Raw genomic sequence first — 55508 nt, forward strand, 5'->3', positions numbered from 1 at the left:
TCGCGGCGCAGCTGCAGCCGGCCGAGCCGGTGGCGGTCGCGGGCACCGATACCGAATATCTGGCCGAGACCAGCGACGCCGCGCCGATCACCCAGCATGGCGCGGATGGCATCTCCCCCGGCGGCCCCGTGCAGCGGCCGAACCCGGCGCCGGCCCAGATGCCGCTGCCGCTGCGCCTTTTGACCCAGGACTTCATGGGCTTCCCGGCCCAGGTCTGGATCGGCGGCGGCGCCTTCCTCGTCGTGCTCGCCATCATCTTCCTGCTGTGAGCATGCCCGCGGACGTGCCGGCCACGCAGCGGATGCTGGCGGAAGGCGGCTATGTCGCCGACCGCCAGCTGTCGACCACCGTCCATCTGGCGCTGCGCATGGGCCGCCCGCTGTTCCTGGAAGGCGAGCCCGGCACCGGCAAGACCGAAATCGCCAAGGTCCTCGCCGCCCAACTGCCGCGCCGGCTGGTGCGGCTGCAATGCTATGACGGCATGGACTTGGCTTCCGCCGCCTATGAGTGGAACCACGCCAGGCAGCTGATGGCGATCCGCCTAGCTGAGGCCAGCGGAGAGGCCAGCGACCGCGCGGCGCTGGAAGCCGGCATCTATGACCGGCGCTTCCTGCAATCCCGTCCGCTGCTGGATGCGCTGGAAGGCGCGCCGGCGGTGTTGCTGATCGACGAGTTGGACCGCGCCGACGAGCCCTTCGAGGCCTTTCTTCTCGAAATCCTGGCCGATTTCCAGATCAGCATCCCGGAACTCGGCCCGGTGAAGGCGGCGACGCCCCCCGTGGTCATCATCACCAGCAACCGGACGCGGGAGGTGCATGACGCCATCCGCCGCCGCTGCCTGTATCACTGGGTGGACTATCCCGACGCCGCCCGCGAACGCGCGATCCTGAAGCTGCGCGCCCCGCAGGTGAGCGAGACGCTGTCGGCCCAGGTGGTGTCCTTCGTCCAGGCCGTGCGCAACGCCGATACCTTCAAGCCGCCCGGCGTCGCCGAGACCATCGACTGGGCGGCCGCCCTTTCGGCGCTGGATGCGCGGGAGCTGGAGCCTGCCCTGGTGGATGAGACACTGGGCGCACTGCTGAAGTACCAGGACGATATCGCCCGCATTCGCGGCGCCGAAGCGGCGCGACTTGTCGCCGAGGCCAAGGGGGCGGCGGCGGCGTGATACCCCCCAAGGCGGCGCTCTCGCTGCCGCCGGTGGGTCCGGGCGGCGCGCTGGCGGGCAATCTTCTCGCCTTCGGGCGGCTGCTGCGTCGCGCCGGGATTCCGGTCGGGCCGACCGAAATGCTGGCCGGCGCCGCGGCGCTGACCGAGATCGACCTCGGTGAGCGCGGCCAGGTCCATGCCGCGCTGCGCGCCACCATGGTCCACCGCCACGAGCATTTTTTCATCTTCGACCAGGCCTTCGGCATGTTCTGGCGCGACCCCGAAGCCGCGCGCCATGCCTCCGCCATGGCGATGATGGAGGGCATGCAGGAGCAGCAGAAGCCGCCCCCCGCCGCCCGCCGCCTCGCGGAAGCCATACAGGGCGACCGTCCGAAGCCACCGAAGCCCGTCGAGGAGCCGCCCGAGGACCGCGTCGACATGACCTTCACGGTCAGCGAGCGCGAACGCCTGCAAAACATGGATTTCGAGGCGATGTCCGCCGCCGAGCTGGCCGCCGCCAAGCGTGAGATCGCGAAGCTGGTGCTGCCGCTGGATGCCCGCCCCACCCGCCGCTTCCGCGCCGATCCCGGCGGCCCCTTCACCGATCTGCGCGCCACCGTCCGGGACAGCCTGCGAACCGGCGGCGAAATCCTGGACATATCGCGCCGCCGCCGCGTGGTGCGGCCGCCGCCGCTGGTGGCGCTCTGCGACATCTCGGGCTCCATGGCCCGCTATGCGCAGATCCTCATCCATTTCCTGCATGCGGTGGCGAATGACCGCGACCGGGTGCACAGCTTCCTGTTCGGCACCCGCCTGACCAATATCAGCCGCCCGCTGCGCCATCGCGACGCCGAGGTGGCCTTCGAGGCCGTGGCCAAGGCCGTGCCGGACTGGTCCGGCGGCACGCGCATCGGCGATTCGCTGGATCTGTTCAACCGCCTCTGGTCGCGCCGGGTGCTCGGCCAGGGGGCGGTGGTGCTGCTGATTACCGATGGACTGGACCGCGAAGGTGCGCGCGGCCTGTCGGAAGCGACCGAAAGGCTTCAGAAAAGCTGCCGCAGGCTGATCTGGCTCAACCCGCTGTTGCGTTACGCCGCCTTCCAGCCCAAATCGCAGGGCATCCGGGCGATGCTGCCCCATGTGGACGATTTTCGCCCGGTCCATAATCTGGCAAGCCTGCGCGATCTGGTCTCCGTTCTGTCGGGACCTCAAGCCGGGCGGATGAGGAGCGCGGCATGAGCGCTGATTCGGAAGACATTCTCGCGACCGCCGCGGCCTGGCGTGCCCAGGGGGAAGATGTGGCGATCGCCACCGTGGTGGAGACCTGGGGATCCTCCCCGCGCCCGGCCGGCTCCCGCCTGGTGGTGACGGCCTCCGGCCGCATGGAGGGCAGCGTGTCCGGCGGCTGTATCGAGGGCGCGGTCGCCGATGTGGCACGGCAGACCATGCAGTCCGGCGTGCCACAGCTGCTGGATTTCGGCATTTCGGACGATCGCGCCTGGGAAGTCGGGCTGGCCTGCGGCGGCAAGCTCAAGGTCTTTGTCGAGAAGCTCGGATGACCCCCGAACTTCTCGCCCGCCTGACCACCGCCCGCGCGGCGAAGCGCCCCGTGGCGCTGCTGACGCGCCTGCCGGATGGGGCGCAGATGCTGTTCCCCGAGGATTCGGTGCCGGAGGCTTTGGCCAGCGAGGCCCAGGCCGCGTTGCGCGCCGACGCCGCGCGCAATGTGACGCTCGGCGAGGAAAGCTGGTTCATCCAGCCGCAGAACCCGCCGCTGCGGCTGATCGTGGTGGGCGCGGTGCATATTGCGCAGGCGCTGGTGCCGATGGCGGCGCGGCTCGGCTATGCCGTCACCGTGGTCGATCCGCGCCGAGCCTTCGCCACCGAGGAGCGGCTGGGTGCGGAGGTCGCGATCTCCGGCGACTGGCCGGATGAGGCGATGACGGCGCTGGCGCCGGATACGCGCACCGCCGTGGTCACCCTGACGCACGACCCCAAGCTGGACGACCCGGCGCTGGAGGTGGCGCTGCGCAGCCCCGCCTTCTACATCGGCTGCCTCGGCAGCCGCCGCACCCATGCCAAGCGGCTCGACCGGCTGCGGGAGGCCGGGTTGAGCGAAGCGGAACTGGCCAGAATCCATGCGCCCGTGGGTCTCGATATCGGCGCGGTGACGGCGCCGGAAATCGCCGTCTCCATCCTCGCCCAGATCATCGAATCCCGCCGCGGGCCAAAATCGGAAAAGAAATGAACTTCGGACCCACCCCGCTGGAGGAAGCGCGCGGCGCCATCCTCGCCCACACCGTCCGACTGACGGGCAAGGTCCTCAAGAAGGGCACGGTGCTGGACGAGGCGGCGATCGCGGCGCTGCGTGACGCCGGGCGCCGTGACGTCATCACCGCCCGTCTTGATGCCGGCGATGTGCCGGAGGATGAGGCGGCGGATCGCATCGCCGATGCGCTGATGGCGCCGCTGATCGCGCGTTCCCGCGCCGCCACGGGACGGGTGAACCTTTTCGCCGAAAGCCCGGGGCTGTTCTCGCTCGACGCCGCCCTGATCGAGCGGATCAACGCGGTGGATGAAAGCGTCACCATCGCCACGCTGCCCAATCACAGCGTGGTCGAGACGAAGGAGATGCTCGCCACCATCAAGATCATCCCCTTCGCGGTGCCCGGCCGGGTGCTCTCCGTCGTGGAGGCCATTGCCCGCGGCCGCCGCGCCGGGCCGGCCCTGGCGGTGCAGCCCTTCCAGTCGCTCAGCGTCGGGCTGGTGCTGACGGAGCTGCCCGGCATCAAGGAAAGCGTCATGGAAGGCGCGGTGGAGGCGACGGAAACCCGCATCCGCGCCCTGCTCGGCACCATGCTGCCGGTGGAGCGTGTGCGGCATGAGGAAGGGCCCGTGGCGGATGCGCTCGGCCGCCTGAAGCGCGCCGGGGCGGAGCTGCTGCTGATCGCCGGCGCCTCCGCCGTGGTGGACCGGCGCGATGTCGGCCCCGCCGCCATCCTGCGCGCGGGTGGCGCCATCGAGCATTTCGGCATGCCGGTGGACCCGGGCAACCTGATCTGCCTCGGCCGGGTCGGCGAGGTGCCGGCCCTGGTGCTGCCCGGCTGCGCCCGCAGCCCCAAGCTGAACGGCTTCGACTGGATCCTCGCCCGCATCTTCGCCGGCCGGAAGGTGACGGCGCGGGAGGTGATGGGCATGGGCGTCGGCGGGCTGCTGAAGGAGATCGAGCAGCGCCCCCTGCCCCGTGCCGAGGCACCGCGCACCCCACCGCTGACCAGCGCCCCGCGCCGCGCGCGCACGGTCTGCGCCCTGGTGCTCGCCGCCGGAAGGTCACGCCGCATGGCGCCGCTGAACAAGCTGCTGGTGCCGGACAGCAAGGGCGTGCCGATGATCCTGCGGGTGGTGGACAATGTCCTGGCCTCCCACGCCTCCCCCGTCATCGTCGTGACGGGGCATGAGCGGGAGCGGATCGAGGAGGCGCTGGCGGGCCGCCCGGTGCTGTTCGCCCATGCGGAGAATTATGCGGACGGCCTCTCGGCCTCGTTGAAGGCCGGGCTGGCAGCGGTGCCGCCGGAGGCGGAGGGCATCATGGTGTGTCTCGGCGACATGCCGCTGGTGACCGCCGCCATGTTCGACCGGCTGATGTCCGCCTTCGACCCGGAGGAAAGCCGCGCCATCGTGCAGCCGACCTTCCGCGGCAAGCAGGGCAACCCGATGCTGTGGTCGCGCGAATTCCTGCCGCAGATGCTGGCCATCACCGGCGATATCGGCGCCCGCCACCTGGCCGCCCAGCATGCCGACCGCATGGTGGAGGTGGAGATGGCGAGCGACGCCGTGCTGCGCGACTTCGACACGACGGAAAGCCTGAAGGGCCTGCCGGAGTTCGCCGGCAAGCGATGACCGCGGCGGCCAGCACCGCCGATCTGGTGCGCCGCGTCGCGGATGTCGAACTCGCCTATACGCTGTCGCGCATGGCGGTGCTGGAACGCCTGCCCGGCAATCCCATGGGCATCGCGGTGCGGCGGGAGCGCCAGGTGGTAGCGCTGATGGCCCGGCAGATCCCCTCGCCATCCTTCAATCGGATCCTGGGCCTGGGCGGCGCCGACGCGGCGCTGGTTGCGCCGCTGCTGGACTGGTACCGCGCGGCCGGCGCAAGCCCACGCATCGTGGTGGAGCCGATGGCGCACGGGCCGGAACTGGCGCGCGAGTTGATCCTGCGCGGCTTCCTGCCGGCCGGCTTCCATGCCGGGCTGGTGGGGATGTCCGGTCCGGGGGGCGACGAAGCGGGGATCGAGGCCATCGCGGGACCGGAAGCGATGGAACGCTTCCTCGATACCTATCTCGCCGCCTGGGGTTTTCCGGCGGCGCATCGCGACGGTTTCCGGGCCAATGTGCGGGGCTGGCTCGGGGAGCCCGGCTGGTCCCTGTACCTTGCGCAGCAGGACGGCACGCCGGCGGCCGTGGGCACCCTCTATCTCCGCGACGGTATCGGCTACTGCGCCGATGCTGCCACCATGCCGGAACAGCGGGACCGCGGGTTGCATATGCGACTGCTGGCGAGACGGCGGGCCGATGCCTTCGCCGCAGGTGCCGGGCTGGTCTGCGGCGGCGCCGACTATCTGTCCGGCAGCCACCGCAACATGGAACGCGCGGGCATGCGCCTGCTGACACTACGCAGCATCTTGGCCGCGGGTTAACGCAAGCTCAGCCCCACTGCATCTCGCCGGTGGCGACCCGGGCGCCGATGTCGATCGCGACCTCCATGCCGAGGCCCGGGAAGCGCGCCTTCATCGCCGCGTTCAGCGCCGCGCCATTGGCGGCCTTGGCCAGCTCCTCCTCGAAGGCGGTGAGATAGGCCAGGGTATGCGCCACGGCCGAGAGGTCGGTCGGCGACTGCGGCGTCATGTGGCCCGGCACCACCACGGCGGGCCGACGCGCCGCAATCCGCTCGAGGTTCGCCCGCCAGGCGGCGCGCAGCGCGGGCGTCTGGGTATCGGCGGTCCAGACATGCACGCCTGCAAAAATCAGCACGCCGCCGACCACCGCCCGCAGCTCCGGCACATAGAGGTAGCGACGGTTCTCCATGCCCTCGGCGGCGACGATCTCGATCGCCGCGCCATCCACCTGCAGCGCGCTGCCGGTGAAGGGCGCCGGGATCACCACATCCGCCAGGGTAGCCGGCCCATTGTCGCGCAGTTGCGGGGCCCAGGTGGCGAGCTTCTTCTCCACATTGCCTTGGATCGCCGCGATGGTCTCGGGCGCGGCGAGGATGCGGGCCTCGGGGAAGGCATCCCGCAGCGGGCGCAGGCCGAAGTAGTAGTCGGGGTCGCTCTGGCTGACATAGATGGTGGTCAGGCGCTTGCCGCTGGCGCGCACCGCTTCCACGGCCGCGCGGCCATCGGACAGGGTGAAGCCGCCATCGACCAGCACGGCCTCCGTCGCGCCGGTGACCAGCACGGGCGCGCGGAAGAAGCCGGTGGGGCCGGCCGGCAGGGCGCGGAGCGTCAGGCCGGCGGCCTGGGCGGGCGTGGCCGCGGCGGCAGCGGCGGCGAGGGAAGCGGTCATCAGCAGTCTCCGGGTGGTCATCGGTGGGTCTCCTCTTGGGGGGTGATCAAGCGGCTGCGAGGCTTTCGAGCAGGGCATCCGCCCCGCCGAACAGAAGGCGCGCCGGCATCAGGCGGCGGTCGGCGCCACGGCCGACGACCAGCGCCGGCACGCCTTCCGCGCCCATCGCCTGCATCAGCGCCTGGCTCTCGGCGGTGCGGCGGCGCATCGCGTCCAGCAGCGCGGCATCCGGCGCGGCCAGGCGCGCGGCCGCTTCCGGCAGTTCCAGCGCGGTCAGCAGGCGGATGAGGACCGCGACATCGGTGATATCGGCGGCGTCCACGTACCGGGCCTGCTGGATCGCCTTCAGGGCGGCGCGTTCGCGCGCCGGTGCCGCCAGCGCCACGGCGGTCAGCGCCAGGGTTGCGGGGCCGGAATCGAAGGGGCGGGTGGCATCGCCCAGCACCTGGCGGCGATAGGCGTCGCTGAAGTCCTGGCCGGTGAGGCGCGCGATGCGCTGGTCGTTGGACCAGGCATGAGCGGCCATGCGCGCATCCATCGGCCGCGCGCCGGGGCCGGAGAACAGCCCGGTCGGCGCCAGTTCCAGTTCCACGCGCGGCAGGGCGGCCAGCCGGTCCAGCACCGGGCTGGCGCCGTAGCACCAGCCGCAGAGCGGATCGTGGAGGTAGGTGATGGGGGTCCTGGCGGTCATGTCGGTGCTCCTGCCGCCTCGAAATGGCACCGGGGCACTGACGCGATAAGACCGACAGATCAGACATACCGTATGGTTATGATTGACAATACGGGCACGGGTCGGCCTGCTGCCAGGCATGAACCTGAACCGCCTGGCCTATTTCGCCGCCGTTGTGGACACCGGGTCCTTCACCCGTGCCGCCGCGCGCCTCGGCATCAGCAAGGCGGTGGTCAGCCAGCAGGTGCAGCTTCTGGAACGCGAAACCGGCACGACCCTGCTGGTCCGCACCACCCGCCGGGTGAACCCGACCGAGGCCGGCCGCCTGTTCCATGCCCGCTGCACCCTGCTGCTGCGGGAAGCCGAGGATGCCTATGACGAGCTGGCCCAGGCGGTGGCGGAGCCCACCGGCACGCTGCGGGTGACGGCGCCGAACGACTATGGCGTGGCGCGGCTGGTGCCGGTGGTCGCCGCCTATCTCGCGCGCCACAAGGCGATGCGGGTGGAGCTGACGCTGGGCGATGCGACGGTGGACCTGGTCTCCGGCGCTCTGGACCTCGCCATCCGCGTCGGCTGGCTGGCCGATTCCAGCCTGCAGGCTCGGCGGATCGGCGGCTTCCGGCAGCTTATGGTGGCCAACCCCGCCTTCGCGGAAGCCCTGGCCGCGCTGCGCGCGCCGGAGGATGTCGCCCGCCTGCCCTTCATCGCCCATGCCGCGCTGCGCGACCCGCTGGTCTGGCAGTTTGCGCGCAGCGCCCTGGACCGCCGGACCGTGCGGCTCGAGGCCGCGCTGGCGATCGACACCACGCCGGGCGTGCTGGCGGCGGTGCAGGCCGGGGCCGGGCTGGCGGTGCTGCCGGATTTCCTGGTGGCGGGGCCGCTAGCCGCCGGGCAGCTGGTGCGGGCCCTGCCGGAGTGGGAGCTGCCCTCGGGCGGCATCCACGCCGTGCTGCCGGCGGCCCGCTTCCGGCCCGCCAAGGTCACCAGCTTCCTGGCCATGCTGATCGAGGCGGAGAAGCGCGCCGGCTGACCCTCAGCCGGTGGCGAAGGCCACAAGCTCCGCCGCCAGCCAATCCGGATCGCTGACGATCAGCCCATGCGGCGCGCCCGGCCGCACCAGCAACCGCGCTCCGGGCACCAGCGCCGCGGTCGGGCGCCCCGTGAGGTCGATCGGGCAGGTGGCGTCGGCATCGCCCTGGATCACCAGAACCGGCAGATCCAGCGCCGGCAGTTCGGCCCGGAAATCGGTCTCCGTCAGGCTGCGGTGGAAGCCCAGCAGGAAGGGCAGGCTGGCCTGCCGGGCGAGGCCGCAGATCCAGTCCAGCATGGCCTGGCTCGGCCTGGGGCCGCCGAAGGCGCGGGCGTTGCGCGAGAGCCAATCCGGGAAATCCTGCCGCAGCTCCTCCCGCAGCGCCGACAGCGCCGCCTCCGGGATGCCGTCCGGATTGTCCGGGCGCTGCATCAGAAGCGGCGTGGTCGGGCCGAGCAGCGCCAGCCGCGCCACCCGGCTGCCTCCGTGGCGGGTCAGGTAACGCACCGCCTCCCCGGCCGCGCCGGACATGGCGACCAGGGTGACGTCGCGCAGGTCGAGTGCGGCCAGCACATCGGCCAGATCGCCCGCCAACGTATCATAATCCCAGCCACGGCCGGGGTCGTCGGAGCGGCCATGGCCGCGCCGGTCATAGGCGACGGCGCGCAGTCCGGCCGCCGCCATGGCCTGCATCTGCGGGTACCAACTGTCGCTCGGCAGCGACCAGCTCGCCAGGAACAGCACCGGCGCGCCCTGGCCAGCCTCACGATGGAAGAGGCCGACGCCGTCGCGGGTGCGGATCATGCCAGCGCCTGCCGCGCCGGCAGCGCCAGGGCCTGAAGCGCGGTGAAGCCCGCCGCCGCCGCGGCCTGAGCCAGAATGAAGGCGATGCCCAGCCCGGTCGGCGCCAGGCCGAAGACGCCGCCGGCCAGCAGCAGGCTGCCCAGCACCCAGAGCGCGTTCATGCCGATGATGACGCGCACCACGCCGCGCGCCGGCTGCGCCTGGCGGCCCACCATCGCCACGAATCCGGCCCAAGGCAGCAGGAAAAGCCCGGCGCCGCGCAGCAGCGCCTCCGGCAGGCCGAGCGGTTCGGCCAGCGCGCCGGCGCCGGCGGCCAGCAGCAGGCCGGAGGCGGCGCAGGCGGCGGCATCGCCGAGTAGCGCCAGTTTCAGCATCGGGGTCTTGGGCATCGGGGTGCTCCTTCGGGTTCCGAGGACCCCACCCAACACCCCTCCGCCGCCACCGCGCGATAACCTCGGAGGTCATGGGAAAGCGGTGCCGGACCGGCGTAGGGTCACCGCCATGTCCACATCCCATCCCCCGATCGGCACCCTGCTGCGCGACTGGCGCCAGCGCCGCCGCCGCAGCCAGCTTGACCTCGCCCTCGATGCCGACATCTCGACCCGGCATCTCAGCTACGTGGAATCCGGCCGCGCCCGGCCCAGCCGGGAGATGGTGCTGCGCCTCGCCACCCAGCTCGACGTGCCGCTGCGCGCCCGCAACACGCTGCTGCTCGCCGCCGGCTATGCGCCGGCCTATCGCGAGGATGCGGGGATGGGCGGGGTGCGGGAGGCGTTGCAGATGATCCTGGACGCCCAGGCGCCGAACCCGGCGCTGGCGGTGGACCGGCACTGGCATCTGGTGGCGGCGAATGCGGTGCTGCCGAAGCTTCTGGCGGGCCTCGCCGACCCGGCCTTGATGGCGCCGCCGGTGAATGTGCTGCGCCTCAGCCTGCATCCGGCCGGCCTGGCGCCCCGCATCGGCAATTTTTTCGAGTGGCGCGCCCATGTGCTGGAGCGGCTGCACCGGCAGGTGGAGGCCAGCGGCGACGCGGTGCTGGCCGAATTGCTGGCGGAGCTGCGCGCCCTGCCCGCCCCGCCACAGGCCGCGCCGACCACACCGGCGCTGGTCCCTGGCGGCGTGGTGGTGCCGCTGCTGCTGGACAGCCCGGCCGGGCGGCTCGCCTTGCTCTCCACCACCACGGTCTTCGGCACGCCGGTGGAGGTGACCCTCTCCGAACTCGCGATCGAGGCCTTCTACCCGGCGGATGCCGAGACGGCGGCGCGCCTGCGAAACCTAGCCTAGCGCCGCCTGCACCCAGCGCGCGGTGGCCAGCAGCGCCGGGTCCTCCGCGATGCGCCCCACCAGCTGCGCACCCAGCGGCAGGCCCTTCGGCCCGGTGCCGACGGGGATGGTCACATTCGGCCCGTAGAGCATGGTCCAGAGCAGGTTGAAGGTCGCCTCCCCGGTGTGGTGCAGCCCTTCGGGCGCCTCGCCGGGGGCGGAGGGGGTCAGCACCGCATCGAAGCCCGCCGTCCAGTCCAGGAAGGCGGCGCGGGCGGCCATGCCGGCGCGGCGCGCCTCGCCGAGCTTGGCCGGTGGGAAGCCGCCCGCCCAGTCCAGCCGGTCCAGCAGCACGGCGGAGATCTGCGGCCGCGCCTCGGCATATTCCCAGGCGAGGCCCTGACGGGTTTCCATGTTCATCATGAAGGGATGCAGCTCCGCCGCCAGCAGCAGGGCGGGCGGCAGCGGGGCTTCCACCACCTCGGCGCCGGCCTTGCGGGCAGCCTCCGCCACGCGGTGCAGCAGCGCCACCGTCTCCGGCTTTGCGGCCTCCGGCGCCTGACCCAGGCTGAGCAGCAGGCGCGGTGGACGGTCGCGCTTCGCGTCCGGGTCGGGGTAGTCGCGGCCGGTCATGGCGCCCATGGCGAGGGCACAATCCGCCACACTGCGGGCCATGATGCCAATGGTATCAAGGCTTTCCGAACACACCTTCATACCGCCTCTGTGGAAGGTGCCATAGCTCGGCTTGAAGCCGACCACGCCACAAAAGGCCGCCGGCCGCACGATGCTGCCGGCCGTCTGGGTGCCGAAGGCCAGCGGCGCCATGAAATCGGCGACCGCGGCGGCGGAGCCGGAGGAGGAACCGCCCGGCGTATGCGCCAAGTTGTGCGGATTGGCGGTGGCGCCGGGATGGCGGGTGGCGAATTCCGTGGTGACGGTCTTGCCCATCACCACGCTGCCCGCCGCCTTGGCCGCCGCGACCGCCGCCGCATCGCCGCGCGGCCGATGCCCGGCCCAGATGGGCGAGCCATAGCCGGTGGGCGCCTCCGCCGTGTCCAGCACGTCCTTCACCGCGAAGGGCAGGCCATGCAGCGGGCCGGGCTTCGCGCGGGCGGCGGCGCGTCGGGCGGCGGCGGGGTCCAGATGGACGAAGGCGCGCACCTCCGGCTCGCGTTCGGCGGCGCGGGCCAGGCAGGCCTCCATCAGATCCGGGGCGGAAAGCCGGCCGGCGGCAATGGCGCGGGCGGCTTCGGTGGCGGTCAGGCGGTTGGGATCGGTCATGCCGCCATCACGCCACGGCCCGCCCGATTTGCGAAGCCGCCTTGCGAAGATGCGGACTGGTGTCCGGACGCGGCGATGCCACATTGCGACAATGCCGACCCTTTCGATCCAATTGGCCGAGGCGCCCGATGGCGGCCTGACCTATGCCGTGCCGCTCGCCCCCGAGGCCCTGCCCGCCGTGACGCCGGATGCGTTGCTGGGCGCCTGGGACGCGGCGCGCGCCCATGCCCATGCCGGCCGCTGGGGTCCGACACGCACCCTGCTGTTCCAAGGGCCGGATGGCAGCGCCACGGTGCTGACCATCGCCGATCGCGACGCCCGGTGCTGGGCCGAGGCGGTGGACCGCCGGGCGAACCTCGCCACCCTGCCCGGCCTGGCACTGTGCCTGCGGCTGCTGGCCCTGGTGGAGGTGATGGCGCGCAGCGGCTGGATGGCCGGGCTGTTCGCGGTGACGGCGGAGGGGGTGGAGTTGCACCCTTCCCTGCTGCGCGCCGCCGCGGTGATGCCATTGGATGCCGGGGCGAGGTTCGACGCGGAGGCGCTTCGCGGGTTATTGTCGCGCGGCCTGCCCGGCTCCCGCGTCCCGGCCTGACGCGCCGACCCCGAAAGTCCCGATCATGTCCCCGATCCGCCTGCCCGCCTGCACCGCCCTGCTGCTTTTGGGGGCCTGCACCCTGCCTTTGCCGCAGCCGATCAGCGCCCCGCCGCCGGTGCCGGCCGGCCAGCGCGACGCCGCCTATGAAGCCTGCCGGGCGGAGGCGACGCGGGTGGTGCAGTACCGGGAGCGTGGTCAGTTGATGCGCACGGATGAGACCGAATCGAGTCGCGGCGTTTCCGGCACCACGCCTTTCAGCCGACTCGAGGCTGATCGCGGCGCGTCGCAGATCGACCGCGACAGGCTGATCGCCGAATGCCTGCGCGGGCCCGCCCTCGCCCCGACCCCCGCCCCCGCGCCCGCCCGGACGCGCTGACGGAGCGTGGCCTCCTCCGGCGCGCTGGCGCGCGCCCTTTCCACCCGTGATTCGCGGCTGTTCTTCTCCGGCTCCATGGTCGCCTGGACCGGGCTGTGGATGCAGCGCATCGCCGTGTCCTGGCTCGCCTGGGAACTGACCGGCAGCGCCTTCTGGGTGGGCATGGTCGCATTCTGCGACCTGGCGCCGGCGGTGTTCATCAGCCCCCTGGCCGGCGCGATGGCGGACCGGGTGGACCGGGTGAAGCTGGCGATGTGGACGCAGGTGGCGATCGCCCTGCAATCCGCACTGGTCGCCGGCATCACTTTCAGCGGCCATATGACCATCACGATCCTGCTGGTGCTGGAGGTGATCGGCGGCATCGCCGCCAGCTTCGCCCAGCCGGCGCGGCAGACGCTGATGCCGGGGATCGTGGCGCGGGCCGACCTGCCGGCCGCCGTCGCCGCCAATTCGCTCTGCTTCGCCACCGCGCGCTTCATCGGGCCCGCTATCGCCGGGCCGGTGATCGCCATCTGGGGCGTGGTGCCGGCCATCGCCGGCAATGCGGTGGGCTATGTCTTCGCCTGCGTCTCGATCTGGCTGCTGCGGGTCGATCCCAAGGAGCGTCAGGGCCACCCCGCGTCCAAAAGCCTGTTCGGAGAGGTGGTGGAGGGGCTGCGCTATGCCGCGCGCCATCCGGGCCTCGGACCCATCCTGCTCTATGCCGCGCTCGGCGCGCTGATGCTGCGCGGGGTGCAGGAGATTCTGCCGCCCTTCGTGGAGCGCCTGTTCGGGCGCGGCGCCGAAAGCCTCGCCATCCTGACCGCCTGTTTCGGCGTGGGCGCGCTGTGCGCCGGGCTCTGGGTGGCCTCCCGCGGCCGGTTGCAGGGCACGACGCGGCTGGCGGTCTTCGCCGCATTGGCGCAGGCGGTGGCCACGGTGGGCTTCGTCGCCACCAGCTTCTTCCCCTTCGGCATGCTCTGCGCCGCGCTGATCGGCGGCTTCGCCTCGATCCACGGGATCAGCGTGCAGACCCTGATCCAGAGCGCGACGGACACCACCTATCGCGGCCGCATGCTGAGCCTCTGGGGCCTCATCACCCGCGCCTTCCCGGCGCTGGGAGCGCTGTCGCTCGGCGCGGCCGGGGAGGTCTTCGGCCTGCAATGGCCAACCCTGGTGGCGGTGGCATTGTTCCTGACCGTCTTCGCCTGGGGCGTGACGCGGCTGAAGCGCATGGAAGCCGAACTCGAATCACCACCACCCCCTTTGGGAGACGACAGATGTTGAACGCGGCGATCGTGGGCATGGGCCGCTGGGGCCAGGTGCTGGTGAACAGCGTGCAGGGGCGCCCCGATGCGTCGGTCCGCTTCGTCGCCGGCAGCACCCGCAGCCCGGACAAGGCGCGCGACTGGGCCGCGACGCAGGGCATCCGCATCCTGCCCGACTTCGCCGCCGTGCTGGCGGACCGGGAGGTGCAGGCCGTGGTGCTGGCCACGCCGCATGCCCAGCATGCCGAGCAGGTGATCGCCGCGGCGCAGGCCGGCAAGCATGTCTTCGTGGAGAAGCCCTTCACCCTCGACCGTGCCAGCGCCGCCGCCGCGGTGGCCGCCTGCCGGGCGGCCGGCGTGGTGATGGCGCTGGGCCATAACCGCCGCTTCCTGCCCTCCACCGCGCTGATGAAGTCCATGCTGGCGGAGGGCGCGCTGGGCACGCTGCTGCATGTCGAGGGTCATTTCGGCGGCCCCGGCGCCCGCGCCTACCAGCCCGGCATGTGGCGCGCCGACCGGGCGGAAAGCCCGCTCGGCGGCATGGGCGGCATGGGCATCCATATGATCGACATGATCATCAACCTCGCCGGCCGCTTCCGTCAGGTGACGGTGCACAGCCACGCCCGGGTCAGCCAGACCATCGACGACACCACGGCCATGCTGGGGCTGCTGGAATCCGGCGCCACGGTGAATTTCGCGACTCTGGCGCTCGCCCCCTCCTTCTGGCGTATCGCGCTGTTCGGGACCGAAGGTATCCTTCAAATGCAGGGGCTTGAGACGCTGTCCTTCACCCCGCGCGAAGGCGAGGGCTGGACCAAAACCTTCCCCAAGACCGATATCGAGGCGGCCGAGCTGGCCGCCTTCGCGGCCGCCGTCGCCGGTGGCCTCGCCTATCCGCTGCCGGTGGAGGAGGCGATTCATGGGGTGGCGGTGTTCGAGGCGATGATCGGCGCCGCCGCCTCCGGCAGCAGCTACGCCGTGGTGGCGTAGCCGCCAATCACAGGGCTATCATCCCCCGCATGACGACCCCTCGCCGCGCCCTGCTGAGCTGCTTGCCCGTCGCCGGGGCGATGACGCCGATCGCCGCGGGGGCCTTCCGGCTGGAAGCGCCAACGGCCGAAACCCTGGCCGATTACGGCACGGGTTGCCCGGCAACCGACAGCCACGCGGCCCTGCAGGCGGAGGTCGAGAAGCTGCTGGAAGGCCGGCCCCTGCCGCCGGCCCTGGCGCCGCAGCTCGCCCGGCTGGCGCGCTGCCCCTTCTGTGGCTGCGCCGTGACCGGCGCGGCCGATCATGGCGAGAATCAGCCACCGCGCGAGGGCTGATCCGCGACAGGCGCCGGTTTCGGCCCGCGCGTCGTCCAGCGCGCAACATCGGGCATCGCACCGATCCGCGGGGCGCTCACCTTGCCGCCCGTTCCGACCAAGCTTAGGAAACGGGCGCCAAACCCTTTGGAGCTCCGCTCATGTCCAAGATCACCCGCCAGGGCAGCAACGCGATCCTGTCCTCCTCGGTGGAGTACCACAACTTCGTCTACCTCGCCGGCATGACCGCCGATGACCTGTCCCAGGACATAACCGGCCAGACCCAGCAGGTGCTGGAGAAGATCACCGCCGCCCTGGAAGCCAATGGCACGGACAACACCCGCCTGCTGCAGGCGCAGATCTGGCTGAAGGACATCCGCGACCGCGACGCCATGAACAAGGTGTGGATCAACTGGCTGGGCGATGCCGGCCGCCCGGTGCGCGCCTGCGTCGAGGCGAACATGGCCGATCCGCGCCATCTGGTGGAGATCATGGTCACCGCCTGCCGCTGAGCGACGGTGCCTTCCCCGCGCCGGCTTCCGGCGCGGGGTCCTGCCGGGGGGCGAACGGACCCATTCGGCAACAACATGACAGCCATGTGACTCGCTCCGAGCACCTCTCGTTTCCGTGTTTCAACTGTTGTATTTCGGCCGCAACACTGTGGCTTCGTGTTTCAACAGGTTTCAGCCTAGGAAGATGATCTGTTCCTGAGGTCCTCGCCTGGGGTGTCTGGAACGAAGTGTCGCGTATTTCGCTGTGTTTCATCACAGCGGGTTGCCCAGCGGAACCGACGGAGGGTACCGCAATCCCCAGGCGACCCATAACGGGCCGCCAAGCAGGCGAAGCAGGGGATAGTCGATGCGGGCAAAAAGCACGCTTACCGCACTTTGTATCCTGCTGGGCAGCGCAGCTTTCACCCCGCCGGCCGACGCTTCTGAACGCAGCAGCCGTGCCGTGCAGAGCCAGGCCCGCACCTCCGCCCCCGCCCGCCCGGCGGCCAGCCCTCAGAACACCGCCCGTGCCAATGCGACGCGCCAGGCGACCGCCGCGCAGCGCGGCCAGGCCAGCCGCAGCACCGCCTCCGCCGCCCGGCCGGCGCCGATTTCCGCGACCCGCGGCGCCAGCAGCCCGTCCGCCAGCGGCTTTCAGCAGATCGCCAGCTTCGGCGTGATGCGCCAGTCCCATGCCGCCGGTGCCGGCACGCCGATCCTGCCCGTCTCCATCTCCTCCGGCCTGTCCTGCGTGCCCTTCGCCCGCATGGCCACCGGCATGAACATCTCCGGCGACGCCCGCCACTGGTGGAACAACGCGGCCGGCAGCTATGCCCGTGGCCAGGCGCCGGAGCGTGGCTCCGTGCTGGCCTTCGCCTCCTCCGGCGGCATGGCGCGTGGCCATGTCGCGGTGGTCAGCCATGTGGCCGGCCCCCGCACCGTCCATATCGACCATTCCAACTGGGGTGGTCCCGGCATCCGCCGCGGCACGGTGATGCGCGGTGTGGTCGTGCAGGATGTCTCCGACCGCAATGACTGGACCGCCGTTCGCGTGCAGGTCGGCCATGACAGCAGCAGCTTCGGCCGCACCTATCCGACCCACGGCTTCATCTACAACCGCCCCGCCGGCACGCGCATGATGACCGCCGAGGGGCCGCGCTACACCGAGGTCGCCGACGCTCCCTCCCCCCACGCCGCGCAGCATCAGCGCCTGGCGGAGCAGCTTCTGGGCCGCTGAAGACGGCAGCTCCCCAGGGGCAACTCCCCGAGGGCAACTCCCCGAGGGCAACTCCAAGGCTGCTGGCGCGTCGGGCTGCCAGCGGTTGAGGAGGCTTCGATGCATGAACGCGGCACGGATGGCGCGGAGCGCCTGATGCTCCCGGACAGCGCCGCGCAAGGCGGCCAGATCCCGAACAATGCAAGACTGCCCGTGCTGCTGCACCGGGGTGCCACCACGCCCGGTGACCCGGCGGCGGCGGAGGCCTTGTTCGCCCGGCATGGCTGGCCGCCCGCCTGGCGCAACGGCATCTACGATTTCGACCACTAGCACCCCAATGCGCATGAGGCGCTGGCCATCGCCTGTGGCCATGTGCGGGTGCGGCTGGGGGCGGAGGCCGGGGTGACGCTGGACCTCGCCGCCGGGGATGTCGTGGTGCTGCCGGCCGGCACGGCGCATCGCAATCTCGGCCAGTCCGACGACCTGCTGGTGGTTGGTGCCTATCCTCCCGGCGACCCGCCGGAGCAGTTCACCATCCGCCCTGGCGAGCGCGAGCGCGCGCTGCACGCCATCCCGGCCACGCCGGACCCGCCCTGCGACCCGGTGACGGGGCAGCCATACCGGTAATTACCGATCGGGCTGGAAGACGTGGGCCATGAACCACTGTTCGGGATGGGCGCGCACCACATCCTCCACCACCCCGTCCAGCGCCGCGATATCCTGAAGCACCGCCGCGCGGCCGCGACCGGGCGGGCCGATTTCGACCGGCGGCAGGAAGGTCAGCCGGAAGCGCGCCGCCTCCCCCAGCCGCAGCGCATAGGCCGGCACCAGCGCCGCCCCGGTGGCGGAGGCGAGGCGCACCGCGCGCATGATATTGCCGTCCATCCGCAGCGGCCGGCCGAGGGAGGGCGCATGCACCCGCCCCTCCCAGAACTCGTCCACGTAATAGAGCAGCGCGGCCTCGCGGGCCTCCAGGATGCGATGCCCTTCGAACACCGCGCCCAGCGTCGGCGCCACGGCGACCGAGGCCTGCGGCCCGGCCACGCTGCGGCTGCGGCCTCGCGCTTTGTCGGCGATGCGCATGCGAAAGCGGTTGGGCAGGCGTTGGTAGATGGCATGGAAGGGAATGCCGAGCATGGCCAGCCCGGCATGCACCACCTCCCAATTCCCCACATGCAGCCCGGCGACGACCAGCGGCCGGCCGGATTGCCAGGGGCCGAGCACATGCTCCGCGCCCTCCACGGTGATCCGCCCCTCCGCCCGGAAGCGGGACAGGGCGGCGAATTCGCCGAAGCAGCGACCGACATGCGACCAATGGGCGAGAAGCAGCGCCTCGATCTGCTCCGCCGAGGCCTCCGGCCGCAATTGGCGCAGCAAGGCGCGCACGCGGTCGGAGCCGACCTGCCGCTTGCGCCCGCCGCGCAGGCCGAGCCGGGCTCCGACGGCGGAGGCGCCCTCAGTCGGCAGCAGGCGCATCGCCTGATGCGGCAGCCAGTCGGCCAGGCCTTGCAGGGGGTCGCGCAGCCAATAGCGCGCCAGCGCCTGGCGGTCCGCCCAGCGCCAGGGCGGCGGCCGGTAGAGATGGTCAACCAAGCGGGGCGATCCGCATCGGCAGGGTTTCGCCCGGCCGCAGCGTCAGCCGGGCGACGGGCATCACCTTGGTCCCGGGCTCCAGCGTCAGCTCAAAATGGCCGGCGAGCGCGGCGAGGCAGATCGTGGCCTCGGCCAGGCCCAGATGCATGCCGGTGCAGATGCGTGGGCCAGTGCTGAAGGGGATATAAGCGTGGCGCGGCGGCTTTGGCGCGCCGGGCAGGAAGCGGTCCGGGATGAAGGCGTCCGGCTGGTCCCAGAGGCCCGGCTTGCGGTGCAGCAGCCAGGGGCTGACCAGGATGATGGTGCCCTTGCGCACCGGCCGGTCGCCGATCCGGTCCGGCCCCAGCGCCTCCCGCGACAACAGCGGCACAGGGGGATAGAGGCGCAGCGTCTCCTCCACCACCGCCCGGGTGAAGGGCAGGTTCGGCAGGTCGGCGAGCGTCGCCACGCGGCCACCCAGCGCACCCCGCACCTCCGCCACCAGCCGGGCGGCGCTGGGCGCGTCCTGGGACAGCATGAACAGCGCCCAGGCCAGGGTATTCGCCGTGGTTTCGTGGCCTGCCATGAACAGCACGATGGCCTCGTTGCGGAAGGCGCGGCGGTCCATCGGGCGGTCGGTGCCGGGGACCTTGGCCTCGGACATCGCGCGGATGAGGGAGGCCTCACCCTCGCCCGGCCGGTCCAGGATGTCGGCGATCAGCCCGTCCACCACCTGGTGGATGCGCCGCGCGGAGCTGCGCACGGCGGGACTGCGAAAGCGGGGAAACCAGTCGGGCAGGCCGAACAGGGACAGCAGGTCGGTCTGGCCGATGCAGGCCTGGTATTCGGCGAAGGCGGCGACCACCTCCTTCGCCGCATCGCGGCCCAGGGCGCGGCCGAAGATGGTGCGGCAGATGATCTCGGCGGTGAGGTGGCCCATCTCCGCCAAGACATCCACAGGCCGGTCGGGCGGGAAGGCGCGCCAGGCGTCGCGGCGCTCGGCTGCGGCCTCGGTGATGGCGGGCGCCAGTTCGGCGAGGCGGGAGACATGGGTGACGGGCGCCACCACGCGGCGCCGTTCCCGCCACAGCGGCCCATCGCTGACGAAAAGGCCATCGCCCAGCAGCGGGATCAGCGCATGGCGATGCTGCGGGCTCTTGCGCTGGAAATTCTCATGCCGCTCGACGAAGACGTAGTGGACGGAATCGGGGCTGTTGCAGACCACCACGTCGCGGGTCAGCAGGCGGCTGCCATAGACGTCCCGCTCGAAGGAAGACTTGGCCCAGATCGCCAGCCAGTTCTCCCGCGCCAGCTTCAGCATCTGGCGCAGCGGCAGGCCCTTCTCCGGTCGCGGCGGAAAGGGCGGCACATAGGGCGCCGTGGTAGGCGGGGCAGCCGTGTCGGTCAGCATGCCCCAGCGTAACACGGCGCGTGCGGGCTACGCAGCCTCCGCCGTCAGCACGATGCGTCCCGTGACCTTGCCTTCGCGCAGCCGCTGCAAGGCGCTGTCGGCATTGCGCAGCGGTTCCCGCGTGATGGGGATGCCGGGAAGGCCGCCGCCCTGGGCGATCTTCACGAGCGCCCGCAGTTCCTTCGGATTGCCGACATAGCTGCCGCGCACCGTCAGCGCCCGCATCGCCATCACCGGCAGCGGCACGGTCAGCTCGCCGCCGAACAGCCCGACCTGGATCAGCGTTCCGCCCTTGGTCAGCGCATCGAAGCACATGCGCGCGGTCTGGCTGCCATTCACCAGGTCGATGATCGCCTCCACCGGCCCGCCGCAGAGCGCCGTCAGCCGCTGCACCGTGTCGTCTCCGCCCGGCTGGAAGGTGTCGGAGGCCCCGGCCTGCCGCGCCGCTTCCAGCTTCTCCGCGCTGAGATCGACCGAGACGATGCGCTTGTGGCCCATCGCCTTCAGCACCGAGATCGCCTGCAGGCCGAGCCCGCCAGCGCCGACCAGCACGATCGGCACATCCGGCGGCATCGGCATCACCTTGTTGATGGCCGAATAGACGGTGATGCCCGAGCAGGCATAGGTCGCGGCCAGCGCAGGGTCGATATCGCCCGGATCGACCAGATGGCGCGGTTCCGGCACCAGGATATGCGTGGCGTAGCCGCCATTCTGGAAGATGCCGAGCGACTTGCCCTGGAGGCACATATTGTCCTCCTCCGCCCGGCACTTGGCGCAGGTCCCACAGCCAACCCAGGGGAAGACGATGCGGATCTGGCCGACAGCGAGCCCCTGCCCCTCGGCCTCGGGTCCCCATTTCACCACGCGGCCCACTGTCTCATGCCCCATGGCCAACGGCAGCTTCACGCCGCGATCCGACAGCTTCATCTTGCCGCGGCTGCCGAGGTCCCATTCGCCTTCCCAGACATGGATGTCGGAATGGCAGACGCCGGCATGGGTCACCTCCAGCAGCACCTGCTTACCCACGGGCTCCGGCGTCGGAAGTTCGATCTCCTGCAGCGGCTTGCTCGCTTCGACCACGGCCCAGGCTTTCATCTTGTCGTTCCTCCGCATTGCGATCCCAGGCGACCATCGTGCAGGCGCGGGGTCAAGCCACCGGCGTGCTTGACAGGACCCGCAACTTTCATTGCACTCGGCATCCAAGGCGCATCCCACAAGCGCCTGCCCTGGGCCAGGACTCACCAGCCGCCTTTCCGCCGAAAGGATGCCCCGTGATCTGTGCCCCCTTCCACCTCGCCTGGTTCGTCTCCCGCGGCTATGGCCCCAAGGCCTGGCGCTATGACTGGGGTGGCGACCAGTCGCGCTGGATGATGCCCGATCTCTTCGTCGATCTCGCGAAGTCGATGGAACGCGCCTGCTTCGACTATGTGATGATGGAGGATAGCTGCAACGTCCCCTACACCTACCGGGGCACGCATGACGCCTATCTGAAATACGCCATGGCGGCGCCGAAGCTCGATCCTGCGGTGCTGGTGCCCTACATGGCCTCTGCCACCAAGCGCATCGGGCTGGTGACGACCATGTCCACCACCGAATACCCGCCCTTCCTGCTAGCCCGGCTGATGAACTCGCTGGACCATGTGACGGAGGGCCGCGTCGGCTGGAACATGGTGACCGGCAGCAATGACGGCGGCGCGCAGAATTACGGCATGGAGCGCCAGATCGAGCATGACGAGCGCTACGACCGCGCCGACGAATTCGCCGAGATCGTGACGCAGCTTTGGGAAAGCTGGGATCCGGATGCGATGGTGCTGGACCGGGAGGCGCCGATGTTCGCCGATGGCAGCAAGGTCCACGCCATCAACTACCAGGGCCGCTACCACAGTTCCCGCGGCCCGCTGAGCGCGCCACGCTCACCGCAGGTGCGGCCGGTGCTGTGCCAGGCGGGCGGGTCCTCGCGCGGAAGGCTGTTCGCCGCACGCTGGTCGGACACCATCATCACCGCTGTGCGCAATGTGGGCGCGATGAAGGCGACGCGGGATCGCATCCGCGCCGATGCCGCGGCGCTGGGCCGCGACCCGGATGGCATCAAGGTGCTGTTCCTGATCGACCCGCTGGTGGACCACACGCGGGAGGCGGCGGAGGAACGGCGGCGCATCCAGGAAGCCGATGTGGCGCTGCATCGCGACCAGCACCTCGCCTCCCTCTCCCGCCTCAGCGGCATCGATTTTTCCAAATTCCCGCTGGATGAGCCTTTGCAGAAGCAGACCAGCAACGGGCACCAGTCGCTGGTCGACAACTTCACCGGCCGCACACCGCGCGAGCTCGCCATGAATGCCGAGATCGGCATCCACTTCACCGGCACGGTGGACCAGGTGGCGGGGATGATGGAGGAGGCGATAGTCGAGGCCGGCGGCGACGGCTTCCTGATCGTCCATGCCGACTTCACCCGCCGCTACATCGCCGAGATCTGCGACGGGCTGGTGCCGGCCTTGCAGCGCCGGGGCCTGACCCGGCGCGACTATCCGCACAAGACCTTTCGGGAGAACCTGATGGCGTTTTAGATCGCGTGATTCAGACCTTCGGTGCCTTCGCACCTGCGGTCATCACGCTCTAATCCGGCCGGATATTGTTCTCCCGCACCACGCGGCCCCAGGTCGCGATCTGGGTGGACAGGAATGGGGCGAATCCCGCCTCACCCTGCGGGTCCAGATCGATGCCGAGCGCGGTGATGCGCTGGCGCAGTTCGGCGACGCCCAGGCATTCGCGCAGCGCCGCCTCCATGCGCTGCTTGACCGGCGCCGGCAGCCCGGCCGGGCCGAGAAAGCCCCAGAAGGCCCGCGCATCGATGCCCGGCACGCCGGATTCCGCCAGCGTCGGAATATCGGGCATGGAGGGGGATCGGGTGGCGCCGGTCTGCGCCAGCGGCAGCAGCGCGCCGCTGTCGATATGCGCGCCGATGGCCGGGCGGGTGGCGATGGGCATGTCCACCTCCCCGGCCACAGCGGCCACCGCCAGCGGGCCGCCGCCGCGATAGGGCACATGCACCAGTTGAAGGCCCGCCGCCTTGCCGACCAGCGCCATGGTCAGGTGTGCGAGGGATCCGTTGCCGATGGTGCCGTAGGTGAGCGTATCCGGCCTGGCTTTCGCCGCCTCCGCCATCTCACCAAAGCTCTTGAAGGCCCGTGTGCGGTGCGCCGTCAGGATCATCGGCGCGGTGCCGAACAGCAGCAGCGGCGTCAGGTCCTTCTCCGTGTCGAAGCCGATATTCGGGATCAGCGAGGGATTCACCGCATGGGTGTCGAAGACCAGCACCCAGGTATTCCCGTCCGGCGCGCTGCGCGCGACCGTCGCGGTGCCGATGGCGCCGGAGGCGCCGGCCCGGTTCTCCACCACCACGCTGGTACCCAGGATACGGATGAGATGCGGCTGCAACAGCCGCGCCACCGCATCGGTGCTGCCGCCCGGCGGAAAGGGGGCAACGATGCGGATGGGGCCGGATGGCCAGGCGGGCTGTGCCCGGATGGCGGGCGCGGCCAGCGCTGCGCCGGCCGCGAGCAGCACGCGGCGCGTCAAATGCGACATGATGTTCCTCCCTTTTTCTTGCCGCCATTTGGCCTGCCCCCGGCGGCCGGTGCAACAGCATGCTGCGCGGTGGACCATGGCCGCGGCGGCGCGCAAACTCGCCCTCGCCACGAATGGAGCGTCCCGCATGATCCGCCACCTCGGCATGACGCCGCTTCTGGTCGCGGCGCTGGCCGTCTCCGCCCCTGCCGTCGCCCAGCAGATGCCCGGCCGCATCGGCGTGCATCTCGAACAGATCGACCGCGCCACCGGCGCCGTGCTGCGGCGCGAGTCCTTCACCTGCGCGCAGCCGGACCCGTCGGGGCCGGGCTGCGTGGGACCGGTCACCCTGATGCTGGACGGGCAGCCCGTGCCCCTGCTGGCGCGGGCCCATTTCGCGTCAGGCTACGCCTTCCTGACCCTGCGGGAGGCAGCGGCGCCGCCCGCCTATGCCATCGAGCCGGGCGACGCCGAGCCGGTCGCGATCCCGGCTGGGTCACGCCACATGGCCAGCCGGCTGATGACGCTACAGCTGTTTCCCGCCGGCGCTGTGCGCGGCCCCATGATGCCGCCCGTCTTGCGGCGGAGCGGCCTGCCAAGCCTTCACCTGCGGGTCACGGTGCTGCAGCTGGAAGACTAGTAGATGTCCGGCTCCGGCGTCGGCGCCCCGGCTTCCAGGAAGCGCAGGTCGCAGCCCTCATCGGCCTGGGTCACCTGGTCGAGATACATCGAGGTCCAGCCCCGCGCGTAGCGGCGCGCGGGCGGCACCCAGGCGGCCTGGCGACGTGCCATCTCGGCCTCATCCACCAGCAGGTCCAGCTTGCGGTTCGGCACGTCCAGCCGGATCAGGTCGCCATCCTTCACCAGGGCCAGCGGCCCGCCGACATGGCTCTCGGGCGCCACATGCAGCACGCAGGTGCCGTAGCTGGTGCCTGACATGCGGGCGTCGGAAAGCCGCACCATGTCCCGCACCCCCTGCTTCAGCAGCTTCTGGGGGATCGGCATCATGCCCCATTCCGGCATGCCGGGACCGCCCTGCGGGCCGCCGGACTTCATCACCAGGATGCTGTCCGCCGTCACGTCCAGGTCCGGGTCATCCAGCCGCTTCTTCAGGTCGGCATAATTCTCGAAGACCACCGCCGGGCCGGTATGGCTCAGCAGCCGCGGATCGGCCGCGCTGGTCTTGATGACGGCGCCGCGCGGCGCCAGAGAGCCCTTCAGCACGGCGAGCCCGCCTTCCGCCTGCAAGGGGCGATCCAGCGGCCGGATGATCTCCTCGTTGAAGACATCGGCATCGGCGATGTCCTCGCCCAGCGTCGCCCCGGAAACCGTCTTCGCCGTCAGGTCGAGATGCGGGCCGAGCCGGTTGAGGAAGGCGCGGCTGCCGCCGGCGAAAAAGAAATCCGCCATCAGATAGGTGTCGCCATTCGGGCGGAGGTTGGCGATCAGCGGCACGCGGCGGCTGATCGCATCGAAACGCTCCAGATCCAGCTCCAGCCCGGCGCGGCGCGCCATGGCGATGATATGGACGATGGCATTGGTCGATCCGCCGAAGGCCATGGTGGCGGCCACGGCATTGTCGATGCTGCCCTGGCTGAGCAGTTTGGCGGGCGTCTCGTCATCCCAGACCATATCGACGATCCGCTTGCCGGAATCGGTCGCCATGCGGGGATGGGCGGCATCCGCGGCGGGGATGGAGGAGGCGCCCGGCAGGGTCAGGCCCATCGCCTCCACCGCCAGCATCATGGTGGCCGCGGTGCCGGCGGTCATGCAGGTGCCGAAGGAGCGCGCCATGCCGCCCTCCATATCCTTCCACTGCGCCTGGGTGATGGTCCCGGCCCGCAGCTCCGCATGGTACTTCCAGGCATCGGAGCCAGAGCCCAACGTCTTGCCGCGCCAGCCGCCATTGTTCATCGGCCCGGCGGGCACGAAGATGAAGGGAAGGCCGGCGGAGAGCGCGCCCATCACCAGCCCCGGCGGCGTCTTGTCGCAGCCGCCCAGCAGCACCAGCCCGTCGCAGGGCTGGCTGCGGGCCAGTTCCTCCGTCTCCATCGCCAGCAGGTTGCGATACAGCATGCTGGTCGGCTTCATGTACTGCTCGGTGACCGGATGCGCCGGCAGTTCCACCGGGAAGCCGCCCGCCTGCCAGACGCCGCGCTTCACCTCCTCCGCCCGCGTGCGAAAGTGGAAATGGCAGGGGCTCAGCTCGGACCAGGTGTTGATGATGCCGATGACGGGCTTGCCGCGGAAATCGGATTCCGAAAAACCCATCTGCAACATGCGGGACCGGTGGCCGAAGGCGCGCAGATCGTCGACGCCGTACCAGCGATGGCTGCGCAACTCCTCCGGCCGCTTGCGCGCCGCACCCTTGCTGTCTCCGGCCATGACCGTTTCTTCCCCTGCGATGGCGATAGGTCACCAATCTGCCACCCGCCCCATGGCGCGAACAGCCCGGCGGCCAGCCGGCGGGGTCACCAGGCCCGCCTGGCCCTGCTTGACCGGGGCGATGGCACCGCACAGGGTCCGGCCGGAAACGTTGCGTCCCCGCCGGAGAAATGATGGCCCTGCTGATGCCCCGCCGCCCGTTGCGCGCGCTGTTCATTCACCAGAACTTCCCCGGCCAATATGCGCATCTCGCCCCGGCGCTGGCGCAGCGGCAGGGGGTGCAGGTCTGGGGCATGGGTGAAAAGCCAGGCTATGCCGCGCCGGGCGTCACCTACATCCCCTATGGCGCGCCGAAGGGCGCCGGGGAGCATACGCATCGCTACCTTCGGCCGCTGGAGGCCTCGACCCGGCGCGGCCAGCATCTGGCCAACCGGCTGGTGCAGCTGCGCGACAAGGGCATGCGACCGGATATCATCATCTGCCACCCCGGCTGGGGCGAGGGGCTGTTCCTGAAGGACGTCTTCCCGCGGGCGCGCACGCTGTTCTACTGGGAATTCTACTACAATTCCGTGGGCCAGGACCTCGGCTTCGACCCCAGCCAGCCGGTCGGCCTGGATGACGCCGCCCGCATCCGACTGCTGAACGCCACCCAGCTCATCTCCCTGCAAGCCGCCGATTGGGGCGTCAGCCCGACCCGCTGGCAATGGAGCCGCTACCCCGACTGGGCGCGCCGGCGCATCACCTGCCTGCATGAGGGGGTGGATACCGACCAATGCACGCCGGACCCCGAGGCTGTGTTCCGCACGCCCGAGGGCCGCGAATTCCGCCGGGGAGACGAGGTGATTTCCTATGTCGCCCGCAATCTGGAGCCCTATCGCGGCTTTCCGACCTTCCTGCAGGCCCTGCCCCGGCTGCAACGCGAACGCCCGGCGCTGCACACGGTGATCGTCGGCGGCAACGAGATCTCCTACGGCCGCAAGCCGGAGGGTGCGGAGAACTGGAAGGCGAAGATGCTGGCGGAGCTGGAAGGGCAACTCGACCTGTCCCGCATCCATTTCACCGGCCGCATCCCCCATGCCGATCTGCATGCGCTGTTCCGGGTGACCCGGGCGCATATCTACCTGACCTATCCCTTCGTCCTGTCCTGGTCGATGCTGGAGGCGATGGCCTGCGGCGCCCTGGTGATCGGCTCCGACACGGCCCCGGTGCGGGAGGTGGTGGAGGATGGCCGGAATGGCCTGCTGGTGCCCTTCTTCGAGCCTGAGACCCTGGCGCGGCGGGTGCTGAAGGTGCTGGCCGATCCCGAATCCCATGCCGGCCTCGCCGCCGCCGGCCGCGCCGACATCATCGCCCGCTACGACCTGCGCCGGCACTGCCTGCCCCGCCAGCTCGACCTGGTGGAGCGGCTGGCGGCGGGGGGAGAGCCGGAGCCTGAAGCGGCGTGAGCACGCCCGAGGTTACGATCCGTACGAGTTCGCATGCTTTGCCTTTTCGCGCGCTTCACGATGCATTAAGAACCGATAAGCTCTCGTTAAGCGAAAAACGCGCGCATACGTTTCATATTTCTCAATTTTGAGGCAATGTGACGGCTTGCGCCGATGCGGGAGACAACCCAAGGTCTACCAAGAGAGAGGTTGCACATGCCGGAAGGGTCAGCGCCGACACAGACCGAGACGCGACGGTCGGGCAATGTCTCCGCGCAGCCCTTTCCGATCGAGGGGCCGCTGCTCCTGTCCGTCCGGCGCTTCGCCGATGCGCGCGGTGCCTTTGCCGAGACCTATTCGCGCCGCGACTTCGCCGCCATCGGCATCCCTGATGAATTCGTGCAGGACAACCAGTCGATGTCGGTCGCGATCGGAACGGTGCGCGGCCTGCATTTCCAGATTCAGCCCCATGCCCAGGGCAAGCTGGTGCGGGTGCTGCGCGGGCGGATGCTGGATGTGGCGGTGGATCTGCGCGCCGCCTCCCCCAGCTTCGGCCAGCATGTTGCGGCGGAACTGTCGGCGGAGAACGGGCTGATGATGTGGGTGCCACCGGGCTTCGCCCATGGCTTCGTGACACGGGCGGCGGAGACCGAGGTCGCCTACAAGGTCACCGCCCTCTATGCGCCGGATTGCGACCGCTCATTGGCCTGGAACGACCCGGCGCTCGGCATCGACTGGGGCGTGACGGCGGAGGCGGCGACGCTGTCCGACAAGGACCGCCGCGCGCCCCTGCTCGCCGATCTCGGAACGGCCTTCTGATGCGCATCCTGATCGCCGGCCGCCAGGGCCAGGTGGCGCAGGCGCTGCTGCGCCGCCTCGATGGGCACGAGCTGACGGCGCTGGAACCGCCGGAGCTGGACCTGACCGACCCGGCCTCCATCGCCGCCGCGATGGATGCGGCACGGCCGGAGCTGGTGGTGAACGCCGCCGCCTATACCGCCGTGGACCGGGCCGAGGATCAGGCGGAGCTCGCCTTCGCCGTGAACCGCGACGGCGCGGCGCATCTGGCCGCCGCCGCCGCCACGGCCGGCGCGCCCTTCGTGCATTTCTCCACCGACTATGTCTTCGACGGGCTGAAGGGCGCGCCCTATGTCGAGACCGACGCGCCGACCCCGCTCGGCGTCTATGGCCGCAGCAAGGCGGAAGGCGAGGCCGCGGTGCTGGCCGCCCATCCGCGCAGCGTGGTGCTGCGCACCGCCTGGGTGTGCAGCGCGGATGGCGCCAACTTCCTGAAGACCATGCTGCGCCTGGCGGCGGAGCGGGAGGAACTGCGCGTGGTCGCCGACCAACACGGCGCGCCCAGCTTCGCAGCAGACCTCGCGGATGCGGTGGCGGTGATGGCGCCGCGCCTGCTGGCGGCACCGGCTGGCGACGCCGCCTTCGGCCTGTTCCACCTGACCGGTGCCCCGCATACCAGCTGGCACGGCTTCACCATGGAAATCCTGGCCCAGGCGGCACGCCGCGGGTTGCGCGTGCCCCGGCTTGCCGCCATCGCAACGAAGGACTACCCGACACGGGCCATTCGGCCGGCCGATGCGAGGCTGGATTGCGGTAAGATCAGCGATACACACGGAATCATCCCGGCCGATTGGCGGCTGTCCCTGGCGGAATGCCTGGACAGGCTGGTCGGGCCGGGCAAGGAGCTTGCGGAATGAAGGGCATCGTCCTGGCCGGCGGATCGGGCACCCGCCTGCACCCGGCCACACTTGCGGTTTCGAAGCAGTTGCTGCCGGTCTTCGACAAGCCGATGATCTACTATCCGCTCTCGGTGCTGATGCTCGCCGGGATCCGGGAGATCATGATCATCTCCACTCCGCATGACCTGCCGCTGTTCAAGCGCCTGCTGGGCGATGGCGCCCGCTGGGGCCTGAAGCTGGAATATGCCGAGCAGGACAAGCCGCGCGGCATCGCCCATGCCTTCGTGCTGGCCGAGGAATTTCTGGGCGGCGAGCCCTCCGCCCTCGTGCTGGGGGACAATCTATTCCACGGGCACGACCTCGAAGCGCGACTGAAGGAGGCGCAGGCCAATGCCGCCGCGCAGGGCGCGACCGTGTTCGCCTATCGCGTCGCCGATCCGCACCGCTACGGCGTGGTGGAATTCGACGGCGAAAGCCGTGCCCTGACGATCGAGGAAAAGCCCACCCTGCCGCGCTCCGACTGGGCGGTGACGGGGCTGTATTTCTACGATGGCCGCGCCGCCGCCCTGGCGAAGGCGCTCGCCCCCTCCCCGCGCGGGGAGCTGGAGATCACCGATCTCAACCGCCTCTATCTGGAGGAAGGCTCGCTGCGCGTGGTGCGGCTCGGCCGTGGCTATGCCTGGCTCGACACCGGCACGCATGACAGCCTGCTGGAGGCCGGCGAATTCGTCCGCGCCATCGAGAAGCGCACCGGCCAGAAGGTGGCGGCGCCCGAGGAAGTGGCCTGGCGCATGGGATTCATCGACGGCGACGCGCTGCGCGCCTTGGCCGCGCCGCTGCGCAACAGCGGCTATGGCACCTATCTGGAAGCCCTGCTGGCGCGCGAGGATATGTGATGGACGACGACCAGGGGTCGCAGGACCCGCGCGCCAGGGGCCGGCAGGCGATTGCCGAATCCGGCATCGTCGATGTCACCTGGTATGTGGCGCAGAATGCCGATGTGGCGCATGGCGGGCAGGACCCGTTGGCGCATTTCCTGGAGACGGGCTGGGACCAGGGCCGCGCGCCCTGCTTCTATCTCGACCCGGCCTGGTATCTAGCGACGCATGCGGATGTGCGCGAAGCTGGGGCGGATGCCGTAGTGCATTACGTCAAGCATGGCGACATCGAAGGCCGCCGCCCCGGGCCGCATTTCGACCCCGCCTGGTATCGCGGCCGCTACGGCCTGGGGGAGGAGGAGAATGCGCTGGCGCATTTCCTGCGCCATCGTGACTACGGCGCCTCCCCGATCCCGGAATTCGACGGCGAATTCTACCTCTCCACCTATCGCGACGTGGCGCGGGCCGGGGCGGATGCCTTCGAGCATTATGTGACGCTGGGCTGGCAGGAGGAACGCGAGCCCAGCCCGGACTTCGACAGCCACTACTACGTCCAGCGCCATATGGGCGGGCGGATGACGGAGCCGCCGCTGCTGCACTGGCTGCGCCATCGGCACGAGGCCGGCGTGCATCCGCGCATGCCGCAGGAAACGCCGACCATCCCGCGCGAGGTGCGCCGCAACACCCGCCCGGCGGAGGAGTTCGAGGAAGTCCAGCCGCTGCCGGACGGCTTCCGCGCGCGCGCCAAGGTCCTGGCCTATTACCTGCCGCAGTTCCACGCGATCGCGGAGAATGATGCCTGGTGGGGCAAGGGCTTCACCGAATGGGCCAATCTGCCGCGCGCCCTGCCGCGCTTCGCCGGCCACTACCAGCCGCGCGTGCCGCGCGACCTGGGCAACTACTCGCTCGACGACATGCGGGTGATGCGCAAGCAGATCGAGATGGCCCGGCGCGGCGGCGTGCATGGCTGGATCTTCTATTGGTACAGCTTCAACGGCCATCGCCTGCTGGAAAAGCCGGTGGATGCCTTCCTGGCCGATCGCAGCCTGGACATGCCCTTCGCCCTGATGTGGGCGAATGAGAACTGGACCCGCCGCTGGGACGGCGCCGAGCACGACATCCTGATGGGCCAGGACTACCGGCCGGAGGATGAGCCGGAGCTGATCAACGTGCTGGCGCGCCACTTCGCCGATCCGCGCTACATTCGCCTGCAGGGCCGCCCGGTGCTGATGGTCTATCGCGCCGGGCTGATCCCGGAGCCGAAGGCGACGATCGACGGCTGGCGCAAGCGCTTCATGGATGCGCATGGCGAAGACCCGATCTTCATCATGACGCAGTCCTTCGACGATATCGACCCGACCGAATTCGGCTTCGACGGCGCCATCGAATTCCCGCCGCACAAGCTGGCCAAGCGCTGCTCGCCGATCAGCGCCAGCCTGGACTATCTCGACCCCGACTTCACCGGCACCGTCTTCGCCTATCAGGACGTCATCCAGGCGTCGCTGGAGGAGCCGAAGCCGGACTACCCGCTGATCAAATGCGCCGTGCCGGGCTGGGACAACGACCCGCGCAAGCAGGGCCAGAACACCGTCATCATCCATGGCGCCAAGCCCGCCAGCTACGAGGCCTGGCTGTCCGAGCTGATCGAGCGGGCCGAGCGCACGCCCTTCTTCGGCGAGCCGATGGTCTGCGTGAACGCCTGGAACGAATGGTGCGAGGGCGCTTATCTGGAGCCCGACCTACATTACGGCGGCGCCTTCCTGAACGCCACCGCGCGCGCGGTGGTCGGCAGCCGCGCCAGTGAGGCGCCGGGCCTGTTGATCGCCGCGGCGGATGCCGAGGAAAGCGAGGCCGCGCGCCGGCTGATCGATGCCGCCGGCGCCCTGCGCCGTGGCACCGGCCTGCGGGTGGAGGTGCTGCTGCTGGCGGGCGGGCCGCTGGAGGAGGATTTCGGGCGGCTCGGCCGGCTGACCGTGGCGACCACGCCGGAAGCGGCGGAAGCCGCGCTCTCCGCCGCGGCCGCCGATGGGCTGCTGCATGCGCTGATGACCACGGCTGCGGCGGCGCGGCTGGCCGCCCTGGCGCAGGCGCGTGGCATAGCCAGCACCGTGATGGTGCATGAGATGCCGGGCGAGTTGCGGTCGCGGGACCTGCTGGGCGGGCTGCGCGGCGCGCTGCGCCATGCCGGCACCGCTTTGCTGCCCGCAGCCTCCGTGCGGGATGCCCTGCTGGCGGAGCTGCCGGCGCTGGCCGAGACCCGCATGCAGGTGCTGGAACCCGGCCTGCCCTTCCCCCCCGCGCCGGATGCGGCGGAGGCCGCCAGCGCGCGCGCCTATCTCGGCCTGGCGGAGGGTGACCGCCTGCTGCTCGGCACCGGGCCGGGCGATCTGCGGAACGGCCTCGACCTGTTCCTGCAATTGTTCCGCCGGCTCCGGACGCAGGATGCGCGGGTGAAAGCGGTCTGGGTGGGGCCGCTCGATCCCGGCCTGCGGCTTTGGCTGGGCGCGGAGCTGGCCACGGCGCGGCAGGAGGGGCTTCGGCTGGTGGAACAGCTGCTGGAGCCTGGGCCGCTGCTCGGCGCCGCCGACCTGCTGGCGCTGACGGCGCGGGAAGCGCCCTTCCCGATGGTGGCGCAGCAGGCGCTGGCGCTCGGCGTGCCGGTGGTGGCCTTCCAGGGTGCTGGCGCCGCGGCCGAACTGGCGCAGGCGCTGGGCGGTGCCGCCGCGCCGCTCGGCGATGTCGAGGCCATGGTAGCGGCGGCCGCGCCGCTGCTGGCCGGCCCACCGGATGCCCCGGCACGTCAGGCGCGGCGACAGGCCGCGCTGGCGCGTTTCGACTTCACCCGTACCACCGCCGCCCTGCGTGCCGCGCTGCTGCCTGGCCTGCCCGGCATCTCCGTCGTCGTGCCGGGTCGCGGTCGCGGCTTCATGCTGGCCAGCCGGCTGGACGCCATCTTCCGCCAGGACCTGCCGGTGCAGGAGGTGGTGGTGCTGGACGATCCCTCCGACCCGCGCGTGGCGGAAGGGGCGCGGCTGGCCGCGCAGCGCTGGCAGCGCGACATCCGCCTGGTGCCGGGGCCGGCCGCCTCCACCCGGGCGGCGATCGCACGGGCCGCGATGGCGGAAACACGCGGCGAGCTGCTGTGGGTCGCCGATCCCGATGTGGCTCCCGGCGGCGCCTTTCTGCGCCGGGCGGTGGCGGCGCTCGCGGCTTCGCCCGACGCGCCCTTCGCGGCGCTCGCCCATGAGGGCGTCGCCGACCCCGCCGCCTGCCTGTGGCGCCGTGCGGCCTTCGGCGAATCCGCGCCGATGGATGCCCGGGGGGTGTTGCTTCTCGGCGTGGCGCTGCTGCGGCTGGCACCTTCACCCGTGCTGGTGGAAGCAGATGAGACACCGGAAGCGCCCTCGCCACCGCCCACGCCCGTCGAGCCCCCCACGCCAGGCGCGTCCCGGCGCCGGACCCGACAACCTGCGGCTGCACGCAGCAGGTAGAACCGCGCCCCATACGTCGCGAGATCAATCCCATCGACGGCTTTTTCCGAAGGCCGCCGCTTTTTGGGGAATGGGCCACTTTCTGGGATGAGACTGTCCCAGCAATCTCATTTTCCTTAACTGGCGCCCATCGGTTGTGATGCGCGCCGCGTCATGGACGCTCCTGGTTCGGCGACGGCATCGCCGACGCCCGTCGCGAATGTTTCGTATTCAGATTTTTGTCGGTATCAAAAATGAATATTCTTAGGTAAATCAAAAGTTTGGTTGGCTTTCTTAAGATTTACGGTTGGATTGCCGCAGCGCCAAACTGGTTGACTTCCGGGTAGTCTAGTTCCTAATACAGCTGCGCTTTTTGACGTGCTCAGCCCAGCACGCCCCCGCCGCGGAGGCTTCAATGTCCGGCTTCGCCTCGATCTCCGGCAGCAATGCCGACGACTTGCTGAATGCCCCAGCTGGCGACATCGATCACCTGATTTTTGGACTCGGCGGCGACGATACCATTTTCGGTCGGGGCGGCGACGACGTCATCTATGGCGGGCTGGGCAAGGACGTGCTGCGCGGCGGCGCGGGTGAGGATGAGCTGTATGGTGGTGGCGGCGCCGATCGTCTGATCGGCGGCAGCGGCGACGACACGATGAATGGTGGCGCGGGCGCGGACTCCTTCGAATTCGGCGACGGCTTCGGCCACGACCTGATCACCGGCTTCCAGATCGGCACGGACACGCTGCAGATCAGCAGCAACATCAACGCCACCGGCATCAGCGACCCCACCGACCTGCTCTCCCTGGTCTCGGACGACGGGTCGGGCAACGCCATCATCACCCTCGGCAGCGACACCATCACGCTTCAGGGCATTTCGGTCAGTGACCTGACCAACAATATCGGCTCCATCGTCCAGATCGTCTGAGGCCGCCTCGCGCAGCGGCGCGACCCAGGGCACCGCCGGCACGAGGCATGCAAGTGGATCAAGGCGGGATGGCCGCGGTGCAGGAGACGGGAGTTCCACTTCCCCGCTGGCTGCGCCTCGGGGCCGAAATTGTCGCGGTGCGCCTGCCCGCGCGCCTTGCCCAGCTTCGCGATATTCACCTCCGTCTCGGCGCTGGCGAGCCCTTCCGCCCGCTGTCCCAATTGCCGCTTCCGGATGGCGCCCTGCTGCTGGCACGCGCGCCGGCGGGCTCGCAGTTGCTGCTGAAGGCCGGGGATGGCGCCTGGCTGGATCTGGGGCTGGCCGCGAACATTGCCCTGATCGCTTCCGCCGCCAGCCCGCGTGTCCTGACGCTGCTTGCCAGCAAGATCGCAGGCCCACTGCGGGCCGCGGCCGATCCCGCGGTGTTGCGGGATCTCCTCGCCATCGCGACACCCACCGCCATCCCGGCCCCCGACAGCCTGCGGCCGCTGGTCAGCCTCAACCAGGGCCGCGCGCTCTGGCCCCTGACCGCTGGCGGCTGGCTGCTGACGCTGCAGGGGCTGGTCCGGGTGGCGGAGCCCGAAGCCGGCCTCGCCCCCCTGCCCGCCATGTCTGCCGACGCCCTGCTGCTGCGCGCGGAAGCGCCGCCATGGCGCCTGCCGGAGGCCGCCCCCCTGCCCCCCGGCCTGGTGGAACTGGCGCGCCAGGATGCCCCCGCCCCGCGCGCCCTGCTGCGCCAGGCGCTGGTGGCGCTGCGCCGCTATACGGCGGAGCCCTGGTGCAGCGATGCGCTGCGCGATGCGCAGGTGCTGTCCATGGCGCCGGCGCGCGCCGCCGCCGATCCGGCCAATGCGGTGGCCGCCGCCCTGGACCGCGCCATTTCCGATCAGGCCGGCGGCGTGTTCCTGATCGGCTGGCTGCATGATCCGCTGCGGCTGATCCGCGGCATGACCCTGCGCGGACCCTTTGGCGGTATGCCCCTGCCGGCGGAGCGGCTGTTCCCGGCCAGCCGCCAGGATGTGGTGAAGCGCTTCGAGCAGGCGTCCTTCGGCGCGCCGGAACCCCGCCCCGGCTTCGTCGCCCATCTGCCCGATGCCGGCCCTGGCCCTGTGGCTCAGTGGCGGCTGGAACTGACGCTTGGCTCGGGCGAAGCGATCGAGCTGGTCGCCGGCCCGGCCCTGATCCCCGCCGCCCAGGCCCGGGAAGCGGTGCTGCGCGGCGTCAACCCGCTGGATGTCAGCCCGGCCCTGCTGGACCAATGCCTGACGCCAGCCGCCGAACGCCTGCACCGCGCCGCCTCCGCCGAGCCGCTGGATCTGGAAGTGCTGCGCATCGGCCCGCCGGTGACGGCCCCGCTCACCAGCCTGGTCATCCCGCTGTACCGCAACCTGCGCTTCGTACGGCACCAGCTTTCCGCCTTCGCCCGCGACCCGATGCTGCGGCAGTCGGAGCTGATCTTTGTGCTCGACAGCCCGGAACAGCGCGGCGAGGCGGAGCATATGCTGCGCGGCCTGTCTGGGCTGACGGGCCTGTCCGTCACCCTGGTGCTGCATGGCCGCAATGCCGGCTATGCCACTGCCTGCAACAGCGGCGCGGCGCAGGCCACGGCACCGACCCTGCTGATGCTGAATTCCGACGTGGTGCCCGACCGGCCCGGCTGGCTGGCGCCGCTGCTGGCGCGGCTGGCGGAGGACCCGAAGCTGGGCTGCGTCGGGCCGAAGCTGATGTTCGACGATGGCTCCCTGCAACATGCCGGGCTGTACTTCGCCCGCGGTCCTGGCGATGACTGGTACAACTGCCACTACTTCAAAGGCTTCCCGCGCCATTACCCGATGGCCTGCCAGGCACGGCCGGTGCCCGGCGTCACCGGCGCGGCCATGCTGATGCGGCGGGAGGCCTGGGACACGGTCGGCGGCTTCTCCGCCGACTATATCGTCGGCGATTATGAGGACAGCGACCTCTGCCTGCGGCTGCGCCAGGCGGGCTACGGCATCCTCTATGAACCCGCCGCCGAGCTGTTCCATTTCGAGCGGCAGTCCATCGCCCAGCATGGCGGCTATGCCGGCACCGTCGCCGCCGCCTACAACCGCCGCCTGCATCACCGCCGCTGGGATGCGACCATCGGCGCGCTGATGGCCGCCTTCCCACGCATGGGGGAGACGCTGGCCGCCGCCTGATCCACCGCGTGGCGAAGTCCCTGACGATGCAACGCCCTATCTCCGATCCGGCAATATCGCCCCGAGCCTCTTTCCTTTAGCCTTAGTGGAGCCATGCGCCTCCTCGTCCTCTGTCATAACCATCCCGATCTGCAGCCGGGCGGCACCGAGGTGGTGGCGCGCGGGCTGTTCCGCGCGCTGCGCGACCGGCATGGGGTGGAGGGGCTGTTCCTCGCCGCGGTCACCGCGCAGCATCGCGAACGCCGCCCCGGCACGCTGTTCCAGTCGATCGGCACGAAATCGGACGAGATGCTGGTCTGGCTCAGCCATTTCGACCGCTTCCACCTCTCCCAGGTGGATAGCTGGGGGATGGGGGAGCTGGTCTCCTTCCTGACCGACTATCAGCCGGACATCGTGCATTTCCACCACCTGCTCTATTTCGGGCTGGAGACGCTGGATGTCGTGCGGCGGGTGGCGCCGAAGGCGAAGATCGTCGTGACGTTGCACGACTTCTTCGCGCTCTGCCCGCAGGAGGGCCAGCTTCTGACCATCGACGACCGGCTCTGCCCCGGCCCTTCCGCCGATGGCTGCCGGCGCTGCTTCCCCGGGCGCGGCGGCACCGACCTGGCGCTGCGGGACATCGCGGTGCGCGGTGCCATGGCGGGGGTAGACCTGCTGCTGTCGCCATCGGACTTCCTGCGCGACCGCTTCATCGCCGCCGGCTGGGATGGGGCGCGGATCGAGGTGCTGCGCAACGGCATCGCCGGCGGCCCCGCCGCGCCGCGCCGCGTGACGACAGATGGGCGGCGCGACCGCTTCGGCTTCTTCGGCCACATCAATCGTTTCAAGGGCAGCCTCGTGGCGCTCGACGCCTCCGCGCATCTGTCGCGGCAGGGCGTGGCGCATGACCTCGCTTTGCACGGCGGCACCGCCTACCAGCCCGACGAATTTCTGGCGACCTTCAAGGCGGCGCTTACCGCCGCGCCCTCGGCGCGGCATCACGGGCTCTACAGCCCGGAGGATATGCCGGCGCGGATGGCGTCCGTGGACTGGGTGGTGATGCCCTCCATCTGGTGGGAAAACGCGCCGCTGGTGGTGCAGGAAGCCTTCCGCCACGGCCGCCCGGTGATCTGCGGCAATGTCGGCGGCATGGCGGAATCGGTGCGCGACGGCGTCGATGGGCTGCATTTCCCGGTGGGCGACAGCATCGGCCTGGCCGAGGTCATGCGCCGCGCGGCAGATGAGCCGGGCCTGTGGGAGCGCCTCTCGGCCGCCACCCCGGCGCCACGCCGGATGGAGGAGGCGGCGATCGAGCATCTGGCGCTGTATCGCCGGCTGATGGGCACGGGCCTGCCCGAGCTGGTGCCATTGCCCGTGACGGCCCCGGCCACGAGACGCGCGGAGGGTCGTGCCCGTGTCCGCCTCGGCTGAACCGCTCGCCGCACCCGATATCCGCGGCTATGTCGATGCGGTCACCGGCAACCGCATCGATGGCTGGGCCTTCGAGCCCGCGCAGCCGACGGAGCGCGTGGTGGTGGAGCTGCGCCTGGATGGCCAGACGGTGGCGACCAGCGTCGCCGACCGCCACCGCGCCGACCTGATCCGCGCTGGCATCGGCGATGCCTTCCATGGCTTCCGCTTCCTGCTGCGCCCGGCCTGGGCGGAACGCCGCGCCGATCTTAGCGTGGTGGCGCGCGCGGTCGAGGGTGGGGAGGTGGCGCTGCCCCTGCTGCGCCATGGCGCGCCCGTGGAAGCCCGGCCGGAATCGCGCGCCGCCGCGCCAAACCCGCAGGTGGTGAAGGCCATCGAACAGCTCATCGCCGGGCAGCGCGCGCTGGAGGACCGGATGCAGGAGTTGGCCCTGCGGCCGGAGCCGCCAATGACGCCGATGACGGAGCCGGCGGATTTCGAACAGCGCATGGCGGTGCTGGAGGCCTGGGTGGCGCGGCTGGATGAGCGTCTCGCCAGCCTGCAGGCCGCGCCGGCGCCGCGTGCCGCAGGCACCGGCCCGGGCGGGCTGGACACCTGGCAGGTGGTGCTGATGGCGCTGCTGGCGGTCACCGGCCTGGGTGCGCTGACCGCCTTCGCGCTGGTCCTGGCGCTGTAGCGGCATGGCCCTGGCGCGCAGCCTGCGGGGCGCCGAGCCGGCCAGGTCCGCTCCGCCCCCCCCACCCGGCACGCTGCCGGATGTGGTGGAGGTCGCGCGGACGGAGATCGCCTCCGCCGCCCGGCTGACCCTGGCGCTGGGGCTGGCCATCAGCCTGGCGACCTTCGCGGTGGTCGCGGCCAAGCTGGTGATCTGGCAATTGGTGCTGCCCACCGGCAATCCCTGGACCCTGGCCGGCCTCGCCATCGCCTTCTGCCTGACCGTCGGCATCCTGCTCGGCCTCGATCAGCTGCGGGAACTGGGGCTGCTCGCCGTGTCGCACCGCCTGGCGCGGCGGCTGGCCGCCCCGCTGGTGCTGGCGGCGGCGCGGCAGCCCGGCCGGGCCGACCTCGCCGCCGGCCAGGCGCTGCGGGATGTGGAGGAGCTGCGCCGCAACCTGACCGGGCCCGTGCTGACCGGCATGGTGGATGCGGTGCTGGTGCCGACGCTGATCCTGCTGCTGCTGTTCTTCCACTGGGCCTTCACCCTCTGGGCGCTGGGCTGCTGCCTGGCCGCGGCGCTGCTGTCGCTGCTGGGCGACCGGCTGACGCGGCGCGCCTTGACCTCCGCCAATGAATCCCAGGCCCGCACCGCCTCCCTGGTCGGCGATGCCATGCGCTGCGCCGAGGCGGTGGAGGCCATGGGCCTGCGCAAGCCCCTCGCCGCGCGGTGGGAGGCGCGGATGCGCGAAGGCGGTGCGGCGCTGCGCAGTGCCCAGGCGGGGGCGCGCTGGGTGGGGGCGGGGCTTGCCACCATCCATGGCGTGGGCTCGGGCGGGGCGCTGGTGGTGGGCACGCTGCTTTCGGCCAATGGCATCAATGTCGGCTTCGGCATGGTGCTGGCCATGCTGGTCACCGGCCAGATCATCACCCCCTTCGCCCGCCTCGGCGGCGCCAGCCATGAATGGGGCGCGGCGCTCTCCGCCTGGCGGCGCCTTGCCAAGCTGGCCGAGGCCGAGCCGGGCGGCGGAACGGGCATCGCCTTCCCCTGCCATGAGGGCCGGCTGGTGATGGAGCGCGTCGGCTTCATCCATCGCGGCGCGCCCCGCCCGCTGCTGCGGGATGTGGTGCTGGACGTGCCGCCCGGCCGCATCGTGGCGCTGGCCGGCACGGCGGGGTCGGGCAAGACCACGCTGCTGCGCATCGCGGTCGGCATGCTGCGCCCTTCCGCCGGCGGCTGCTTCCTGGATGGCCAGGCCTGCTGGCAATGGGCGCGGGAGGATTTCGCCCGCCATGTCGGCTATCTGCCGCAGGACCCGCTGCTGACTGATGGCACGGTGGCGGAGGCCATTGCCCGCCTCGCGGTGCCGGACATGGCGGCGGTGATGGAAGCGGCGCGCTTGGCCGATGCGCAGGCGCTGATCGCCGCCCTGCCCGCCGGCTACGCCACCCCGATCCGCGCCGAGGGCCCGCTTTCCGCCGGCCAGCGGCAGCGTGTGGCGCTGGCCCGCGCTTTGTACGGCCGGCCGCGCCTGCTGGTGCTGGATGAGCCCGCCGCCTTCCTGGATGCGGCGGGGGAGGAACGGCTCGTGCGGCTGCTGCGGCATCTGGCGGCGCGTGGCACCGGCATCCTGCTGACCTCCCATCGCACCACGCTGCTGGCCGCGGCGCATCAGGTGCTGACGCTGCGCGGTGGCCAGTTGGTGCCGACCAAAGCCGCGCCCCTGCTGGCAGCCCCAAAGGGTCGCGCGGCATGAGCGGTCTGCGCCTGCACGCCCCCCCTGCCCGCGCCGCCAAGGCCCGGCCAGTCAGCGTGGAAAAGCCCGCGGGCCCCTTCAGCGGCTTCTGGGCCGCGCTGCGCCGCGCCCCCGGCTTCCGCCAGGTGCTGGCGCTGCTGCTGGCCATGTCCTTCGCCCGTCAGGCGGCGCTGCTGGGCATGCCGCTGCTGACCATGCACATCTTCGACGGCGTGACGGAGGGTCACAACCTCGACACGCTGACGGTGCTGTCCCTCGCCTTCGTCATCGCCCTGAGCATGGCCGGCGCGCTCCGTGCCTTGCGCGCCGCGCTGATGTCGGCGCTGTCGGAGGAGATGGCGCGCCGGCTGACGCTGGAGGCCTTGCAGGCGGCGGTGCGCAGTTCCCTGCTCGGCAGCCGCCAGCCCGGCCTCGCCGCCTTGCAGGACACCTCGGAGCTGCGGCGTTTCCTCGGCGGCAATACCCTGGCCGATCTGTTCGACATGACGGCGCTGCCGGTGGCGCTGGCCGTGCTGTTCCTGCTGCATCCGGTCTATGCGCTGGTGGTCGGCAGCGCCTGCGTGATGATGGTGCTGCTCGGCCTGGTGCTGGACCGCACCACGCGCGGCATGCTGCGCGGCGCCTCCGAACGGCAGTTGCGGCAGGGCGCCGAATTGCAGGGCCGCCTGCGACAGAGCGACATGCTGGAGGGCCTCGGCATGCTGGCCGCCGTGGTGCGGCGCTGGGAACCGGCGCAGGAGGCCGCGCTGGCGGAGGGCGACCGCGCCCAGGCGCGGGCGCGCGCCGTGCGCGGCGTGACGGAATTCGCCTCCTACATGGCGCAGGGGGCCGTGGTGGTCACGGGCGTGGTGCTGGCACTGGGCGACCAGGCCTCCCCGGGTTCGATCATCGCCGCGATGATGCTGGCCGGCAGCGCCACCCAGCCGATCGCCCGCATCGTGCTGGCCTGGCGCGAATGGGCTTTCGCGAGCCTCGCCTGGCGGCGGTTGCAGGAGCTGTTCCGCGATCATGCGGAACCGGCGGTGCGGGCGGCGGACCCGGCGGCGCCGCCGGGCCTGTGGCTGCGCGGGCTGCGCTGGACGCCGCCGGATGGGCTGCGGCCGGTGCTGGAGGATGTCACCCTGTACTGCCCGCCGGGCAGCCTCACCTTGGTGACCGGACCGAATGGCGCCGGCAAATCGACCCTGCTGCGGGTGGCGCTGGGCCTGCTGCAGGCCGAGGTGGGCGATGCGCTGCTGGATGGCCAGGACCTGCGGGCGGTGGATCGCAGCGTGATCGGCCCGCGCATCGGCTTCCTGCCGCAGGATGTGCAACTGCTGGATGGCAGCGTGCTGGCCAATATCGGCCGCTTCGGGCCGGAGGACCCGGAAGCGGTGGTGGAGGCCGCGCGACAGGCCGGGGCGCATGACATGATCGGCCGCCTGCCGCAGGGCTATGCGACCGAGGCCGGGCCAACCGGCGGCCTGTCCATGGGCCAGCGCCGGATGATCGGCCTGGCGCGCGCCCTGTACGGCGCCCCAGCCCTGCTCGCCTTGGACGAACCCGAGGCCGGGCTGGATCAGGCGGGACGGGAAGCGGTGCGCGAGGCGGTGATGGCCGCCCGCGCCGCCGGCGCCGCCTGCCTGCTGATCAGCCATGAACCGGCGCTCTGGGCCGGGCATCTCGACCAGATGCTGCATCTGGCGCCCGGCGGCCATTGGCGTGCCGAAGCACCGGGGGAGAGGACGCCATGACCGCGCGATTGGCAGGCCCCCACTTGGCCGGTCCCAAAGCCATCCCGCTGAACTTCGCCGAGGCTGAGGCCGCTGCCTCCACCCCCGATGTGAAGCGGGTGATGCGCGCGGCGCTGCTGCTGCTGGTGGTGGGCTTCGGCGGGCTGCTGTTCTGGGCGGCGATCACGCCGATCGAACGCGCCGTTGTCGCCCGCGGCGCCCTGGCCTCGGAAGGACGGCGCAAATCCATGATGCTGGCCGAACCCGGCATCCTGCAGGAATTGCTGGTGCGGGAAGGTCAGCGCGTGCAGGCCGGCCAGGTGCTGCTGCGGCTGGACCCGACGAGCGCGGAGGCGAATGCCGTGCAGCTCCGCGCCCAGACGCGCACGCTCGGCGCCCGCATCGCCCGACTGCGCGCCGAGCAGCAGGATCAGCGCAGCTTCACCATCCCGGCCGAGATCCAGCAGGCGGCCGTCAACGACCCCTCCCTCTCCGCGATCCTGATCGCGGAAACTCGCCTGTTCCAGGCGCGCTGGGAAGCCTTCGACAGCAACACCCGCGTCTATGAACGCCGCGTCGCGGTGCCGCGTGAACAGCTTCTGGCCGCCGGTGCCCAGCGCGTCGCCGCCGCCGCCCGCGCCAATTCCGTGCGCGCCGACCTTCAGGGCCTGCGCCCCCTGGCCCAGCAGGGCTTCGCCCGGATGCGGGAGGTGCGGGAATTGGAGCGGCTGGAGGCGCAGGCGCGCGGCGAAATGGGCCTGTATGCGGCGCAGGAGGCACAGTTCCGCCAGGCCATCGCCCAGGCGGAGGCGGAGCTTTCCAGCCTGCGCCTGACCCGCGCCCAGGACATCGCCCGCGAGTTGCAGGAGGCGCAGCAGCAGATGGTGGAGGCGGAGCAGCGCCTGCTCTCGGCCGAGAACATCCGCGCCCGCCGCGACCTGGTGGCGAGCGAACCCGGCATCGTGACCGATATCCGCTTCGTCACTCCGGGCAGCAGCATCACCGATGGCCAGCCGGTGCTGGACCTGGTGCCGTTGGACGACCGGCTGGTGGTGGAGGCGCGCGTCGCGCCGACCGATGTGGAGCAGTTGCAGGTCGGCCAGCGGGTGAATGTGCGCCTCACCGCGCTGCGCCAGCGCACCACGCCGCTGCTGGCCGGGCGGCTGACCTATGTCTCCGCCGACCAGCAGACCGATGCGCAGGGCGTCGTCTACTTCCTCGCCCGCGCCGAAATCCGGCCGGAGGAGCTGCAACGCCTGCCCGGCCTGCGGCTGACGGCCGGCATGCCGACCGAGGTCTTCGTGCTGGGCGAGACCCGCAGCGCGCTGAGCTACCTGGTGTCGCCGATCCGGGATTCGCTGCGCCGGGCACTGCGCGACTGAGGGGTCATACCAACGCTCGATTTCATCGAGCTTTGGTATGCCTGTTCATGCCCTCATGCGCCGGGCGCCCGCTTCGCGGGCTTGGCTACGTCGTGCCAAAGGCACGCCAGCGGCGTGACGCACTTGCGGCGGGCCGCATTCGCGGCCTCGGCCGGCGTGACGCCGGCCGCAGGTCAGCCTTTTCGGGAGCGCTGGTCTCAGCCCCGCTTCAGCGCCAGCCGCTGCGGCGCCTCCGCCACCCGCACCTGCTCGAAGCGCGCCAGCACATCCTCGGGCCAGGCCGCCACGCGTCGGGTCGCCAGATCGACGCAGAGGAACAGCACCTCATTCTCCGCCGAGAGCCAGTCTTCCTCGGCATGGTACAGCCGGTGGCGCAGCAGCAGGCGCTTGGTATCGAAGGCCAGCAGGGCGCTTTCCGCCGCCAGCGGCGCGTCCAGCACCACCTCCCGGCGATAGGCCTGCCAGGATTCCACCGCGAAGGTGCCCAGCCCGCGCGCGCGCAGCGCCGGGCCGAGGCCCCAATCCGGCCAGACCTCATCCGTCGCGAGGTCGAAGGCGACCAGGTAATAGGCCAGGTTCATATGGCCGTAATGGTCGACCCATTCCGGGCGCACCCGGCACAGCACCGGTCTCATCCACACTCCGAATACGTGAGCAAGACCGGCGCCAGACGGATCAATGGATCTCGTCCGCCTTGGCCAGCGCCTCGGCCAGCTTGGCAGCGCTGAATTCCGGGTCCTTGCAGAGGTCGAGGATCACCTTCTCCCGCCGCGCGCCCAGCTCGATCGCCGCCGGAATCTTGCGCACCGCGTCATGCGGAATCACCACGGCGCCGTGGTGGTCGGCATGGACCACATCCTCATGCTGCACATGCATGCCGTGGACCGAGACCTCCTGCCCATAGGCGACCATATGGACAAAGGCATGGCTCGGATTCACCACGCCGGCCAGCAGCTGAAAACCGGGCGCCAGCATGTCGAGGTCGCGGATCGAACCATTGGTGACACCGCCCTGCGCGCCAAGCGCCTTGTGGACGGCGGAATGCACCTCCCCCCAGAAGGCGCCGACGCCGGGGGTATCGTCCAGGTCCTGGAGGACGACGATGGTGGGCAGGGAGGCGCGCTCGACATAGTCGTACCAGCCGAGGCGGATCTTGCGGTCCACCTCCTTCGGCCGGCCGGAGGGGGCGGCGGCGCGGATGGTGCCGGTGCGCGCCAGGCCGCAGATCGGCGGCAGCTTGCGGTCGGCGGCGACCAGCGGGCGCACGGTGAAGCCATGGCCGCGGCGGGCGGGTAGCACGTATTCCAGCGCGTTGCAGATGGTGGGCGTGTCCCACTGCCGCAGCGTCTCCAGATCCTCGAGCGTGAATGGATGCTCGGCCATGGTCGTTTTCTCCCCTGTCGCTTGAAGCGCCGCGGCAGCATCGGGCGCGCCGCGAATCCCGTCAAACCCGTCAGGCCGCTTCCGGAAGCCCCCCGGCCGCGACCACGATGCGCAGATGATGGTCCACATCGCCGAACAGCCCGGCGAGCATGGTCAGGCGCTTGAAGTAGTGGCCGGCCTTGTATTCCTCGGTCACCGCGATGCCGCCGTGAAGCTGGATCGCATCCTTGCCGAGCTGGTCGGCATTCTTGGCGACCAGGGCCTTGGCGGCGGATAGCGCCACACGGCGGGCGCTGGGGTCGCCTTCCTGCACCATCATCGCCGCATACATCGCCATGCTGCGAGCCTGTTCGGTGGCCACCAGCATATCCGCCGCGCGGTGCTGCAAGGCCTGGAAGTTGCCGATCGGCTGGCCGAACTGGGTGCGCTGCTTCAGGTAGTCCACGGTCAGGTCGCGCAGCACCTCCATGGCGCCGAGGGCTTCCGCGCAGATCGCCGCCTGGGCCTCGTCCACCACCTGCTCGATCAGGGGCAGCGCGGCGCCTTCCGGGCCGAGCAGGGCAGCGGCGGGGACCGCCACATTCTCCAGCACCACCTCCGCCGCGCGAAGCCCGTCCTGCGTCGCATAGCCACGGCGGGTGACGCCGGGGGTGGTGGGGTCGAGCAGGAACAGGCTGATGCCGTCGCGGTCGCGACGCCCGCCGGCGGTGCGGGCGGAGACGATCAGCCGGTCCGCGCTGTCGCCATGCAGCACCACGCCCTTGGCGCCGTTCAGCACCCAGCCATCGGCATTGCGCGTCGCGGCGGTGGCGACATCATTCAGGTCGTGCCGCGCCTGACGTTCCTGATGCGCGAAGGCAAGCGTGAGCGTGCCTTCCGCGATCGCCGGGATCAGTTCGGCGCGCTGTTCGGCGCTGGCGGCGCGCTTCAGCAGCCCTCCGCCGAGCACCACGGTGGCGAGATAGGGCTCCACCGCAAGACCACGGCCGAACTGTTCGCAGACCAGCATGGTCTCGACGGGGCCACCGCCGAAGCCGCCGTCTTCTTCCGAGAAGGGCAGTCCCAACAGCCCCATCTCGGCGAATTTCTGCCAATTGGACTCGGCATAGCCGCGCGGCTCGGCGCGATAGGTTTCGCGTTTCTCGAAGTCGTCATAGGCATCCGCGACAAGACGGCGGATGCTGTCGGAGAGCATGCGTTGCTCGTCGGTAAGGTCAAAGTCCATGTGCCGTCAGAGCCCCAGGAATGCTTTGGCGATGATATTCCGCTGGATCTCGTTGGAGCCGCCGTAGATCGAGACCTTGCGGTAGTTGAAGAACAGCGGCGCCGCGGCATCCGCCCAATCCGGGCCAACGCTCGGCAGGTTCAGCCCTTCCTCGTCGCGATCCGGGCGCGGCATGGCGTAGGGGCCGGCGACATCGACCAGCAATTGCGTCGAGGCCTGCTGGATCTCGCTGCCCTTGATCTTGAGGATGGAGGAGGAGGGGTCCGGCTTATCGCTGGCTTTGGATCGCTGCGCGGCCACCACACGCATCTGCGTGATCTCCAGCGCCTTCAGCTCGATCTCGGACCAAGCGAGGCGGCGGCGGAAATCGGGATCGTCCCAGACCATCCCCTCCCCCGCCGGCGTCTCCCGCGCCAGACGTTTGACGCGCGCCAGGCGTTCCTTGGTCATGCCGATGCGGGCGATGCCGATGCGCTCATTCGACAGCAGGAACTTCGCGTAGTCCCAGCCCTTGTTCAGCTCGCCGACGAGATTCTCGGCGGGCACGCGCACCTCGTCGAAGAAGACCTCGTTCACCTCATGCCCGCCATCGATGGTGATGATGGGGCGCAGCGTGATGCCGGGCGTCTTCATGTCGATCAGGATGAAGGAGATGCCGGCCTGCTTCTTCACTGATGCGTCCGTGCGCACCAGGCAGAAGATCCAGTCGGCATATTGGCCGAGCGTGGTCCAGGTCTTCTGGCCGTTGACGATGAAGTCGTCACCCTCGCGCCGCGCCGTGGTCTTCAGCGAGGCGAGGTCCGATCCCGCGCCAGGCTCCGAAAATCCCTGCGCCCACCAGATGTCCAGATTGGCGGTGGAGGGAAGAAACCGCTGCTTATGCGCCTCCGACCCAAAGGTGGCGATGACGGGGCCGACCATGTTCACGTTGAAGCCGAGCGGCTGCGGCACGGCGGCGGCCTGCAACTCCTCGACATAGATGTAGCGCTGCACCGGCGTCCAATCCTGCCCGCCCCACTGCACGGGCCAGTTCGGCGTGGCGAGGCCCTTGGCGTGCAGGATGCGCTGGCTGGTGATGTAATCCTCCCGCGCCAAAGCGCGGCCCTCGCTGACCTTGCGGCGGATGGATAGCGGGATTTCGCTGCGGAAGAATTTTCGCAGCTCATCGCGGAAGGCGATCTCGTCGGGCGTGTAGCGGAGGTCCATGTGCCGTCTCCTATCCCCGTGCCGCTTCTTCGTCGCGCAAGGCACTCGCCAACAACTTGCCCGCCGCGCTGCGCGGCAGGTTTTCGCGGAATTCCAGCGCGGCCGGCATCTCGTGCTTGCCGACGCGGTCCGCCAGAAATGCGCGCAATTCCTCCAGCGTGAAGGGTGCCGCGCTGGGCTTCAACGCACAAAAAGCCTTGGCGGCCTGGCCACGATAAGCATCCGGAACTCCGATCACCACGCATTCGGCGACGGCCGGGTGCTCGTAGATGGCCTGCTCGATGGCCGCCGGATAGACGTTGAAGCCGCCGGACAGGATCATGTTCTTGCGACGATCGACCAGGGTGAAATAGCCCGCCGAATCCATCCAGCCGGTGTCGCCGGTCAGGAACCAGCCATCCGCGAAGGCCGTCGCGTTATCGGTGGGGCGATTCCAATAGCCGGAGAAGACATTGGGGCCGCGGATGGCGATCTCGCCGATCTCCCCCACCGGCATTTCGCGCACCGGCTCATCGAAAGCCACGATGCGCATCTCAATCCCCGGCAGCGGCAGGCCGATGATGCCGGCGCGCACAGGGCCACCGGGCGGAATGCGCGTGCCGGCCGGGCAGGTCTCGGTCATGCCCCAGCCGCCGCCAATGCGCAGCTTCAGGATGCGCTCCACACGTTGCTGCACCTCCTGCGGCATCGGCGCGCCGCCGGAACTGCATTGGCGGAGCGAGGACAGGTCCCGCTGTTCGATACCGGGCACGCCCGCAATGCCGATCCACATGGTCGGCACACCGGAGAAGGTGGTGATGCGCAGCCGCTCTACCTCCTCCACCCACTGCGCCGCATCGAAGCGCACCCGCAGATGGCACAGCGCGCCCTGCGCCAATTGCCGCAGCAACACGGCGGTCAGCGCAAAGATATGGAACAGCGGAAGCAGCACCAGCACGCGCGCCGTGCCCTCCGGCAGGTCGGTGTGGTCGCGCCAGGATTTGTAGATGGCGACGGCGGCGGTCAGATTGCCATGCGTCAGCATCGCGCCTTTCGGCGTGCCAGTGGTGCCGCCCGTGTATTGCAGCAGCGCCAGATCGTCGGGCGACAGCACCGGCCAGGACGCCGGCGGCTCGGCTTCCGGGACAAGCGGAAAATCCTGCGCCACATCCTCCCCGCCCCAGCGCGCCTCGGGGGCCAGCAATACCTCCCGCACTGCCCCCTGGTCGCGCAGCCAGCGTGCATTCTCCACCTGGGCGGCGAAGCCCGTGGTGATCAGCAGCGTCGCGCCGGAATCATGGGCCTTGTGCGCCAGCTCCCGCTTCGCATCGAGGGCCGAAAAATGCACCACCCGCGCGCCCGTGCGCAGTGCCGCGAAGAAGCACAGCGGATGCCAGATCGAATTCGGCAGATACAGCGCGACGCAATCGCCGCGCCCGATGCCGCGCGCCATCAGACCGGCCGCGATGCGATTGGACAGCGCCCGCAACTGCGCATAGCTCAGCACATGGCCGCGATATTCCAGCGCTGGCTTGTCCGCGAATCGTGAGGCCACGTCATCCAGGAACCCCGGCAGCGTGCCGCGCGGGATCGGCGTGTCCCAGCGGCACTCCGGCGGGTAGGACGCCTCCCACGGATTCATCTCAGTCGGCCTTCAGACTCGCAAAACCACGGCCCTCGGCGGCGAGGCGGCCGAGCAGGTCGGCGGGCAGCAGCGTCTCGTCGCCGGTCGCCTCGGCGAAGGCGGCGAGCCGCGCCACCACATGCAGCAAGCCGACGGAATCCGCGTAATGCATCGGGCCGCCACGCCAGGCTGGCCAGTTGTAGCCGTGCAGCCAGACGACATCGATGTCGCCGGGGCGCGCCGCGATCCCTTCCTCCAGGATGCGCGCGCCCTCATTCACCATCGGCAGCACCAGCCGGTCGAGGATTTCCTCCTGGCCAATCTCGCGTTGCTCGACGCCTTCCTGCGCCGCGACGCGCCGGATCAGCGCGGTGACCTCCGGATCGACAACGCCGGTCCGGCTGCCCTCGGGATACAGATAATAGCCCTTGCGGGTCTTCTGGCCGAGGCGTTCCGCCTCCACCAGCGCATCCGCCACAGGCGCGCGCTTGCCGGTCGCGCGGCGGATGCGCCAGCCGATGTCGAGGCCCGCGAGGTCAGCCATGGCAAAGGGCCCCATGCGAAAGCCGAAATCGGTCAGCGCCTTGTCCACCTGCTCCGGCGCCGCGCCCTCCAGCAGCAGCCGCTCCGCCTGCTGCGTGCGGCGCGCCAGCATGCGGTTGCCCACAAAGCCGTAGCAGACGCCCACCACCACCGGCACTTTTGCAAGCTTGCGGCCGATCTCGGTGGCGGTGGCCAGGGCCTCCGGCGAGGTATGCTTGGCGCGCACCACTTCCAGCAGCTTCATGACATTGGCCGGCGAGAAGAAGTGCATCCCGAGCACATCCTGCGGGCGCGACGTGGCGGCGGCCATCTCGTCGATGTCGAGGTAGGAGGTGTTGCTGGCCAGAACCGTCCCCGGCTTCGTCACGCGATCCAGATGGGCGAAAATCTGCTTCTTGAGGCCCATCTCCTCGAACACCGCCTCGATCACCAGATCGGCATCGGCGGCGGCATCCAGGCCCACGGCGCCCTCGATCAGCGCCAGCCGCGCATCGCGCGTCTCTGCGTTCAGGCTGCCGCGCTTGACGCTGCTGTCATAGGTGCCGCGGATACGCTCCATGCCGCGCGCCAGGGCGGCATCATCGGTCTCGATCACCCGCACGGGGATGCCGGCATTGGCGAAGCACATGGCGATGCCCGCGCCCATGGTGCCGCTGCCGAGCACGGCGGCGCGGGACACGGGACGCGGTTGCGTGCCTTTGGGCAGACCCGCGATCCGGGCGGCCTCACGCTCCGCGAAGAAGACGTGGCGCAGCGCCTTGCTGCGCGGGTCGTCCAGCAGGCGCAGGAAGGCGGCGCGCTCGAAGGCCACGGCCTCCGCGAAGGGCTTTTCGAAGGCGGCGCGCACGCAGGCGATGCAATCGGCGATCTGCGGCTCGGTCGCCGCACGCTTCGCCAACGTCGCCGCTTCCTTCTCGAAGGCGTCGCGATCGCCCAGCCCCTCATCGCGCGCGGAGACAGGTTTCGGCTTCGGACGCGCGGCAAACCCTCGCGCCGCCTGCACCAGATCCCCCAGCACCACCGTATCGGCCAGCCCCGCCGCCACGGCCGCATCGGCGTCCATCGGCTCCCCAGCCACCATCAGCCGCAAGGCGGCCGCGGCCCCCATCAGCCGGGGCGCCCGCTGGGTGCCGCCCGAGCCCGGCAGCAGGCCGAGCTTCACCTCCGGCAGCCCCAGCTTCGCGCGCGGCCCCAGCACCCGCCAGGAGCACGCCATGGCCACTTCCAGCCCACCGCCCAGCGCCGCGGCGTGGATCGCGGCAACCACCGGCTTGGCCGCGCCATCCAGCGCCGCCACCAGCTCCGCCAAAGTGGGGGAGGCCGGCGGCTTGCCGAATTCCGAGATATCGGCGCCAGCGATGAAGGTGCGGCCCTCGGCGGCGATCACCAGGCCGGTTACGGCCGGATCAGCCTCCGCCCGGGCCACCGCCTCGAACAGCCCGGCGCGCAAGGCGGCCGACAGGGCATTGACCGGCGGGTTCGACAACGTCGCCACCGCGATGCCGTCCACAACCTCATACCGCACCGGTTCCGCCATGCGCCTGCTCCCCCAATTGCCCAATCCTGTCCGCCATCCCCGCGCCATGGTCAAGGCGGGCCTTGGCCGGCAGGATGCGCGGCCAAAGGGAGACCCGGAATGTCGCTGCCCCCGCTGCTGCAAACCCGCCTGCGCCTGCCCGCCATCGGCGCCCCGCTGTTCATCGTCTCGACGCCGGAACTCGTGATCGCGCAGTGCCGGGCCGGGATCGTCGGCAGCATCCCCTCGTTGAACGCCCGCCCGAAGGAAGCGCTCGACCCGATGCTGGCCGGCATCAGCGCGGCGCTGACCGAGGCCGATGCGCCCTTCGCAGTGAACCTGATCGTGCATGCCTCCAACGACCGCGTGGAGCATGACCTGGCGGTGTGTGAGCGGCACCACGTGCCGATCATCATCACCTCCCTCCGCCCGCCCCAGGCGGTGGTGGACCGGGTGCATGGCTGGGGCGGCGTGGTGTTCCACGACGTCACCACCCTGCGCCATGCCCAAAAAGCGATCGAGGCCGGGGTGGATGGGCTGATTCTGGTCGCCGCCGGTGCCGGCGGCCATGCAGGCACGCTTTCGCCCTTCGCCCTGGTGGCGGAGGTGCGCCGCATCTTTGGCGGCACACTGATCCTGTCCGGCGCGATCACCACCGGCGGGCAGATCCTGGCGGCGCAGGCGATGGGTGCGGACCTCGCCTATATGGGCACGCGCTTCATCGCCTCCGCCGAGGCCCAGGCGGCGGAGGGCTACAAGCGGATGATCGTCGAAGGCCAGGCCGCCGACATCGTCTACACGCCCTTCTTCACTGGCATCCCCGGCAACTACCTGAAGCCCAGCATCACCGCGGCCGGGCTGGACCCGGAGGCGCTGCCGGCGGTGGACAAGACCAGCGCCAATTTCGGCACCACCCGGGTAAAGCCCTGGAAGGATGTCTGGGGCGCCGGCCAGGGCGTCGGCAGCATCACGGATGCGCCACCCGCCCCCGAGATCGTGGCGCGGCTGCGCGCCGAATACGCAGCCGCCAAGGCGGCGCTGGCGGGGCTGTAGCGGCCGCCTTCTGGCGGATCAGGCCGCCGTCACCCCGGCTCTTCCCCCGCCGCCATCCGCGCCTCGATCGCGGCCAGGGCTGCGGGAAGCCCGGCGATGGAATCGATGACCAGATGTGCGCCGGCCCCGGTCAGTTCGGCAGTGGCCACCCGGCGCAGCTCGGCGCGCGCGGTGTCCGAAAGCGCGGCGAGTTCCTCGGCGGAGAGGCCGGCGATATTGCCGGACAGCGCCAGGCCGATGGTCCAGGTGCCGGCATTGCGGCCCTCGCCGATGCCGGGCGGGGTGTCGTCCACCTTCACCACCTGCCGCGCCGGCCAGACGCCCATCTCGGCCATGGCCTTCCACATCTGCAACGGCGCCGGCCGCCCCTCCGGCAGGTCGCCGGCGCAGATGATGATTTCGGGGCGAAAACCCTGGGCCGCAGCCAGCGGTGCCAGGCGGTCCATGATCGGGCGGGTATAGCCGGTGGTGGAGCCGATGCGGATGCCGCGCGCGGCGAGCTGGTCCAGCGCCTCCCGCGCGCCGGGGATCAGCGCGGAATGGGCTTCGACGGCGGCGATGTTCAGCGGCTCGAACACTTCGAAGATCGCCTGCACATCGGCTTCCCCGAAGTCGCGGCCATGGCGGGCGCGCCAGGCCTCGTTCACCGCCCGGCCGACCAGGCGGATGTGATCGGCCTTGGCCATGCCCATCGGCCCGCGCGCATCGGCGATGGAGAGGGCGACGCCGAAGCGGCCGAAGGCTTCCACGAAGGCCCCCATCGGCGCGCGGGAGCCATGATCGAGCACGGTGCCCGCCCAGTCCAGGATGACGGCCTTGATCATGCGATGGCGCCCCAGTCGAAAAGGACATCCTCGGCCAGGCCGAAGGCGGTGGAGGCCCCGGTGCCGGAGGTGACGGAGACCAGGCGGATGCCGGGTCCGGCATCCTCCCAGAAGGCATCCTGCGGGCCGGAGGGATAGAGGCCGATCCAGCGATCCACCACCGGCGGCGGCGTGCCCAGCACCTCCGCATATTCAGCGAGGATCAGCCGGTCGACGGCCTCCGGCTGGAAGGGGTCGGGCGTCGCGTCGTAGTGGTGGCTGTCGCCGACCACCAGGCTGCCGTCGGCGGATTGCACGACGATCAGATGGACGCCGTTGTCCATCTGCGGCTTCTGTTCGGCGGTGAGCCGTGCGCGCAGGGCCGGCAAGGTCGGGCAATCGGCATAGCCGCGATAGCGATGCAGGCCGAGGTCGCTCATCACCGCCGCCGGCAACCGCCAGCCGGGATCGGCCAGGCGCAGCATATGCAGCTTGCACAGCGTCACCTCCCGCTGCGCGAAAATCCTCGGGAACAGGCTGGCGATATCGGCGCCGGGGCAGACCACGATGCGCGGCGCGTGCAGCGGGCCGGCAGGCGTGTCCACGCGGCCATCCTCCACAGCCTGCGCAGTGCGGCCCGGGAAGAAGACAACGCCGAGGCGCTCGGCGAGGAAGTCGCGCAGCCTGGGCAGCGCCTCCCGGCTTTCCACGCGCAGTTCATGTGGGGAATGCAGCGCTGCGCGGACCGCGCCATCCGCGCGCAGCGGCGCGGGCAGATCGGCGCCGCGCAGGATGCGGCAGCCGGCGCCCATCGGGCCCTCGGCGAATTCGGTCAGCACCTGCTCAGCCTCCGCCCGGCGGGCCGCCATCAGCAGGCCGCGATGCAGCACGGGGATGCCGGCCTGGGGCGCGATCTCGTCCCAGATCTCGCGGGCGCGGCGGGCACGGCGCCAAGTTTCCCGCGCGCCCTGGCCGGTCACGGTGATGAAGCCGAAATTGCGGATGCTGGCGCCATTGGCGCGGACGTCGCGGTCCAGCACCCCGACCTTCAGCCCGGCCCGCGCCGCCACCAGCGCATGCGCCAGGCCGACAATGCCGAAGCCGACCACGAGCAGGTCGAATCGGGTCTCAATGGGTGTCTCAGCCATGCCGGAAGATGGCGGTGGCGCCGCCCGGCGCGCAAGGCGGTGCGATTGACCCTGAAACCTTGCGGGGCATAGCCTTAGCCAAGCGCCGAAAAAAATTCACGGAGGAAGATCATGCATCGCCGCAGTCTGTTGCAGGCCGGGGTCGGTTTGGCAGGGGCCGGACTGGCCGGACCCGCCATCGCCCAGCCCGCCCGCGCCGCCACGCTCCGCTTCGTGCCGCAGGCCAATCTGACGGCGCTGGACCCAATCTGGACCAGCGCCATCGTCACCCAGATGCATGGCTACCACGTCTTCGACACGCTCTACGCCATGGATGCCCGGCTGCGCCCGCAGCCGCAGATGGCAGAGGGGCACGAGGTTTCGGCCGATGGCCGCGTCTGGCGCATCCGGCTGCGGGAGGGGCTGAAATTCCACGATGGCTCGCCGGTGCGCGCCGCGGATTGCGCGGCCTCCCTCGCCCGCTGGTCGAAGCGCGATCCCTTCGGCCAGATCCTTGCGACATCGGTGGATGAGTGGCGCGCGGCGGATGACCGCACGCTGGAAATCCGCCTGAAGCGCCCCTTCCCGCTGCTGCTGGACGCGCTGGCCAAGCCGGATGCCAATGTGCCCTTCATCATGCCGGAACGCCTGGCCAGCACCGACGCCAATACCCAGGTGTCGGAGGTGATGGGCAGCGGCCCCTATCGCTTCGTGCCCGGCGAATTCGTCTCCGGCAGCCGCGTGGTCTATGCGAAGAACGAGGCCTATGTGCCGCGGCAGGAAGCCGCCAGCGGCGCGGCCGGCGGGAAGATCGCGCATTTCCCGCGCATCGAATGGCACATCCTGCCCGACCCGGCGACGGCGGCCGCGGCGTTGCAGGCGGGCGAGGTGGATTGGCTGGACCAGCCGCTGTCCGACCTGATCCCGACCCTGACGCGCAACCGCAACATCGATGTCGGCGTGCTGAACGAGGCCGGCATCCTCTCCGTCATGCGGCTCAACCATTTGCAGGCGCCCTTCAACAACCCGAAGGTGCGCCGGGCGGTGGCGCTGGCGGTGAACCAGGAGGACTATATGCGCTCGACGCTCGGCGACGACCGCAGCGTCTGGCGCACCTGCCGCAGCCTGTTCCCCTGCGGCACACCCTATGGCGTCGAGGATCTGTCGGAGCTGAACGCGCCGCCGCGCAACCTTGATCGCGCGCGGACCGCCTTGCAGGCGAGTGGCTATAATGGGGAGAAGGTGGTGATCATCAGCCCCACCGACTTCCCGCTGATCGGCCCGCATGGCCATGTCACCGCCGACGCGCTGCGCCGCATCGGCTTCAATGTGGAACTGGTGGAAACCGATTGGGGCACGGTGGTGCAGCGCCGCGTGCGGCAGGAGCCGGTGGAACGTGGCGGGTGGAGCATCTTCCACACCTATGGCTCCTCGCTCGCCTATCTGAACCCGGCCGTGTCGTCGCTGGTGAAGGGGCCGGGCGCGCAGGGCTGGTTCGGCTGGTATGACAGCGCAAAGGCGCAGGAGCTGGTGCAGAACTGGCTGGATGCGCCGGATGCCGAACGGCAACAGGCGCTGGCGAATGAGCTGAACAAGCTGGCGCAGGACGACGTGGCGACCGTCCCACTCGGCCAGTTCAA

The 55508-nt window shown here is 70.5% G+C and carries 52 protein-coding genes (2 of these 52 only partly in view); 34 read left to right on the plus strand and 18 right to left on the minus strand.

Translation table 11 applies throughout. From position 1 onward, the window contains the following. The 7 genes in view from ACVFYP_RS19980 to ACVFYP_RS20010 are tightly spaced (at most 2 nt apart) and all read left to right on the plus strand, a layout consistent with a single transcriptional unit that may run on beyond the window. On the plus strand, positions 1-269 hold the 3' portion of the coding sequence (locus ACVFYP_RS19980) for an SRPBCC family protein (protein ID WP_499201977.1). The gene continues 421 nt to the left of window position 1, outside the view; 269 of the gene's 690 nt are visible here — the last part of the coding sequence; the start codon falls outside the window, past its left edge; the stop codon is at positions 267-269. Positions 270-271: 2 nt separating this feature from the next. After that, on the plus strand, positions 272-1165 hold the full coding sequence (locus ACVFYP_RS19985; protein ID WP_499202540.1) for an AAA family ATPase: 894 nt from the start codon (positions 272-274) through the stop codon (positions 1163-1165). Continuing rightward, positions 1162-2385 (plus strand): vWA domain-containing protein, encoded by a 1224-nt coding sequence (locus ACVFYP_RS19990; protein WP_499201978.1) that lies wholly within the window; start codon positions 1162-1164, stop codon positions 2383-2385. The genes ACVFYP_RS19985 and ACVFYP_RS19990 overlap by 4 nt, the downstream gene beginning before the upstream one ends. After that, the gene (locus ACVFYP_RS19995) at positions 2382-2705 is read left to right on the plus strand and encodes an XdhC family protein (RefSeq protein ID WP_499201979.1); all 324 of its coding nucleotides are present in this window, start codon (positions 2382-2384) and stop codon (positions 2703-2705) included. The genes ACVFYP_RS19990 and ACVFYP_RS19995 overlap by 4 nt, the downstream gene beginning before the upstream one ends. Further along, entirely contained in the window at positions 2702-3394 is a 693-nt protein-coding gene (locus ACVFYP_RS20000; protein WP_499201980.1) for an XdhC family protein, read from the plus strand. Before ACVFYP_RS19995 ends, ACVFYP_RS20000 begins: the two co-directional genes overlap by 4 nt. Continuing rightward, on the plus strand, positions 3391-5046 hold the full coding sequence (locus ACVFYP_RS20005; protein WP_499201981.1) for an NTP transferase domain-containing protein: 1656 nt from the start codon (positions 3391-3393) through the stop codon (positions 5044-5046). Before ACVFYP_RS20000 ends, ACVFYP_RS20005 begins: the two co-directional genes overlap by 4 nt. After that, positions 5043-5843, plus strand: a complete 801-nt coding sequence (locus tag ACVFYP_RS20010) for a hypothetical protein (protein ID WP_499201982.1) — start codon at positions 5043-5045, stop codon at positions 5841-5843. The genes ACVFYP_RS20005 and ACVFYP_RS20010 overlap by 4 nt, the downstream gene beginning before the upstream one ends. A gap of 7 nt (positions 5844-5850) precedes the next feature. Here ACVFYP_RS20010 and ACVFYP_RS20015 read toward each other — a convergent pair whose 3' ends face one another. Both ACVFYP_RS20015 and ACVFYP_RS20020 read right to left on the minus strand, forming a co-directional pair. Beyond that, positions 5851-6732 carry a hypothetical protein gene (locus tag ACVFYP_RS20015; protein ID WP_499201983.1) on the minus strand — a complete coding sequence of 294 codons (882 nt, stop codon included), beginning with the start codon at positions 6730-6732 and terminating at the stop codon, positions 5851-5853. 25 nt (positions 6733-6757) lie between these two features. After that, positions 6758-7402 carry a DsbA family protein gene (locus tag ACVFYP_RS20020; protein WP_499201984.1) on the minus strand — a complete coding sequence of 215 codons (645 nt, stop codon included), beginning with the start codon at positions 7400-7402 and terminating at the stop codon, positions 6758-6760. Between the two features lie 118 nt (positions 7403-7520). Here ACVFYP_RS20020 and ACVFYP_RS20025 point away from each other — a divergent pair, with 118 nt between their 5' ends. Further along, positions 7521-8411 (plus strand): LysR family transcriptional regulator, encoded by an 891-nt coding sequence (locus ACVFYP_RS20025; protein WP_499201985.1) that lies wholly within the window; start codon positions 7521-7523, stop codon positions 8409-8411. Between the two features lie 3 nt (positions 8412-8414). Here ACVFYP_RS20025 and ACVFYP_RS20030 read toward each other — a convergent pair whose 3' ends face one another. Together ACVFYP_RS20030 and ACVFYP_RS20035 are read right to left on the minus strand one after the other, a co-directional pair. Then, on the minus strand, positions 8415-9215 hold the full coding sequence (locus ACVFYP_RS20030; protein WP_499201986.1) for an alpha/beta fold hydrolase: 801 nt from the start codon (positions 9213-9215) through the stop codon (positions 8415-8417). Next, entirely contained in the window at positions 9212-9604 is a 393-nt protein-coding gene (locus ACVFYP_RS20035; RefSeq protein WP_499201987.1) for a hypothetical protein, read from the minus strand. Before ACVFYP_RS20035 ends, ACVFYP_RS20030 begins: the two co-directional genes overlap by 4 nt. A 112-nt stretch (positions 9605-9716) precedes the next feature. Between ACVFYP_RS20035 and ACVFYP_RS20040 the strand changes: the two genes are divergently transcribed. Beyond that, positions 9717-10499 carry a helix-turn-helix domain-containing protein gene (locus tag ACVFYP_RS20040; RefSeq protein ID WP_499201988.1) on the plus strand — a complete coding sequence of 261 codons (783 nt, stop codon included), beginning with the start codon at positions 9717-9719 and terminating at the stop codon, positions 10497-10499. Here the strand turns inward: ACVFYP_RS20040 and ACVFYP_RS20045 are convergent. Then, positions 10491-11759: an amidase gene (locus ACVFYP_RS20045; protein WP_499201989.1), complete on the minus strand. Its 1269-nt coding sequence runs from the start codon at positions 11757-11759 to the stop codon at positions 10491-10493. The genes ACVFYP_RS20040 and ACVFYP_RS20045 overlap by 9 nt on opposite strands. 91 nt (positions 11760-11850) lie before the next feature. On the opposite strand from ACVFYP_RS20045, the gene ACVFYP_RS20050 reads away from it, so the two are divergent. From ACVFYP_RS20050 to ACVFYP_RS20090, 9 genes are all read left to right on the plus strand, one after another. Beyond that, positions 11851-12351 carry a hypothetical protein gene (locus ACVFYP_RS20050; RefSeq protein ID WP_499201990.1) on the plus strand — a complete coding sequence of 167 codons (501 nt, stop codon included), beginning with the start codon at positions 11851-11853 and terminating at the stop codon, positions 12349-12351. A gap of 25 nt (positions 12352-12376) precedes the next feature. Further along, positions 12377-12730 (plus strand): hypothetical protein, encoded by a 354-nt coding sequence (locus tag ACVFYP_RS20055; RefSeq protein WP_499201991.1) that lies wholly within the window; start codon positions 12377-12379, stop codon positions 12728-12730. 6 nt (positions 12731-12736) lie between these two features. Beyond that, positions 12737-13996, plus strand: coding sequence for an MFS transporter (locus ACVFYP_RS20060; RefSeq protein WP_499201992.1), 1260 nt, complete (start codon positions 12737-12739; stop codon positions 13994-13996). Continuing rightward, a complete protein-coding gene (locus tag ACVFYP_RS20065) occupies positions 13990-14967 on the plus strand; it encodes a Gfo/Idh/MocA family protein (protein ID WP_499201993.1) in 978 nt (325 codons plus the stop codon). Before ACVFYP_RS20060 ends, ACVFYP_RS20065 begins: the two co-directional genes overlap by 7 nt. A 29-nt stretch (positions 14968-14996) precedes the next feature. Further along, the gene (locus ACVFYP_RS20070; protein ID WP_499201994.1) at positions 14997-15302 is read left to right on the plus strand and encodes a hypothetical protein; all 306 of its coding nucleotides are present in this window, start codon (positions 14997-14999) and stop codon (positions 15300-15302) included. A gap of 140 nt (positions 15303-15442) precedes the next feature. Beyond that, a complete protein-coding gene (locus ACVFYP_RS20075) occupies positions 15443-15793 on the plus strand; it encodes a RidA family protein (RefSeq protein ID WP_499201995.1) in 351 nt (116 codons plus the stop codon). 442 nt (positions 15794-16235) lie between these two features. Beyond that, complete coding sequence (locus tag ACVFYP_RS20080) at positions 16236-17009, plus strand: CHAP domain-containing protein (protein ID WP_499201996.1); 774 nt, start codon at positions 16236-16238, stop codon at positions 17007-17009. 99 nt (positions 17010-17108) lie between these two features. After that, positions 17109-17318, plus strand: coding sequence for a hypothetical protein (locus ACVFYP_RS20085; RefSeq protein ID WP_499201997.1), 210 nt, complete (start codon positions 17109-17111; stop codon positions 17316-17318). A 72-nt stretch (positions 17319-17390) separates the two neighbouring features. After that, positions 17391-17615 carry a hypothetical protein gene (locus ACVFYP_RS20090; protein ID WP_499201998.1) on the plus strand — a complete coding sequence of 75 codons (225 nt, stop codon included), beginning with the start codon at positions 17391-17393 and terminating at the stop codon, positions 17613-17615. On the opposite strand, the gene ACVFYP_RS20095 is transcribed toward ACVFYP_RS20090, so the two are convergent. The 3 genes from ACVFYP_RS20095 to ACVFYP_RS20105 are packed head-to-tail and all read right to left on the minus strand — an operon-like array spanning position 17616 to position 21066. Further along, the gene (locus tag ACVFYP_RS20095; protein WP_499201999.1) at positions 17616-18581 is read right to left on the minus strand and encodes a lysophospholipid acyltransferase family protein; all 966 of its coding nucleotides are present in this window, start codon (positions 18579-18581) and stop codon (positions 17616-17618) included. Next, entirely contained in the window at positions 18574-19971 is a 1398-nt protein-coding gene (locus tag ACVFYP_RS20100; RefSeq protein WP_499202000.1) for a cytochrome P450, read from the minus strand. The genes ACVFYP_RS20095 and ACVFYP_RS20100 overlap by 8 nt, the downstream gene beginning before the upstream one ends. Positions 19972-19998: 27 nt before the next feature. Further along, entirely contained in the window at positions 19999-21066 is a 1068-nt protein-coding gene (locus tag ACVFYP_RS20105; protein ID WP_499202001.1) for an alcohol dehydrogenase, read from the minus strand. A gap of 176 nt (positions 21067-21242) precedes the next feature. Here ACVFYP_RS20105 and ACVFYP_RS20110 point away from each other — a divergent pair, with 176 nt between their 5' ends. Continuing rightward, the gene (locus ACVFYP_RS20110) at positions 21243-22535 is read left to right on the plus strand and encodes an NtaA/DmoA family FMN-dependent monooxygenase (RefSeq protein ID WP_499202002.1); all 1293 of its coding nucleotides are present in this window, start codon (positions 21243-21245) and stop codon (positions 22533-22535) included. Positions 22536-22584: 49 nt separating this feature from the next. Here ACVFYP_RS20110 and ACVFYP_RS20115 read toward each other — a convergent pair whose 3' ends face one another. Further along, positions 22585-23556, minus strand: a complete 972-nt coding sequence (locus ACVFYP_RS20115; RefSeq protein ID WP_499202003.1) for a tripartite tricarboxylate transporter substrate binding protein — start codon at positions 23554-23556, stop codon at positions 22585-22587. A gap of 127 nt (positions 23557-23683) precedes the next feature. Between ACVFYP_RS20115 and ACVFYP_RS20120 the strand changes: the two genes are divergently transcribed. After that, positions 23684-24175 carry a hypothetical protein gene (locus tag ACVFYP_RS20120; RefSeq protein ID WP_499202004.1) on the plus strand — a complete coding sequence of 164 codons (492 nt, stop codon included), beginning with the start codon at positions 23684-23686 and terminating at the stop codon, positions 24173-24175. Here ACVFYP_RS20120 and araD read toward each other — a convergent pair. After that, positions 24172-25920: an L-arabinonate dehydratase gene (araD, locus tag ACVFYP_RS20125; protein WP_499202005.1), complete on the minus strand. Its 1749-nt coding sequence runs from the start codon at positions 25918-25920 to the stop codon at positions 24172-24174. The two genes, ACVFYP_RS20120 and araD, sit on opposite strands and share 4 nt — an antisense overlap. Positions 25921-26105: 185 nt before the next feature. On the opposite strand from araD, the gene ACVFYP_RS20130 reads away from it, so the two are divergent. The 12 genes from ACVFYP_RS20130 (at position 26106) to ACVFYP_RS20185 (ending at position 43409) form a co-directional block, all read left to right on the plus strand. Continuing rightward, entirely contained in the window at positions 26106-27365 is a 1260-nt protein-coding gene (locus ACVFYP_RS20130) for a glycosyltransferase family 4 protein (RefSeq protein WP_499202006.1), read from the plus strand. Between the two features lie 195 nt (positions 27366-27560). Then, on the plus strand, positions 27561-28163 hold the full coding sequence (gene rfbC / locus ACVFYP_RS20135; RefSeq protein WP_499202007.1) for a dTDP-4-dehydrorhamnose 3,5-epimerase: 603 nt from the start codon (positions 27561-27563) through the stop codon (positions 28161-28163). Further along, positions 28163-29059 (plus strand): dTDP-4-dehydrorhamnose reductase, encoded by an 897-nt coding sequence (rfbD, locus tag ACVFYP_RS20140; protein ID WP_499202008.1) that lies wholly within the window; start codon positions 28163-28165, stop codon positions 29057-29059. The genes rfbC and rfbD overlap by 1 nt, the downstream gene beginning before the upstream one ends. Continuing rightward, on the plus strand, positions 29056-29937 hold the full coding sequence (gene rfbA / locus ACVFYP_RS20145) for a glucose-1-phosphate thymidylyltransferase RfbA (RefSeq protein WP_499202009.1): 882 nt from the start codon (positions 29056-29058) through the stop codon (positions 29935-29937). Before rfbD ends, rfbA begins: the two co-directional genes overlap by 4 nt. Beyond that, positions 29937-33410, plus strand: a complete 3474-nt coding sequence (locus ACVFYP_RS20150; RefSeq protein WP_499202010.1) for a glycoside hydrolase family 99-like domain-containing protein — start codon at positions 29937-29939, stop codon at positions 33408-33410. The genes rfbA and ACVFYP_RS20150 overlap by 1 nt, the downstream gene beginning before the upstream one ends. Positions 33411-33804: 394 nt before the next feature. Next, complete coding sequence (locus tag ACVFYP_RS20155; RefSeq protein WP_499202011.1) at positions 33805-34317, plus strand: calcium-binding protein; 513 nt, start codon at positions 33805-33807, stop codon at positions 34315-34317. Between the two features lie 47 nt (positions 34318-34364). After that, the gene (locus ACVFYP_RS20160) at positions 34365-36494 is read left to right on the plus strand and encodes a glycosyltransferase (protein WP_499202012.1); all 2130 of its coding nucleotides are present in this window, start codon (positions 34365-34367) and stop codon (positions 36492-36494) included. Positions 36495-36587: 93 nt separating this feature from the next. Further along, positions 36588-37904 carry a glycosyltransferase family 4 protein gene (locus ACVFYP_RS20165; protein WP_499202013.1) on the plus strand — a complete coding sequence of 439 codons (1317 nt, stop codon included), beginning with the start codon at positions 36588-36590 and terminating at the stop codon, positions 37902-37904. Continuing rightward, a complete protein-coding gene (locus tag ACVFYP_RS20170; protein WP_499202014.1) occupies positions 37888-38580 on the plus strand; it encodes a hypothetical protein in 693 nt (230 codons plus the stop codon). Before ACVFYP_RS20165 ends, ACVFYP_RS20170 begins: the two co-directional genes overlap by 17 nt. Positions 38581-38584: 4 nt before the next feature. Next, positions 38585-40315, plus strand: a complete 1731-nt coding sequence (locus ACVFYP_RS20175) for an ATP-binding cassette domain-containing protein (RefSeq protein ID WP_499202015.1) — start codon at positions 38585-38587, stop codon at positions 40313-40315. Then, positions 40312-42048, plus strand: a complete 1737-nt coding sequence (locus ACVFYP_RS20180; protein WP_499202016.1) for an ATP-binding cassette domain-containing protein — start codon at positions 40312-40314, stop codon at positions 42046-42048. Before ACVFYP_RS20175 ends, ACVFYP_RS20180 begins: the two co-directional genes overlap by 4 nt. Then, positions 42045-43409 carry an HlyD family type I secretion periplasmic adaptor subunit gene (locus tag ACVFYP_RS20185; RefSeq protein WP_499202017.1) on the plus strand — a complete coding sequence of 455 codons (1365 nt, stop codon included), beginning with the start codon at positions 42045-42047 and terminating at the stop codon, positions 43407-43409. Before ACVFYP_RS20180 ends, ACVFYP_RS20185 begins: the two co-directional genes overlap by 4 nt. A 197-nt stretch (positions 43410-43606) precedes the next feature. Here ACVFYP_RS20185 and ACVFYP_RS20190 read toward each other — a convergent pair whose 3' ends face one another. The 6 genes from ACVFYP_RS20190 to ACVFYP_RS20215 all read right to left on the minus strand — a co-directional run bounded on the left by ACVFYP_RS20190 (position 43607) and on the right by ACVFYP_RS20215 (position 50906). Continuing rightward, a complete protein-coding gene (locus ACVFYP_RS20190; RefSeq protein WP_499202018.1) occupies positions 43607-44044 on the minus strand; it encodes an acyl-CoA thioesterase in 438 nt (145 codons plus the stop codon). 40 nt (positions 44045-44084) lie between these two features. Next, positions 44085-44792, minus strand: a complete 708-nt coding sequence (locus ACVFYP_RS20195; RefSeq protein WP_499202019.1) for an RraA family protein — start codon at positions 44790-44792, stop codon at positions 44085-44087. Positions 44793-44862: 70 nt separating this feature from the next. Then, a complete protein-coding gene (locus ACVFYP_RS20200) occupies positions 44863-46017 on the minus strand; it encodes an acyl-CoA dehydrogenase family protein (protein ID WP_499202020.1) in 1155 nt (384 codons plus the stop codon). Positions 46018-46023: 6 nt separating this feature from the next. Continuing rightward, positions 46024-47223: an acyl-CoA dehydrogenase family protein gene (locus tag ACVFYP_RS20205; RefSeq protein ID WP_499202021.1), complete on the minus strand. Its 1200-nt coding sequence runs from the start codon at positions 47221-47223 to the stop codon at positions 46024-46026. A gap of 10 nt (positions 47224-47233) precedes the next feature. Further along, the gene (locus ACVFYP_RS20210) at positions 47234-48844 is read right to left on the minus strand and encodes an AMP-binding protein (RefSeq protein ID WP_499202022.1); all 1611 of its coding nucleotides are present in this window, start codon (positions 48842-48844) and stop codon (positions 47234-47236) included. 1 nt (position 48845) lies between these two features. Next, complete coding sequence (locus ACVFYP_RS20215; RefSeq protein WP_499202023.1) at positions 48846-50906, minus strand: 3-hydroxyacyl-CoA dehydrogenase NAD-binding domain-containing protein; 2061 nt, start codon at positions 50904-50906, stop codon at positions 48846-48848. A 99-nt stretch (positions 50907-51005) separates the two neighbouring features. Between ACVFYP_RS20215 and ACVFYP_RS20220 the strand changes: the two genes are divergently transcribed. Next, positions 51006-51938, plus strand: a complete 933-nt coding sequence (locus ACVFYP_RS20220; RefSeq protein WP_499202024.1) for an NAD(P)H-dependent flavin oxidoreductase — start codon at positions 51006-51008, stop codon at positions 51936-51938. 29 nt (positions 51939-51967) lie between these two features. Here the strand turns inward: ACVFYP_RS20220 and phnX are convergent, their stop codons facing one another. Beyond that, positions 51968-52762 carry a phosphonoacetaldehyde hydrolase gene (phnX, locus tag ACVFYP_RS20225; protein WP_499202025.1) on the minus strand — a complete coding sequence of 265 codons (795 nt, stop codon included), beginning with the start codon at positions 52760-52762 and terminating at the stop codon, positions 51968-51970. Beyond that, positions 52759-53889 (minus strand): TIGR03364 family FAD-dependent oxidoreductase, encoded by a 1131-nt coding sequence (locus ACVFYP_RS20230; RefSeq protein ID WP_499202026.1) that lies wholly within the window; start codon positions 53887-53889, stop codon positions 52759-52761. The genes phnX and ACVFYP_RS20230 overlap by 4 nt, the downstream gene beginning before the upstream one ends. 111 nt (positions 53890-54000) lie before the next feature. Between ACVFYP_RS20230 and ACVFYP_RS20235 the strand changes: the two genes are divergently transcribed. Continuing rightward, a protein-coding gene (locus ACVFYP_RS20235) for an ABC transporter substrate-binding protein (RefSeq protein WP_499202027.1) crosses the window boundary here: on the plus strand, positions 54001-55508 show its 5' portion. Its footprint extends 82 nt past the window's final position; only the first 1508 of its 1590 coding nucleotides appear in the window; the start codon lies at positions 54001-54003; its stop codon lies beyond the right edge, outside the window.

The sequence above is a fragment of the Roseomonas sp. F4 genome, assembly GCF_053891155.1.

Bases quoted from the DNA above. Each gene is read 5' to 3' on its own strand.
- ACVFYP_RS19985 (WP_499202540.1), top strand. From the start codon at position 272: ATGCCCGCGGACGTGCCGGCCACGCAGCGGATGCTGGCGGAAGGCGGC.
- ACVFYP_RS19995 (WP_499201979.1), top strand. From the start codon at position 2,382: ATGAGCGCTGATTCGGAAGACATTCTCGCGACCGCCGCGGCCTGGCGT.
- ACVFYP_RS20000 (WP_499201980.1), top strand. From the start codon at position 2,702: ATGACCCCCGAACTTCTCGCCCGCCTGACCACCGCCCGCGCGGCGAAG.
- ACVFYP_RS20005 (WP_499201981.1), top strand. From the start codon at position 3,391: ATGAACTTCGGACCCACCCCGCTGGAGGAAGCGCGCGGCGCCATCCTC.
- ACVFYP_RS20010 (WP_499201982.1), top strand. From the start codon at position 5,043: ATGACCGCGGCGGCCAGCACCGCCGATCTGGTGCGCCGCGTCGCGGAT.
- ACVFYP_RS20015 (WP_499201983.1), bottom strand. From the start codon at position 6,732: ATGACCACCCGGAGACTGCTGATGACCGCTTCCCTCGCCGCCGCTGCC.
- ACVFYP_RS20020 (WP_499201984.1), bottom strand. From the start codon at position 7,402: ATGACCGCCAGGACCCCCATCACCTACCTCCACGATCCGCTCTGCGGC.
- ACVFYP_RS20025 (WP_499201985.1), top strand. From the start codon at position 7,521: ATGAACCTGAACCGCCTGGCCTATTTCGCCGCCGTTGTGGACACCGGG.
- ACVFYP_RS20030 (WP_499201986.1), bottom strand. From the start codon at position 9,215: ATGATCCGCACCCGCGACGGCGTCGGCCTCTTCCATCGTGAGGCTGGC.
- ACVFYP_RS20035 (WP_499201987.1), bottom strand. From the start codon at position 9,604: ATGCCCAAGACCCCGATGCTGAAACTGGCGCTACTCGGCGATGCCGCC.
- ACVFYP_RS20040 (WP_499201988.1), top strand. From the start codon at position 9,717: ATGTCCACATCCCATCCCCCGATCGGCACCCTGCTGCGCGACTGGCGC.
- ACVFYP_RS20045 (WP_499201989.1), bottom strand. From the start codon at position 11,759: ATGACCGATCCCAACCGCCTGACCGCCACCGAAGCCGCCCGCGCCATT.
- ACVFYP_RS20050 (WP_499201990.1), top strand. From the start codon at position 11,851: ATGCCGACCCTTTCGATCCAATTGGCCGAGGCGCCCGATGGCGGCCTG.
- ACVFYP_RS20055 (WP_499201991.1), top strand. From the start codon at position 12,377: ATGTCCCCGATCCGCCTGCCCGCCTGCACCGCCCTGCTGCTTTTGGGG.
- ACVFYP_RS20065 (WP_499201993.1), top strand. From the start codon at position 13,990: ATGTTGAACGCGGCGATCGTGGGCATGGGCCGCTGGGGCCAGGTGCTG.
- ACVFYP_RS20070 (WP_499201994.1), top strand. From the start codon at position 14,997: ATGACGACCCCTCGCCGCGCCCTGCTGAGCTGCTTGCCCGTCGCCGGG.
- ACVFYP_RS20075 (WP_499201995.1), top strand. From the start codon at position 15,443: ATGTCCAAGATCACCCGCCAGGGCAGCAACGCGATCCTGTCCTCCTCG.
- ACVFYP_RS20085 (WP_499201997.1), top strand. From the start codon at position 17,109: ATGCATGAACGCGGCACGGATGGCGCGGAGCGCCTGATGCTCCCGGAC.
- ACVFYP_RS20100 (WP_499202000.1), bottom strand. From the start codon at position 19,971: ATGCTGACCGACACGGCTGCCCCGCCTACCACGGCGCCCTATGTGCCG.
- ACVFYP_RS20105 (WP_499202001.1), bottom strand. From the start codon at position 21,066: ATGAAAGCCTGGGCCGTGGTCGAAGCGAGCAAGCCGCTGCAGGAGATC.
- ACVFYP_RS20115 (WP_499202003.1), bottom strand. From the start codon at position 23,556: ATGTCGCATTTGACGCGCCGCGTGCTGCTCGCGGCCGGCGCAGCGCTG.
- ACVFYP_RS20120 (WP_499202004.1), top strand. From the start codon at position 23,684: ATGATCCGCCACCTCGGCATGACGCCGCTTCTGGTCGCGGCGCTGGCC.
- araD (WP_499202005.1), bottom strand. From the start codon at position 25,920: ATGGCCGGAGACAGCAAGGGTGCGGCGCGCAAGCGGCCGGAGGAGTTG.
- ACVFYP_RS20130 (WP_499202006.1), top strand. From the start codon at position 26,106: ATGCCCCGCCGCCCGTTGCGCGCGCTGTTCATTCACCAGAACTTCCCC.
- rfbC (WP_499202007.1), top strand. From the start codon at position 27,561: ATGCCGGAAGGGTCAGCGCCGACACAGACCGAGACGCGACGGTCGGGC.
- rfbD (WP_499202008.1), top strand. From the start codon at position 28,163: ATGCGCATCCTGATCGCCGGCCGCCAGGGCCAGGTGGCGCAGGCGCTG.
- rfbA (WP_499202009.1), top strand. From the start codon at position 29,056: ATGAAGGGCATCGTCCTGGCCGGCGGATCGGGCACCCGCCTGCACCCG.
- ACVFYP_RS20150 (WP_499202010.1), top strand. From the start codon at position 29,937: ATGGACGACGACCAGGGGTCGCAGGACCCGCGCGCCAGGGGCCGGCAG.
- ACVFYP_RS20155 (WP_499202011.1), top strand. From the start codon at position 33,805: ATGTCCGGCTTCGCCTCGATCTCCGGCAGCAATGCCGACGACTTGCTG.
- ACVFYP_RS20160 (WP_499202012.1), top strand. From the start codon at position 34,365: ATGCAAGTGGATCAAGGCGGGATGGCCGCGGTGCAGGAGACGGGAGTT.
- ACVFYP_RS20165 (WP_499202013.1), top strand. From the start codon at position 36,588: ATGCGCCTCCTCGTCCTCTGTCATAACCATCCCGATCTGCAGCCGGGC.
- ACVFYP_RS20175 (WP_499202015.1), top strand. From the start codon at position 38,585: ATGGCCCTGGCGCGCAGCCTGCGGGGCGCCGAGCCGGCCAGGTCCGCT.
- ACVFYP_RS20180 (WP_499202016.1), top strand. From the start codon at position 40,312: ATGAGCGGTCTGCGCCTGCACGCCCCCCCTGCCCGCGCCGCCAAGGCC.
- ACVFYP_RS20185 (WP_499202017.1), top strand. From the start codon at position 42,045: ATGACCGCGCGATTGGCAGGCCCCCACTTGGCCGGTCCCAAAGCCATC.
- ACVFYP_RS20190 (WP_499202018.1), bottom strand. From the start codon at position 44,044: ATGAGACCGGTGCTGTGCCGGGTGCGCCCGGAATGGGTCGACCATTAC.
- ACVFYP_RS20195 (WP_499202019.1), bottom strand. From the start codon at position 44,792: ATGGCCGAGCATCCATTCACGCTCGAGGATCTGGAGACGCTGCGGCAG.
- ACVFYP_RS20200 (WP_499202020.1), bottom strand. From the start codon at position 46,017: ATGGACTTTGACCTTACCGACGAGCAACGCATGCTCTCCGACAGCATC.
- ACVFYP_RS20205 (WP_499202021.1), bottom strand. From the start codon at position 47,223: ATGGACCTCCGCTACACGCCCGACGAGATCGCCTTCCGCGATGAGCTG.
- ACVFYP_RS20210 (WP_499202022.1), bottom strand. From the start codon at position 48,844: ATGAATCCGTGGGAGGCGTCCTACCCGCCGGAGTGCCGCTGGGACACG.
- ACVFYP_RS20215 (WP_499202023.1), bottom strand. From the start codon at position 50,906: ATGGCGGAACCGGTGCGGTATGAGGTTGTGGACGGCATCGCGGTGGCG.
- ACVFYP_RS20220 (WP_499202024.1), top strand. From the start codon at position 51,006: ATGTCGCTGCCCCCGCTGCTGCAAACCCGCCTGCGCCTGCCCGCCATC.
- phnX (WP_499202025.1), bottom strand. From the start codon at position 52,762: ATGATCAAGGCCGTCATCCTGGACTGGGCGGGCACCGTGCTCGATCAT.
- ACVFYP_RS20230 (WP_499202026.1), bottom strand. From the start codon at position 53,889: ATGGCTGAGACACCCATTGAGACCCGATTCGACCTGCTCGTGGTCGGC.